Origin of the sequence: uncultured Pseudoalteromonas sp. (assembly GCF_963922945.1) — a bacterium.
Classification (GTDB): domain Bacteria; phylum Pseudomonadota; class Gammaproteobacteria; order Enterobacterales; family Alteromonadaceae; genus Pseudoalteromonas.
Genome location: NZ_CAWUKC010000028.1, coordinates 1 through 41,369, shown reverse-complemented (window position 1 = coordinate 41,369; position 41,369 = coordinate 1). Strand labels below are relative to the sequence as shown.

Below are 41,369 nucleotides of genomic sequence, written 5' to 3'. Positions count from 1 at the left end.
TTAAAATGACACCCATCTTAATTTTTAAATAAATCGGCTTAATAAATCAGGCAACTTTAAAAACTCATAAGCTAATGGCTTATTTAGAGGCATTTACGGTGGTTATTTTAAAAATGTGCTGTTATTTACGTGGTTAGCTAAATTAAGGACATGCTTAAACCTGCAGCTAGGCAGTTTTAAAACTATTAAGAAGGTTTTAGGCTAGTAGTTTTTTACAATTACTATAATTTACTCGTCGCTTTTTATTTAAATGCTCACAATAACTTACATGTGATTGCGGCTTACCTACAGCGCCGTGAAATACGCGGGTAAAATCAGTAGTAAGTTTTAACCAATTCTCTTGTGATATGTTTACTCTTTCTAATAAGGGGAGCTGGGTGTTTTCAATAAAGCCTGGTTTATCATCGCGAATAATGCGCCCAGTGAGCTCAACTAACTCGAGGTAATATTTAAGCTCGAACGGTAAACCTTTTGGCATAAGCTTACGAGGCTTACATGCAAACTTTAAAAGTTGTTTAGGTTGCTTTGCATTTTCTGCGCTCTTAATTCGCTTTTGCACACTGGTAAAGTTTGAGTCTTCAGGAGTATTAGCTACTTTTGCTCTAATTGGGTTTAGATCAACGTAAGCCATACAAGCTGCAAGGGCTGCTTCATCAAGTAGAGCTTGTGATTTAAACCGCCCTTCCCAAAACCGGCCAGTGCATTTATCTTCTTTATTAGCTTTTCGGGCAATATGTTCGTTTAAAACGCGCATAAACCAGCTAATGCTAGATAACCTGTCTCTGTATTGAATAATAGTTTGGCTTAAAAAGTAGCGCTCAGTATTACTAAGCTCCTCACCTTGTAAAAACTTTTGCGTTAATGGTGTACCTTTACAAAGCTTGTGCCAGCGCAGCACTATGGCTTTGTCATTTAACCTATTTGCTTTTTTATCATCAACATAAAGCACAATATGCGTATGATTGCTCATAACTGCGTAAGCACATATATCAATACAAAATATTTTAGCGAGGCTAAATAGTTTTTTCTCTACCCAACCCCTTCGATGTTCGTAAGATTTACCCGTTAATGAATCCTCGCCGCATAAATAAGCATGGCGTACACAGCGTGAAATACAGTGATAGTATTTTGTATCGGCCAAACTTATTTGGCGTTTTCTTGCAATAGCCATTTAGCACCTGTTTGTTTATTGATCTAAATAAACATTAGTTGTTAAATGGTTAAAGTACAAAATTAACAGTGGGTGTCTTTATAACTTTCTTAATAGCTAAAGTTATTTTATTTACTAAAATAGCATTTTAAAAAATAAATTATTAGTAGAGTTTTTGTAAGCGATTACTTAACCTGTAACCTCATAAAAAGTAGTAATTAGTCATAATTTTAGGAGCCTACTTGTTAGAAGCGTTATTTGTATATGGTACTTTGTGCCCTGGTCACCCAAACGAGCATATTCTTGCCAATATTGGCGGCACTTTTGAAGAAGGCTGTGTAGTAGGTAATTTAATTAACGAAGGCTGGGGTGCCAAAATGGGCTTTCCTGCACTGGTATTAGATGAGTCAGGCCAAGAGATAAAAGGCTATGTGTTTAGCTCTACTAATTTAAAAAATCATTGAGCAGAGCTCGATGAGTTTGAAGGCGAGGCTTACTCTCGTATATTAACGCAAGTTAAGTTACACAATGGTGAGTATGTTCAGGCAAACGTGTACTCATTAAATACTAAGTAACACTTTATAAACCAGCGCTTTTAAAGCTCAAGCGCTGGCTATTTATAAATTAATTAACCGCAAAGTCTTTTGTTTCTAAATAGCTTGGTAGGCTTTTAAAACACGCCTCTAGCTTGCTTCTAATCGCAGCATTCACCAAAGTATTTACTGCATCGTCACACTTTAACTCCAGGTTGTATTCACCCCTATTGAGCGGCACTAAGTTTAGTGAGTCATAGCTTGGCTTGCTTTGTATTTTATGAATTACCAAACCTTGCTGCGCTGTTAGCTTTATTAACTCAAACGCATTTTTTTGTGCTTTATTGGTCGTTATTTTTCCAACGTATAGCGGGTTTTTAAAAGTTAGCTTGGTAGTAAAAAGTGCTTTGCCACCGCGTTCAAAATGGCCGTTAAATACAGTTACATTTAAGGTGGGTGTCTTCTTATTTATTAATAAATGTAGGTCAAATTTGGTTGGTAAAATAGTGATCTTACGTTGCTCGTCAGCTGCTTTTTTTAAAATGTTTTTGATAGTTTCAAGTTGAGTGCTGCTTTTACTTTTAGGGTGGGTGTCTTCATTAATTACTTCATACACAATTTGGTAGTCGTGTGGAGGGGCGTATAAAGGCATGTGGCTGGCAATTACTTTATCGCCTGCCAGTATAAGCGCCATGCCATGAAATCCCACGTAGCTGTGGGCTTTGTGTGTGTCGTGCGCATTTTGCTGAGGTGTGTTTGCAAGCACTGCGCTCGAAAATAAAATAAAAACTAGCAGTATGTGTTTCATGTTAACGCTCAAAAAATCAATATAGCGTTACTATAAGCTGGTTTTTATGTATAAATAATCGATAATAAGTCACTATTTATTTCCTTTTTATCAATAAGGTTTAACGCCATGCATTTAGACGACATTGAAAAAGTAATTCATATGGCGAGTTCGCAAAATCTGCACACAACCGCTAAGCATTTCAATATTACCCCAGGAGCGCTTTCTAAAACGCTAAAAAAGGTTGAGGCAAACTTAGCCACGGAGCTGTTTAACCGTGTAGGTAAAACGCTTGTTTTAAATGATAAAGGCAAAGAGTTTGTTAAGCACAGTAGTGATTTAGTTCATAATTACCAGCAGCTTACTAGCCGTTTTAAAAGCGATAATCACAAATTTAATGCGGTTATTGCAGGCCCTGCCATTTTGCTTAAAAGCGGCCTAAAAAAGCTGCTTATCGCACTTAATAACCAGCCCTGCTCGGTGCGTATTAATAACGTATTTGAAGGTGAAGCCATAAAGCAAGTGGCATCAGGCTCCGTGCATATTGCATTGGTTACTCGCGAAGCATTAAATAGTAGCGCACTTGCTAATTTAGCGGCGGTTGATGTATTTAATACTGGGTTTAGTGTGGCTGCGCATGCTTCGCATCAGCTTGTACAAAAAGGCGTTTCAACACTCAATAAAAACCAATTAGTAGAGCTTGCTTTTGCATGCCCGCTGTTTTCACCCCTGTGCGGTCTTGAGCAAGGTATTGGCTCCGACGGCTGGCAAGACGATATTGCCCCGCGCAATATTGTATTTAGATGTAGCGATTACAGTGCGTTAATAGAGGTAGTACAAAGTGGCTTGGCGTTAGTGTATTTACCTAACTTTGTAATTGACGATTTGGGGCTTAAAAAGCTAACTGTAAAGGGGGTTAACAGTCATTACAATGAAGACATTGTAATGGTATACAAACCTTCAAAGGCCGATGGTTGGCTTAATAAACTTATGCTTTCTTTATAAAAAAGCGCTTAAAAATATAAAGCGCCTTAACCACTACATTAAGACGCTTTAGGATGAAAACTTTAATTTACTAGCTATTAAAAATTATACGCTAACGACATTTTAAATTGCGTTGGCGCACCTGGGTAAACCCATAACGCGTTGTAGCTGCTTTCAGCGTAATCTTCATCAAAAATGTTATTAACACTAATATTAAGCTCGGTTTGCTCGGTTAAGTTTACGTTGCCAAACACGCCCACTAATTGGTAGCTTGGTAGTGTAAAACTTAAATCGGCGGCATCACCTAAACGGCTGCTGGTGTATTGGTAGCTTGCGCCAAATTCAAGCTCTTTACCCATTAATGCTGTTTGATGGCTAAGCGTAAGATTTAGGTTATTTTTTGGTACATTTACCAGTGGGCTGCCTTTTTCAATTGGCACGCCCCAATCGGCATTAATGATGTCGTTGGCAGTGGTGGCATCAATGTAGGCGTACGATAAGTTAAACGCCGTTGCATCAGTAATATAGGTGCTTAAATCGAGCTCAACCCCTTTACTATCAGCTTTACCAATAGGCGCCGAAAAACCAACGTTTACAGGGTCTGCTACTAACATATTACTTTTAGACGCATCAAAAATGGCGAAAGTACCGTTTATGCCTAAGTAGTCAAACTTAGCGCCTACTTCAAATGAGTCACTGTATTCAAAGCCAAACGGGTCGCCGCTAGCATCTGTACCACTTAGTGGTAAAAAGCCTTCTGAGTAACTGCTGTATAAGGTTAATGCATCATTTAGCTCGTACACTAAGCCTACACGCGGGCTTACTTGGCTTTCAGAGCTGGTTGAAAACACCCCGCTGTTGGTTTCTAAAATGTCTTGGTCAACGCTGTCAAACCTTAGGCCCACCAATAGCTTAAACTTATCGGTAATATCCATTTGGTCTTGAACATAAATACCGTATGCCTTTTGCTCTTCGTCGTTTTCGTAAAGCAGACTTACAGCTGGGCGCTCAACATCGTAATTTGGCTCAAAAATATCAACAGTATAAGTACCGTTACCGCCACGGTAGCGTGAAAGCGCAGTGCGCAAATCGTATTTGTAGGCATCAGTACCTATTAATAAATGATGCGTAATACCAGCTGTATCTACACTGCCGCTGAGTTCAAACTTTACGCTTGTATCTTCTACTTCGTAGTCGCGGTAGCGTTGTTGGCGAGTAAGTGTGCGGCCGTCGTCAAATAACGACTGACGAGATGGCGAAAGCTCAGCATCCGACGAAAACCCCGTTAATGTAGAGCTGCGGTAGTTTGCACCGGCAACCAACGACCAATCGTCATTAATATCATGATTTAATGTAACTTGATGACCACGCGAATACACTTGCGTGTCGCCATCGTTTGGGTTACCTAAATAACGCGAGTTTGGTACGGTGTCAAAATCGTTATTAAGTACAACAACACCGCGGTCAAATAGCTGCGCTAAATCTACGTATTCAAACTCGTAAGTAACGCTGGTTGATGCGTTTATTTGGTGATAAATCGAGGGGGTAATTACCTTTTTATTTGTGTATACCTCATCGCGGTAGCTGTCGCTATCTTGCCATGCGCCATTTATTCTAAACGCAGTGTTGTCGTTTATGCCGTTTGTGTAATCACCTTCAACACGGTTAAAGCTGTCGCTACCTAGGCTTAGTTTTAGCTCACCTTGCGGCTCAAACTGAGGTTTTTTAGTCACAATATTTACAGTACCGCCGGGCTCTGAGCGCCCATAAAGTGCTGAGCCTGGGCCTTTTAATACCTCAATGTAATCAATGTTTGAAACATCGCGCGGACCGCTAAAACCACGCCCACCGCTAAAGCCATTAATTAAATAGCCCGATGGCATGTTTTCGTTACCCGAAAGACCACGAATAGAAAAGCTATCCCATAATGCACCGCTGTTATTTTTGCGTGAAATGCTCGCCGAAAAATCAAGTGCGTCTTGTAATCTGGTAATGCCTTTTTGATCAAGTGCAGCGCTGTTAACACTTACAATAGACTGTGGCATTTGCTTTTGAGGAATGTCGCCGCGGTAAGCTTGCTTGTAAGTAACCGATATTTTCTCAATTTCTTCGGTTTGTGCTTGTGCAAATGTTTGCGCACTAAGGCCTAAACAGGCTAAATAAATTAAAGAATACTTCATGATGATTAATAAATAAGAATAAACAAATGTGATATTATAACGATAAGTTTAGCATGTGTTACTTTATAACAAAAAGACTTTTTTTAAATTTAAAAATTGCATTAGCAGCTTTGTATACATCACGTTAGTATGGTGTTCTATTTAGGTTACATAACGATAATTTTATGAGCATAAAAACAAACGTATTAATTTACTTTTTAGCCTTTTGCAGTGGTTTTTGCATTATGGGTATTGAGCTTTTAGGTGGGCGCATATTAGCGCCTTTTTTTGGCAGTAGTGTACATATTTGGGGCAGTATAATTACCGTATTTATGCTTAGCCTTTCTTTTGGCTATTTACTGGGTGGTAAGCTCAGTACTAAAAATGCATCGCTTACAAAGTATGGTTTAATATTTTTAATAGCCAGTATCATGGTGGTGCCTATTACGCTTTTTTCGCAGCCAATAATGGAATTTATTTTTACTCACATTGAAGATACACGCTACGGTTCGCTACTGGCCTCTACGGCTTTGTTTTTTATTCCTACCGTCATTTTAGGCATGATCTCACCTTACTCGGTGCGTTTACTGGTTACCGACAGCCATAAAAGTGGCCAAGTGGCAGGTATTTTATACTTTGTAAGTACGCTCGGTAGCGCCTTGGGCACTATTATCACTTCATTTTATTTTGTACTGGCGTTCGATGTAAATACCATAATTAGTGCATTTGCTTCTACGCTTGGCTTACTTGGCATATTGGCTATTGTTATTAATAATATTTCAGGTAATAAGGAGTTGGCCCATGCTTAAATATTTGCTCTTAGCAGTTAGTGTGTTCTCAGCAGCGGCGCTAAGCGATGTAATACACGAGGAGCGCTCTTTATATCGCAATATTATTGTTGATGAAACACGCGACCTACGCTGCTTAAAATTTAACACAAAAAGTAGCCAAACCAGCCAAAGCTGCATGTATAAAAATGACCCCGACAAACTGGTTTTTAACTATACCAAGCTTACATTTTCCAGCCTTTTGGTTACTGATAACCCTAAAAATGTACTCATTATTGGCTTAGGGGGCGGTACGCTGTCTAATGTTATTCATGCGCTTTACCCCAAAGCTAACATTCACAACATTGAAATAGACCCCGCGGTTTTAAAAGTCGCGCGCGATTACTTTAATTTTATAGAAACCGACAACGTTACATCAAGCGTGCAAGACGGCCGTATATTTATAAAGCGCGCCGCTATTAAAAAGCAAAAGTATGACTGGATTATTCTTGATGCATTTAACGGCGACTACATCCCTGAGCATTTACTTACTAAAGAGTTTTTTGAAGAAGTTAAAAGCGTACTCGCTGATGGGGGTGTAATTGCAGCTAATACGTTTTCGAGCAGCAAACTATACGCGCATGAGTCGGCAACGTACCATAGCGTATTTGGTGATTTTATTAACGTAAGCCGCCCTAATCGCTCTAACCGTATTATTTTAGCGGGTGTAAACACTATGCCTACTGAGGCGCAAATTAATCAGCGAATCAACGCACTTAATCCGCGTTTAAAAAAGTACGACGTAGATTTAAAAGTAATTCGTACCTACATGCAAAGCAGTAAAAATAATCAAGATTGGCCTGCCAATACAAAAGTGCTCACCGATCAGTACTCCCCTGCTAACCTCCTTAACTTTTAAATCTACAAATTTATTTAGCCCCAGTTTTGGGGCTTTTTTTGTTTGCAACACCCCTCAATATTTACTTAGCACGCTAACTAATGTTAAAGTACTTAGCATGCTAACTAGTTTGAGGTGGTTATGACTACTCAAAAACCTTTTCACGAAACGCTCGATTTAACCATTATTGGTAACATGGGGCGGGTTCATAGGCTATGCCGCGAGGCCATCACTTTAGCTGTAGAGCCTTTAGGGCTTACGCAATCGCGCTGGACGGCGCTAACCCATATAAATATGTTGGGCGAGGGCATAACACAGCTTGAGCTTGCGCAGAGTTTAGGAATAGAAATGCCCTCGCTTACCCGCACATTAAAGCAATTAGAAGAGCAACGTTTAATTACCCGTAAAGTTGATGAGCACGATAAACGCAGCAAAAAAATTTATTTTACCGAGCAAGGTGGGGCAATTTTACAGTCGCTAAACGAAAAACTCATTGATATTAAAAGCCAGCTATACAGTGGGCTAAGCACTGAGCAGCTCGATGCACTTGCGCGAGGCATAGTTGAAATAGAAAAAAACGCACTAAACTGTATTCAAAACCAAGTTAAAGGGTAAAGCACGTAATGACCCCGGATCAAAAATTTACACGTTATGTAAGGCTCTCATTAGGGGCTTTTGTAATTGTATTTATTTATTATTTAATGGCCGACATGTTCATGCCGGTAACACCACAGGCACGGGTTTATCACCCTGTTGTGCAAATAGCACCGCAAATAAGTGGCCGTGTAACTAACGTATTAGTAGCTAATAACCAAACTGTAAAAGCGGGCGATGTACTATTTGAAATAGACCCAAAACCGTATAAATTAGCACTAGAGCAAGCACAGCTCGCCCTTGACGATGCCAAACTACAAAATAAACGCCTAGATACCAATGTAAAAGCACTTGAGGCGCAAATTTCGGCGGCCAAAGCAAAGCTGCACGAACAGAAATTACTCAATAATCGTGGCGAAGCATTATATAAGCAACGCTCTATTTCTGAGCAAGAGCTTGAAAGCATTAAAGCTAACTTTGAAGCAAGTAAATCAAATGTCGCCTCATTAGAAGCGCAATTGGCCGAGGCAGTACTTGCACGTGGCGAAAGCGGCGCGCAAAATTTAGCGCTTCGCCACGCTGCAAACCAATTAGCACAGGCTGAGCTTAACTTATCCTACACCCAAGTACGTGCGCTAAGTGCGGGTGTGGTGTCTAACTTACAACTACTTGACGGCGCCTATGCGGTAACCGGTAGCCCGCTATTAGCTATTGTGGCTAATAAGGCCGACCTAGTTGCCGATTTTAGAGAAAAATCATTACTCAATATGAAGCCAGGTAGTCAAGCGCGAGTGGTATTTGATAGCCGCCCAGGTGAGGTTTACAACGCGTATATAAGCACATTTGAGGCAGGTGTTAGCGACGGGCAACTCAACGCCAATGGCGTGCTAAGTAGCACCGAAACCAGTAATCGCTGGGTACGCGATGCCCAGCGTCAGCGTATTCATTTAGTGATGCCAAATAACGCCAAATTAATTGCAAATATGCCAAGTGGCGCACGTGCTACTGTACAACTATTGCCAGAGTCAACAATTGGCCAGTGGTTAGCATCGGCGCAAATTAGGTTTATTAGCTGGCTACACTACATTTATTAATGGAGGCCGTATGACTCAAGCAGTTAGTCAAGCACCTCAATTAGACTCAAATGGGTTACGCCAAGCGCTACGCATAGCCGGCGGTTGTACCTTAGGGTTTACTATCAGTAAGTTAATGAACTGGCCATACGGTATATTTTTTACTGTTTACCCTATGTTGCTACTCGGTTTAGTGCCGGTGTTAAATAAACACATTGTGCGCCAGTTTTTAGCCAGTGCCGCCATTAGCATTCCGATGGTGTTAATTATGCAGGGCTTATTTTCGCATTTGCCTGTGTTAATGACCCTTATTGTATTTTTAGCGTTTTGCTTTTTGTTTTATCAAATGAGCTCAGGCGCGGCTTTTTTATTTGGCGCACTAGGCGTGGTGGGGTTATCTATTCAGCTGCACTTTTCAAGTTATGTAACCGGTAGCAGCAGCGTATATCCGCTTATTTTAAGTAATGGCTTGGCAACCCTACTCTCTACGGCTATTGCTTTTGCTATGCATGGGATTTTCCCCGATGTAACCGCGCGTGCCGTGCGGGCGGTACCCGCTAAATCTAAAGAGAGTATTCGCCATGAGGTACTACTGTGCGCTACGGTCGCTACGCTTTCGTTTGTAGTATTTCAGGTGCTTGATTTGCAAGATTCAATATCGGCGCAAGCCTCATCGGTATTAATTTTGTTTTCGCTGTGCTGGAAAGCGGCAGGTATGGCGGGTTGGCAGCGTGCTATTGGCACACTCATTGGGTGTAATGCGGCGTTGTTAGCGCAAGTGTTATTGTATAACCACACCGATTTTTTATTGTTTCCGGTACTTATACTATGGACATTATCGTTTGTGTTTAGCCGTTTTCATATTATTGGTGGCGGCGCACCGGGTATAGGGTTTGGTGTGTTAACCACGTTTGGTATTTTGTTTGGCAACTCTCTAGGCCCCGGGCAAGACCTTGTTTATAGCGCCATGTATCGCTTTAGCTCTGTTGCGGTGGCTATTGTGGCTAGTTTATCTGCGGTGTATGTAATGCACCATATATTAAATCGCTTTAGTGCAACTCGTCATCATACCTACGAATAACCCACTCACGCCTACGGCTAAATAAAAGCTGCAGGCGTAATTTTCAATGTTGTGAGCTATATATTTTTAAACTTAGAATTAAAACTTAATGCTGCCGCGCAGGGCTTTGGTTTGCCCGTGCTTGGTTTTTTTATCCATGCGTTTGCGCTGCGAGCTGCGGCTTGGTTTGGTTGCACGGCGGGCTTTGTTTACTTTGGTTGCGCTTAAAATTAACTCTTTTAAACGCTTTAGTGCATCCTCGCGATTAAGCTCTTGGGTACGAAAGCTCTGCGCTTTAATTACCACTACGCCCTCTTTTGTAATGCGTGAGTCGTTTAGTTTTAATAGTCGCTCTTTGTAAAAGTCGGGTAACTTTGAGCGGTTAATATCAAAGCGTAAATGAATGGCACTGGCTACTTTGTTAACGTTTTGACCACCGGCACCTTGCGAACGAATAGCGGTTAGCTCTAGTTCCCATTCATCTATAGTGACAGTATTTGAAATAGTTAACATTGCGTTCAGCTCTTATCGACAAAAATGCAGTATAACATTAGTAACTATATTTGTGCTGAATCAGCTTAAGTTGTAGGGTGTTAGAGTATTTATACTACTTTGTAGCTTAAATGCACCTAATACTTTAGTTTTGTATTGGCAAGCACTTACATTTAGTTTTAGATAGCGTTAGATAAATAATAGGAAACGCCCCATGAAAAAAATACTTGTATCACTTAGCTTACTCGCAATGAGTTTTTCAAGCCTTGCTGAAGATATTAGCGAAGGCCAATTACAAAGTTACATGAAAGCACTGCCGGCTGTTTCTAGCTGGGCAAGCAGCCAAGATTCCTTAAAAAACCTTGATTTAGCAAGCATGCTAGGTGGCTCTGCCGATCAAAGTGTTGAAGAGCAAAGCTCGCTTGCAAACAGCGCACTGAGCATGATTAAAGAACAAGGTTTATATAAAAGCTTTGCCGATATTACTAACCGTTACGGTTTTTCGCCAGAGGAGTTAGTCTCTGTGAGTTCTGAGGTATCTATGGCTTACATCGAAAACCTCAAATCGGGCCTTTCAGCTGAAAACCAAGAAACAGCAAATAAAGTAATGGGTGGCCTACAAAGCCTTAAAAGTGCCAAAAGCAGTGACGCTAGTTCACTGATGGGGGCGTTTGGTAAAGCTTCAAGCGCAGCAGAAGAAGCGACTGACCCACTAGTAAGCGAAAACAACCTTGAGCTTGTGGGCGAGTATATGCCACAACTGCAAAAGATTTTTGCACTACTATAACTTTACAAATAACCTAAACTGAGGTTAAGTAAGCACTTACACAAAAGGTGGCATTTGCCACCTTTTTTAATGCCCAAATTTTAAATGATTACGACATTTTATTAAGTGTACTGAGTGGCGCTATGTGTAAAATCTAGCGCAGGAGTGCCCTACCCTTAGCCAGTTTGGCACAAAGCTGTTGGCTTTTTCATAATAAGTTTCTTTTAACATGTGCTGTTTGTATAAACAACACATGTAAAGCCCCTTTACAAGTGTATAACTGTATGATTTATTTTGGGTTTTTATTTAATATTGCAGCAACGCGTTCAGCAAGTTCAGACAGTACATCTTGTGCAAACCATGGGTTCTTTTTAAGCCAAATATTATTGCGAGGGCTTGGGTGCGGTAACACTAAATACTGTGGCCAATACTCACGCCACGATTTTACTAACTCGGTTAGAGGTTTGTTTTTAGTATGCGGTAAATGATACGCCTGTGCATACTTACCAAGCATGATTGTAAGTTCTAAATTTGGCAAAGCGTCCAGTAATTGCTCCCTCCATGCGGGGGCACATTCTTTACGCGGGGGTAAATCGCCCGACTTACCTTTACCAGGGTAACAAAAGCCCATAGGTAAAATAGCTATTTTTTGGGCATCGTAAAACTCTTCAGCACTGAGCCCTAGCCATTCTCGCAGGCGGTTTCCGCTGGCATCGTTAAAAGGTTTGCCAGTTTCGTGTACTTTTACACCTGGTGCTTGGCCGGCAATTAAAATACGCGCATTGGCATTAAACTGTATGACGGGGCGAGCACCTAATGGTAAATGAGGTTCACAGATCACACATTTACTAACTTGTTGTATTAATTGGCTGGTATTCATGTTTACTTGGCCCTAAATGCTTAATATTTATTCTAAATGGCCATTTTGACCCAATGAGTTGGTAAAAAATCGGTTTATTTTAATTAAAACGGCCAGTAGTTGGTAAAATTGTGATCTCTGTTTAAAACAGCGCTGTAGCCCTTGCCATACTTAGTGTTTTTCAGACCATACGGCAAATTCGTTACCACTAGGCTCTGTAAAATGAAATCGGCAACCACCCGGAAACTCAAAAATAGGCTTTACGATTTTACCACCATGCTGCTCAACTTTTTTATAAGTTGCGTGAATATCGTTACTGTAAAAAATCAGCAGTGCAGCCCCATTTTGAGTAAGCGATTTAAGCGGTGCATTAAAAAAACCGCCATCAAGCCCTTGGCCGCTAAACGCCGTGTACTCTGGGCCGTAGTCGGTAAACTGCCAATTAAACACGTTAGTAAAAAAGCTTTTTGTGGCTGTTAAATCGCCTGCGGGAAACTCTACATAATTTAGTTTTTCGTGGTTAGTCATTATAATTTTGCTCTGTAGCTTGCCAGTATTAGATACTGTAAACCTTCGGAAGTAGCTAAGCAATAATGCTACAGATCACTATTTTACTAACGCGTGCAAAGCCATTGTGAAATTAGCTAAAATATACAAATGAGAATCGCTATCTTTTGTATTTGTAAGCTTTATAATAACGACTTATTTTTATTTTCGTATTTGAATAAGGGATTCGTTAATTATGCAGGCACCACTGCACTTTGCTCCTTTTACAAAAACTAACCTAGCTGCGTTTATCAAAGCTGCGAGCAGCTACAGGGTGTTAGTGTTTTTACGTTTTTTTATTGCCATAGTGGGCGGTTATGCGTTTACCGCAGCAAGTATTTCATTATTAAGCGTGTTGCTACCAATTGCTAAACAAGATGCCGTCTTACTGTGTGTATCTATCAGTATTTTAATTTATGCCTTAGTGTTTATTTATGCGTTTTCTGTAAAGTCGTTAAAAACTGTATGGATCAGTATTCTACTAAGTATTGGCATTTTTATGGCTTTATTAGCCTTACTTAAAGGATGGTTATGAAGGATAATTTTTTTAGGTCGATGACCTGGCTACATACGTGGGTGGGCCTACTTACTTGCTGGATTATTTACACAATATTTTTTGCAGGCACGGTTAGCTTTTTTAGAGATGAAATAAACCTTTGGAATCAACCCGCAATACACAATGTGCAAGCACAAACAGACAGAGTCGCTGCACAAAGACAGCAAATTATTAAAGGCGTTGAGTATTTAAATCAGCACGCTGAAAACTCTCCCGGATGGCGTATTACGTTACCTGAAGAGCGTATACCGTATTTAGTGTATGGCTATGCAAAACCTAAAGAGCCAGGCCAACGCCGCAGCCAGTATGTAAATACGCAATTAGACCCTAATACAATGCAAGAACTAGCGCCTTTTGTGGAAAGTAAAGGCGGCAACTTTTTTTACCGATTGCATTATCAGCTTTATTATTTAGATGCCATAACAGGGCGCTGGGTCGTGTGCTTTGCCAGCTTTTTTATGTTGCTAGCAATTATAACCGGCGTGGTCATTCATAAGCGCATATTTAAAGATATGTTCACGTTTAGACGTGGAAAAGGCGTACGCTCTTGGTTAGATGCACATAACTTAAGCTCTGTACTTGCTTTGCCGTTTCACTTAATGATTACTTATACAGGCATCATTACGCTTATATTTATGCTATTCCCCTACCCAGCATTAACAGCCTACGACAATGGCGTACGTGGCTTTTTTAACGATGTAACACCTAGCAATAAAGTGACTAATAAAGCGCAAGGCAGTGCAGATTTGCTTCCTATAAACACTATCTTGGATCAAGTTTATACTAAGTGGCCAGATGCAGATATTACGCGTGTTCAGGTGAGTAAACCTAATATGGCCGCCTCAACGGTAACGGTATTGGTAAGCCCTAAAAAAGCACTGCGAGATCAAAGTCCAAGATTGTTATTTAGTGGTGTGAGTGGTGAATTAGTTGCACAAACTGATGACGAACTTAGCAGCAGTAAAGCACTTTATGAGTCACTTAACTCTATGCATACAGGGCGATTTGCTACGCCACTACTGCGTTGGTTATACGTACTTGGCGGTATTGCGGGTTGTGTAATGATAGCTTCTGGCTGCGTAATGTGGGCAAAACGCATACGCGAGCGTAATAAAGGCAAGCCTTCGTTTGGTTTACAGTTGGTCGAGGGCCTAAACCTAGCCACTATTATGGGGTTACCGCTAGCAACCTGTGCATTTTTCATTGCTAATAGAATGCTCAGCCCAACGCTTGCAGGGCGCGACGATAAAGAAGTGACAGCATTCTTTTTAACCTGGTTAGTGGTTGGCGTTGTTGCATTATTGAAACGAGATAGGCTGCAATGGCGGGTAATGGCTGCCATAAATGCACTTGCGTGTTTAAGCGTGCCTGTAATCAACGCGCTTACAACTAATGGCAATATTGTTAGTTACTTAATGCACAAACAGTGGGCATTATTTATATTTGATGCGCTATTTTTACTATTTAGTATATTGTTTTTAGTTCAAACCGAAAAATTACGTACTCCCGTTAAAGCTAAAAATGCCTCCTCTAATAGCCGTTCAAACACAACTAAAAGGCAAAAAGCATGATTGATTTACTCAGTTTCAGCCTTTGTTTATTTGCTTTTAATAGTTTTGCGCTGGCAAAATCAGCGCATTTTAAAACAGCATTTAAAATACGCCCGTCTCAGCAACAAAGTAATATGCTGTTAATAGTCGCTTGGATCAGTATTTTACTAAGTTTGCTTCTTTGCGTGATTACGCAGCAGGGGTATGGTGCTCTACTGTTTTGTGGCTTTATGAGTCTAAGTGTATTAATTATAATGGTTTTTTATAATTTTATAGAAAATTTAATTAAGCCGTTTAGTGTTTTAAATATGCTACTTATTGGCTCTTCAGGAGTATTTTTGCTAATAAATACCTTTTAGTTAGTAAAAACTTGATCTCAAAAAGTCGTTGTTTTAGGCAAAAAAATGGCAAGCTATAAAGCTTGCCAACAATAGGGGGATACTCAGTATGTCCAACACTTGCCTGTCTCGTTGCAAGTGCAGCTAATATAGCCCTAACATATTTAACTTACCTTACAGTGAAATGAAGGTTTTATTACAGCTGTAACAATCATTTGCTCAACAACTGTAAAGCCCCTTTACATAGCTAAATATCCTACTGTTTAACCCAAATAATTTGCTCTGTAGCAAAGCCTAATCTGTTTGCTTTAGCTATAAAATGTTGTTTAAGCTCATCGCTCACTGTAGGTGTGCGCGATAAAAACCATAAATAATCACGGTTGTAACTTGTTATAAACGCATATTGGTAGTCGTCTTGATCAAGCTCAAAAATTACGTAAGCACCATAAAATGGGCCAAAAAACGACACTTTAAAATGCCCTGTGTCACTGCCTTCTACAAATTTAGCTAAGCCCTGCGCTTCATCCCACTTTTGCTCTTTGGTTATAAACCCTTTGTTAAGCACCTCCACTGTGCCGTCGTTATTTACTGTGTAGGTCGCGGTGACTTGCTCCATGCCCTCTTCGAATGAGTGATCAAGACGGGCAATTTCGTACCACTGACCTTTGTACTGTTCAAGGTCAAAGTTTTTAACGGGGGTAATGCCCTCTGGTGCGCTTGTGCAGGCAGTGAGTAAAAATAACCCTGTTATGAGTAAAATAGTCGTAATGGCCTTCATGAAAGCTCCTTTTTAAAAGTGATAGTGTTTGTACGGCGCTAAGCCAATAAAGTTTGCTAGCCGATTAAAATAAATTGCTATAGGATCAGCTAAATACTAGAGCAATTACAAGATTACAGCATGAAAATATGGGTAGATGCCGACGCGTGCCCCGTGGTTATAAAAGAAATACTGTTTAGAGCCGCTGAACGTACGCAAACACCAACCATTTTAGTGGCTAACCATGCAATGCGCATTCCGCCTTCAAAGTTTATTAGCCGCGTACAAGTTTCAAGCGGGTTTGATGTAGCCGATAACGAAATAGTAAAACGCGTAGAAAAAGGTGATTTAGTTATTACTGGCGACATTCCCCTTGCCAGCGAAGTGATTGATAACGGAGCCCAAGCACTCAATCCGCGTGGTGAGCTTTACACGCCAGAGAATATTCGCTCGTTATTAAACGTACGCGACTTTATGGATACTATGCGCTCAAGCGGCGTTGAAATGAGTGGCGGACCACCACCGCTTAGCCAAACCGACCGCCAAAACTTTGCCAATAACCTCGACCGTATTTTAGCGCAAAAAAAGGCGAGTTAGTGTGAGTGAGCCACTAATAGGCTTAGGTGAGCAAGCCTTTAGCGTAGCCGTATATGTTGCTAAAGCGCCGCCTATGCCCTACTTTGAAACTTTGCAAAGTGTTGAGCCTGTAATAAACGAGCAAATAAATACCATAAATCAACACTGTGGAAATGGTTGGCGCAAGGTGTTTAACGTATACGCTAAAGTATTATTTGCGCTACCGAGTGAACATTACCGCTTTGCTAAACAAGCCGATAGTTGGCAAGCGTATCGCGATTCTTTTTTGTTGCAAAAAAACAGTAAAACAGCCCTTTTGTTTAGTGCACCCATTATTAACTGCACTAATAAAAATCAGCTGCATATTATTGCTGGTCGTACGCATGCAAAAAACTTACTACAGCAAGGTAAGCTTAATGCGCAATTTAATTGGCTCGACGATGAGTTTGCAATTGATACAACGAATCACATTATTGTGTGCCCGTACTTTGATTACAGGCAGTTAAGTAATATTAAAATAGCTCGATTAAGCGAGCTAGTTGCCAAGCTTAAAACATTTAATTGAAAATGTAAGGAGTCAACATGGCGGGAATTTTAGAGCTAAATACGTTATTAAAATCAATGAACCCCGAGCTTAAACAAGGTGAATATATATTTTGCTGTTTAGCAGGTAGCCTTGCCGACTACGTTCATTTAAACCCGCTTGCCAGTTATGTTGAAGAAGAAGGCCTAACCCTTATTTTAAATGCAGATACCGCCGACAAAGCCGGTATTACTTACGAGAGTAAATATAATTTAATTACCCTTAACGTACACTCAAGCTTAGAGGCCGTTGGATTAACGGCTGCGGTTTCGGCTAAATTAACCGAGCATAATATTAGTGCCAATGTGGTAGCTGCGTTTTATCACGACCATATTTTTGTACAAACAGATAAAGCAAAGGCCGCGATGAAAGCACTTGGTGAGATTGGTAATATTTAGTTTGCATAAATATGATCAGCTAAGGTCAAACACAAAGCCGATATTGCAGTATCGGCTTTTGTTTTATTTATTGCTGCAAAAGTGCTGCGCTACAGGCTCCAGTTTTACTTTATCAGCTGCAGTTACGGCTACACATTGCGTGTTTTTATCGAGTTTTTGCTTTTGAATTACAGTAAATTCGCCCTCCTTGCCAGCGTATAAATTATATTGATAGGCGTCATTACCGCCTTCAAATAATGCGGTAAATAACCCTCCTACTAACCCACCAATTATCGCTCCTCCGAGCATTTCTTCAGTGTTACCATCTAAGCTGTCTACAAAGCCAAACCCAGCGCCTGCTGCTATGCCTGTGCCTACTTCAGATGAAAGCGTTACAGGTTGCATTGATTCTACTGATGCGTAGTAACGCTTAACTATTTGGTTTTGATTGTTTCGATCTACCCCTTGTGATGCGCAGCCTGAGAGTAGTAATACCGCGATAAGATACTTTTTCATGTTGAACCCTTTTAAATATTTAATGAGATAGTAAGCATGCGAGCATAAAAAATATGTGAGGAGTTTGTTTGTAGCTGTTAGGAACTGTAAAGATGTGTATAAGCTAAAACACCGAGTATGCATACTCGGTGTTTTGGGGTTATGTTACTTAAATTTTATATTATTAAACAACGTATCCACTAAATCCAAGCGCTTTAAAATAAAGCTTAGGAATGCCGTATTTACACTCGTTAAGTAGCTCGCTAAGGCGCATTCTATCAAGTGGGTAAAATTCACTTTCTAAGTTTTGAGCTGTGTAGGCTTGCCCTGCGTCACTTAAGCCTAAGTTGGCACACACAGTAATTTGCGCTTCACGTTCAAAGTCGGTTTCGGGTTTCATTAAATCGCTAATAAATAGGTTTGCGCCTTTATTTAAACTAGCTTTAATGTTTTTGAGTAGCTGTTTTTTGCTGCCATCGTCTTTTAAAAAGTGCAAAACAAGTAGGCATAGCGCCGCATCAGCTTTAGCCGATAGCTTATTAAGTTCGCCTTCAATAACGTTTACGCGGCTACTTATGCCGTGCTCTTCAAATGCTTGTTTAGCAATGGTGAGCATATCACTAGAGGTGTCTTGCGCGGTAAATTGCCAAGTGGGGTTAAGTGCGGCAAGGGCAAGTATTTCTTTGCCGGTGCCCGCCCCTACAACTAAAATATGCGCGTTGTCTTTAAGAGTGGCTTTAATTTGTGCATTTGTAAGTTGGTGTAATAACTCATACCCTGGGACTAAACGGGTAATGCGGTTGTTGTAATGTGTTGCTTGCTCGCCTGTAAATGTTGGCATGTTTAACTCCTTTATAAAACTTCAACAGTGGAGTATCCACCACTTTTTTTACTTACATGTACTTGCGTGGCTACGCGTTCACTCATTTCACTCACATGCGATATAACCCCTACTTTGCGGCCTTGCGCTTGTAACGAATCGAGCGCGTCCATAGCAACGCTGAGTGTTTCGCTATCTAACGTACCAAACCCTTCGTCAATAAACAAAGAGTTGATTTGCACTTTATTTGACGAAAGCGATGCAAGCCCCAATGCCAGTGCTAGTGATACTAAAAATGATTCACCACCGGAGAGCGTATTAACCGAGCGTTGTTCGTCGGCCATATCGCGGTCAATAATGGCAATATCGAGCGATTGCGCAATAGCTGTAAGCTCGTAACGCTTATTTAGTGTTTTTAAGTGACTATTAGCATAGTGCAGGAGTATTTTTAACGTTTGTGTTTGCGCTAAATTACGCATGGTTTTACCGGTTGCATCGCCCAGCACTTTATTTAGCACATGCCACTGTTCAACTTGCTTTTTAAGCGCTGCTAGCTCGGCTTGTTTGCCTGCCAGCGCGTTAGCATTTTGGTTGTGTTGTTCAAGCGCGGTATTAGTAGCAAGCAAACTATTTTGGAGAGTGGTTTGCTCAGTGTCTAATTCAGCTAAGTGCTGGCTAAGTTCGGCTTGGCTTTGCGATGGCTTGTTAGTATTTTGATGATCTGTTTGCGCCTTTTGTTGCTGTTTAAGTGCGGCATTGGCATCGCTAAGTGCCGCTTTTCGCTGCTCATACTGATTTAAATGCTCTTTAACTTGCTCATTGCTCAAGGTTAGTAAAATAGTGATCTGCTCAACTGTAGCCTCATTATACTGGGCTTTAAACTCACTAAACCACTCGTCAAAGCGCTCTACAAGTGCTTTAAGTTCAGTGCTTTGATCTGCTAAACGTTGCTCTGCATTTTTAAGCTCAATGGCATGTTCATCGCGTTGTTTAATTGCGTTATCGTACGCTTGCTGGCTGCATGTTAACTGAGCTTGGCATTGTTCAAGCTGGGCATTGATTGTTGCTTGATACTCGTCGGCGCTTGTTTGCGCGTTATTAAATAATGCGAGGCGCTCTTGTTGCGTTGTATTTTGCAGCTGTTGCGCTTTGGCTAAATCGGTATTTAAACCTTTAAGCGCCTGCTCACATTTAACAATTAACGGTGTGAGTTGCTGCAATTGCTGTTCAGCGCTGCCTATTTGTTTTTGACTTTGTTCAAGTTGCGTTTGAGTTTGTTGGTACTGCTCAACCTGCTGGTTTAAATCGCGCATATTAAGGGTATTGTTTTGCAACTGCTGCCAAAAGTGACTGTGCTCAAACTGTGTATTAAGCGTGTTGGTAAGCTCGCTAATTTGTGTATTTAGCTCTGCGCGTTTAGTGCTTATTTGGCCAAGCTTATTGGTTAATTCAACATGCTGATTATTCACTTGCTGCTGTGTATGTTGCTCGGCTTTTAAGTTATTTATTAGCTGATTTACTTTATCTTGCAGGGCAGTTTGCTGTTTTTGTGACTCAAAATAGCGCGACTTTTGAGTGCTAAGCTGCGTGTAGGTTTCATCAAGCTGCTGTGCTGTTAACTCGTTAAGCTCTGTTCGCGCCCCTTGCATTGTCGTTTTAATCTCTAGCTGCTTTGCCTGTGCGTTTTGTATAGCTTGGCCGTGTTGAGTATGTTCAGTGATAAGGACCGCATGTTGTGTTTGGTGCTGATGCAGCTTAGCTTGGGCGCTATCGTACTGCTGCTTAGCCTGATTATAACTTGTTTCAAAATCGGCTATTAAGTTGTTTAATTGCGGGTTTTGATTAGTGGCATAGGGGTGCTCTTTTGCACCGCACACAACACAGGGCTCGTTAGGAGTAAGCTGCGTGCGTAAATGCGCTACGTTTTCGCTGGCACGCAGGCGAGCTTGGTTTAATGCATATTCACTGTGCTTAAGCGCTTGCTCGCACGAGGCTAGGTTTTGTTGCAGTGTTGCTTGTGTTTGCTCGCTGTGTAAAAGCTTGGCCGCAACTGCTGCTTGTTGTTGTGTGCTGTTTTTTATTTCTTGATTAAACTGCTGATAGCGCAAGCGCTGATCTTTTAAATATTCAATATTTTTAAGTTTGTTATCGCACTGTTCAATATTAAATTGGCGTTGTTGTTCATTTAGCTGGTTAAGATCTTTTTGTTGCTGCGCTAGTTGTTGCTCGTGCATCGCTACTTTTTTAGTTTGCTCTGCTAACCGCGCCGCTTGTTTAGTTTGCTCTTCTAACAGCTGTTTGTTTTGCGAATCGGAGGCTTTTAGTTGCTCATTGGCACTTAAAAACGTATTAAAGCTGTGTTGGTAATAATTCCAATCATTAGCCAGTGGCTTAAGCTGTGTGTGTTCGTTTAACCACGTTTGATGCCCAGTGCTGAGTTTTGTTGCCTCATCAAGTGCATTTTGGCTTTGCGTGAACTGCGTGTGTAATTCGCTAAGTTGCTGCTGCTCTTTTTCGCTTTGCTGAGTTAGGTTTTTAATGGTTTGTGCGTGTATAGCAAGTTGGCTGTCGAGCTCGCGGGCTTTAGCAATAATAGGTTCAGCAGATTGCTTTTGCTCTTGCGCTGTTTTTAACTCGCTTTGCTGTGTTGTAAGTGTTGCGGCCTGCTCTTCTATAAGCGCAGCATGATCAATCGCTTTTAAATCGCTTATTTGCGTACTAAGTGTTTTATTTTGCGCCGTTAAATATTGATGACGTTTGCGGTTGTCTTTTATTTCAAGCGCGCTTTGTGCTTGCTTTGCTTGCTCAGATTGCTGAGCTATTGAATCAAGCTGCTGCTGCGCGTGTTGTTGCTGCTTTATTGCGTGTTCAAGAGCTTGCGATAAACTAGCAGCTTGCTTGTACCAATTTAAATTTTGCTCTGTTGCTGCATGCGCTTTTTTTGTTTGCTCAATTTTTTTAAGTAACTCATCGCGCAGGGTTTGTTTAGCTGTTAGCTCGTCATCACTTAACAAGGTATAGCTTGTAAGGCCGGCATTAAGTAAATCAAATTTATCTTTGAATTCTTTATTACGCTCAAAAATACGTTTACCAATTAAACTAAATTTATCGGTGCCAGTTAAACATTCTAAAAGTTGTGCGCGTTCATCGCCTGTGGCTTTTAAAAAGGCGGCAAATTCGTGCTGCGCTAATAATACCGCCCGCGAAAACTGATCAAAGCTCAGCCCTATTTTACTCTCTACTACTTTTATAGTTTGGCTTTTATCAGCAATGAGAGTTTCATCGGGCAAGGTTACTAACGTATGTTCAGCTACTTTTAGCTTGCCTGTTGCCTTTTTGTGGGTACGTTGTATTGAATAACGTGCACGGTATAATGCTTTATCTTGCCCTATAAAATCAACTTCGGCAAAACCTTCCCATTTGCCTCGGCGTAATAAATTACGCGCATCGTTTAATTTTATACTGTCGCCGTTAAAATCTATTAAGTTGCCTTTATCACCTTTTAGCCTTGCTGTTTTGGTATAAAGCGCCAAACAAATAGCATCTAAAAAAGTACTTTTTCCTGCGCCGGTATCGCCGGTTATGGCAAATAAGCCTGCGTCTTTTAAGGGAGCTTGAGTAAAGTCGATTTCGGCATCGACTATTGAGGCTAAGTTATGTATGCGTACGGCGGTTATTTTCATAGTTGTTCTTGCTCCGTCAGCTCACTTACTACATCATTTAGCAGCGCTTTTAGTTCATTTGGCACAGCTTGACCGGCCATGTCTTTATCGTTTGCAAAGGCTTGTTCTAATAAGTTTAATGGGTTGAGCATTTCAATTTCGCTTAAATCTTCAAATACGGCACTGCTATCGCTTGTTGTAGCTTGCTCTCGTACCCGTTCAATGCCGCAAAATTTTACGTTTTTACCTTCAAGTGCTTGCTCTATTTGCTCTCTAAATGAAGTGTCGGTGTCACTTGACTTAAGCTTAACGCGTAAATAAGGGGCAATAGTATAGTTTGATGTATCAAGCGCTTTAATTTGTTCGCATAACTCCTTTAATGGCAAACACTCCCCTTCTGGCAAAATAATTACCTCGGCAGAACGAGGAATGTAAAGGGGGTTTACAGATGTGCTAATTGATTGTTTTTCATCGTTTTTAAATTCTATTACATTAACTTGGTGTGTGTAGTTACGTTCTGAAAACGACATAGGAATAGGCGTGCCGCTGTAGCGAATAGCCTCATTTTTAGCAACCTTTTGCGCCTTATGTAAATGCCCTAATGCTACATAGTTAGCCTTAGTACCAAACACATTAGCTGAAATTGACTCTTCACCACCAATCACTAAATTTCGCTCAGAATCACTTGAAATATCGCCACCTTTGGCATGTAAGTGCCCCATCACAATAAGCGGCGAGTTTTGTTCATTAATACTGTAGGCATGCTCAAGAGCGCTGGCGTATGCTTTTGCAACGCCGTGTGCGTAACTAGGGCCGTTTTTGGTTTGACAAAGTGAGCTAATATCACTGTTGCGTAAAAAAGGCATAGCGACGACTACAGCGCGTTTATTATTGGTATTTATTTCTAAAGTAATATCACTTGGCGCTGATACATCAAAACGGCCAACAACATGGGTGTCAAATTGTGCTAGCAATGGTTGAGCGGCGAGAATACGATTTGCTGAGTCGTGATTGCCAGCAATAATAACCACATGCAATTGCGGGCAACGCTTTTTCGCGTCTTTTATAAATTGATAGAGTTGATTTTCGGCGCTGGCACTGGGGGTGGCTGTATGATAAATGTCGCCGGCAACTAAAAGAATATCTATGTGTTGCTCAACGAGGTTGTTAAGTAACCAAGTAAAAAATGCGGCGTGCTCATCACGGCGGTCATGTTCGTAAAACTGTTGGCCTAGGTGCCAGTCTGAGGTGTGGAGAACTTTCATATCGCGCTCTTAAAAAACCATAAGAGCGCCAATATACCCAAGGCAAGTAAAGATGCAAGCTTGGTTACTACTTTCGTTTATATAAAACTATAGATAGCAATAATAATTAGTGGGAGTGCTAGCAAAGCTATACCAAGTGGCACTTTTAAGTTTTTAGTTTGCTTTGCTTGCAATGCCTTTATGGCATTTGTTTCGTTACACGCGGCTACTTTATCGATATAAAAATAACCTGAGTCTAAATACTGTTTACAACTTTGCTGATTTGCTGGAATGGCTATTAGCTCTTGTTGTTTTTTTAGGATATAAAAATCCATACACCCACCACATTGCTTACTGGTAATAAGTACACATTTGAGAATAATCGTAACGGCTTTATTATCCTCAAATAAAAAAAAGTGGGCGATTTTAAATATAAAATGAACTAAATATCAACAATAAATTCGAGTATTTTTAATTTATCGTATAAATAGCCAGTATTAGTGAGAACACGGCAATATTTGCGCCAATTATTAGCCATATTTTACTGTGTTTTTGTTCAGTAGAAAGGCGTTTTAGTGCATCTTGCTTGTTACATGCAGACACCACATTAACATACGAATATTGGTTTGATTCGTAACGCTGTAATAAGCCTTTATCAGCAGGAATAGCCTCGAGCTGATGATCTTTTTTTACTATGTAAAATTTCATATCGGGCTCCTTAAGTATAAATGTGCTGATTGAGTTGCATTGAACCTGTCAGTATTAAAAGCGTGCAGTTACATCTGCCGTGATAACTTAAGCTCAATAAGAACAACCTATTTTTACACCTTTAATTTAATCCTAAGCTATTGGCCTGAATTAAGCCTGAACCCTTTTAAATATTGGATTTGTACCTAAATTTTTGCTAAGCGTGGGGTATGAACTGTAAACCCCCTTTACACTATTTGAAGTGACTTAATTTACTAACTAAAACACATGTTAAAACAACGTGAATATTACCGTGTTTAATGGGCGGTTGGTCGCTAAATAATTGAACAAAAATTGTATTTTTGCCAAAGTATGCTCACAAAAATTCACAAGGACTCATAATGAAAAAAACAGTTTTGACGCTAAGCGCGTTTGTATTGCCTTTGGCAATGTCTAGCGCCGTAATTGCGTCGTCCGTTGAGCAAACTAAAGGCTCATTCGTTGATAAATTTCGTCAGTTAGACGAAGCACTTCCTACCCCTAATGTTTATCGTAGTGCCGCAGGTGAGCCAGGCGAAAAATATTGGCAGCAGCGTGTTAATTACGACATAGATGTAAAGCTTGACGAAAAAAAGCGCCGCTTAACAGCAAGCCAAAGTATTGAATATAAAAATAACTCACCTCATACGCTTAAATATTTATGGTTACAGTTAGATCAAAATATCTTTAAAAGCGACTCAATTGCCGAAACCACGAAAACATTTAAAAGCACGCTAAATAGTTTACCTGCGCAAAAACCGGCTAAATTAAGTTTAGGCGAGCTTCGTCGTCAGCAATTTATGAGCGACAATGAGTTAGGCTATACAATTAGCAATGTAAAAGACGACAATGGCGATGAGCTTCGCGTAACTGTGGTTGATACGCTAATGCGTATCGATTTAAATGAGCCACTAAAACCAGGTAAAGAAGTTGAGTTTAGTATGAACTTTGCTTTTAACATTGTTGAAGAGGATGCTGTAGGCGCACGTTCAGGCTACGAGCACTTTGAAGAAGATGGCAACGACATATTTTTACTTGCGCAGTGGTTTCCGCGTTTAGCTGCGTACACCGATTACGAAGCATGGACAAACAAGCCGTTTTTAGGCCGTGGTGAGTTTACTCTTGAATTTGGTGACTACGATGTAGAAATCACTGTACCGGCTGACCATATTGTATCAGCAACAGGTAAGCTTGATAACGCAAGCAAAGTGCTTACTCGCACGCAACGTAACCGCTTAGAAAAAGCTGAAACAGCAAAACGCCCTGTATTTATTGTTACTGAAGAAGAAGCGCTTGAAAACGAAAAGCAAGGTACCGATAAAACAAAAACCTGGCACTTTAAAGCAGAAAACGTACGTGACTTTGCTTGGGCGTCGTCGCGTAAATTTATGTGGGATGCAAAAGGTTACCAGCAAGGTGGTGATGAACAGCCGTTAGTTATGGCTATGTCGTTTTACCCTAAAGAAGGTGGCGATTTATGGAAAAAGTATTCAACTGAATCTGTAGTGCATACGATGGAAGTGTATTCTCGCTACTCATTTGACTACCCTTACCCTGTGGCGCAATCGGTAAATGGCCCTGTTGGTGGTATGGAATACCCAATGATCACTTTTAATGGTCCACGTACTGAGCTGCAAGATGATGGCTCGCGTACATATTCTCAAGCCGAAAAACGCTTTTTAATAGGCGTGGTTATTCATGAAGTGGGTCATATATATTTCCCTATGATTGTTAACTCTGATGAGCGCCAATGGACTTGGATGGATGAAGGCTTAAATAGCTTTTTAGACGGTGTAGCCGGGCGTGAATGGGATCCAACAATTCCATGGGGCGTTGAGCCACGCGACATTGTAAGTTACATGAAATCACAAAACCAAGTGCCTATTATGACACAGTCAGACAGCGTATTACGTTTAGGCCCAAATGCGTATACCAAGCCCGCTGCGGCACTTAATATTTTACGCGAAGTTATTTTAGGTCGTGACTTATTCGATTTTGCGTTTAAAGAGTACGCACAGCGCTGGAAGTACAAGCGCCCTACCCCAGCTGATTTTTTCCGCACCATGGAAGAAGCATCAGGTGTTGATTTAGATTGGTTTTGGCGTGGTTGGTTTTACAGTACAGACCATGTAGATATCTCGTTAGATAAGGTTTATCAACTGCGCTTAGATACTAAAAACCCTGATATTGACTTTAAACGCCTACGCGATATTGAAGCTGATAAGCCAACGTCACTATTTGTTAAGCGTAACCGTGAAGAAGGTAAAAAAACGTGGGTTGAGAAAAACCCAGATATTACTGACTTTTACGACGAAAACGATCGCTTTACTGTTACCAATAAAGAACGTAACTCGTACAATAAATTTTTAAAAGGCTTAGAGCCGTGGGAGCGTAAAACGCTTGAGCGCGCGCTTGAAGAAGACAAAAATTACTATGTAATGGAGTTTTCTAACCTAGGTGGCTTGGTAATGCCTATTTTATTAGAGCTAACGTATGAAGATGGCACTAAAGAAGATCGTTACATTCCAGCCGAAATTTGGCGCCGTAATCATAAAAACGTACAAAAGCTTATTGTAACAGATAAGAATAAGCCGCTGGTATCGGTAACCGTTGACCCACGCTGGGAAACAGCTGATGTAGATGTTGAGAACAACAACTACCCTCGTCGTATTATTCCTTCACGCATCGAAGTGTATAAAAAGGAAAAGAGTAAAGCGAAAGTGAGTCGAGATATTATGCAAGACATTAAAACTGAGCTAAAAAAAGACGAGAAAAAAGATGAGGAGCAACAATAATGCGCTTTATGCTTATTATTGTTTGTCTTTTAGTTGCTGCGCCAAGTTTGGCGCATCAACTAAAGTCATCGGTTACTACGGTGCTTTTTAATAAACGTACCCATAATATTGAGCTCATGCACCGCTTTTATCTACATGATACTGAGCATGCCGTAGCGCATTTATTTGATGGAAAAGCCGATATCATTAGCAATAAGGCAGATCAACAGCGTTTTGTTGACTATGTTGAGTCGCATATTGCGCTGCAAACCTTAAGGGGCGAGCCATTAGAGCTTAAGCCTGTAGGCGCGCAAATTGATGGAAAATTTTTTTGGGTATACCAAGAAGCGCCTATTCCTAAAGGGATTAAGGGCATAAAAATGAGTAATGGTGCACTGCGTGACTTGTGGCCATCTCAAGTGAATATGGTAAATGTAGAAGGCAAAGGAAAGATTAAAACTCTGCATTTTGCCCAAAACGATACTTGGCTTGAAGCTCAGTTCGAGCAATAAGTACTTCCCCAACCTATGCGCACAGTAGTTTTGTGCGCGTTTTCTTTTGATATTTATCCTGTGTTCATTTTTGATCTGTTAATAATATCTGCTCGTAAAAATTTAGTAATTATTTGTTTGATAAACATTTGCTAAATTATTCTTATGAAGTAGAGTCATTATGTGTACACATGTTGTATTGATTTTTACCCCGTTCAAGGAATGATATGAAAGCTCAAGTAGAGGCTATTCAAGGAGTTATTTTTGATTTAGATGGAACTTTAGTATCGTCAGAATTAGATTTTTCTCTTATCAAAGCACAAGTAGGTTGTCCCTGTGAGCAAGACCTGCTCGATTATATTGCCCAGCTGCCATCACCATACATGCGCGAAGAGGCTATGAATATAGTGCATCAACACGAGCTGCAAGATGCACAGCGCGCCTCGCTATTACCTGGTGTTGCTGATGCGGTAAACGCGCTAAAAGTTAAAAATATTCCCATGGCTATTGTCACTCGCAATTTTGATAAAGCAGCCTCAATAAAGCTTAAAAATAATCCCCTGCCAATTGAAACCGTGCTAACCCGCAGTGATGCGCCCGCCAAACCCAACCCTAGTGCCTTAAATGCAATTTCTACGCTTTGGAATATTAGCGCAAGCAACTTGTTATACGTAGGAGATTATTTGTATGACATTCAGGCTGCGCATAATGCAAATATGCGCGCTTGTTTGTATGCGCCAAATGCGGTGCCTATTTATGCTGACCAAGCTGATTATGTTTTACGCGACTTTTATGAGTTAGTGACTTTAATAGAAAGCTACTCACAAAAAATAGAGTTATGTTAAATAGCCTTTAAAATTAATTTTTGTTTAATAAGTCCTTTATTATTTAAATTTCATAACTAGCCCAATAGGGTTTGAATTGGTAAAATATGGGCAAAATTAACGTATTGATTAGAGGCACAAGATGGGCAGAGCATTTGAAGTCCGTAAGAGCTCGATGGCTAAAACAGCCAACGCTAAAACTAAAGTTAACTCAAAGTACGGTAAAGAAATTTATGTTGCCGCTAAAAATGGCGAACCAGATCCAGATGTTAATCAATCACTGCGTCGCCTTATAGAAAGAGCAAAAAAAGATCAAGTACCTGCACACGTAATAGAAAAAGCCATTGAAAAAGCAGCCGGTGGGGCAGGGGAAGATTATTCACCAGCGCGTTATGAGGGTTATGGCCCTGGTAATTGCATGGTTATAGTTGATTGTTTAACAGATAATCCAAACCGTACAATTAAAGATGTACGTTTGCCGTTTACCAAAACAGAGTCAAAAATAGGTACGCCGGGGTGTGTTGCACACATGTTCGATCACCTAGCTGTACTTGGCTTTGCCGGTGACGATGACGAAGTGGTACTTGAAGCGCTGATGATGGCTGACGTTGATGTAACCGACGTTGAAGTTGAAAACGGCAAAGTGTCGGTGTTTGCACCCCATACTGAGTACTATAAAGCGAAAACAGCGTTAGAAGAAAACTTTGAAGGAATAAACTTTGAAGTAGATGAAATCACGTTTGTGCCGCAAGTACATGTTGAAATAGAAGACGAAGAAGTGATTGCTAACTTTGATAAATTTATCAATATGCTAGAAGATTGTGATGACGTACAAAACGTGTATCACAATGCAATCGTTAAAAATTAATTTAAAGCAGCGCTCCAGCTGGCTTTAAATAAGAAAAAAGCGCGTTTTGTGTAGGCAAAACGCGCTTTTTAGTGTTAAATAAATGTTAGCTATTCAGCTAAGTTATGATGCTTTGATTTATATTTTAAGCGGTAGCTGTGTAATAGGGGCTCTGTGTAACCACTTGGTTGCTTAGCGCCTTCTAACACCAACGATAAAGCGGCTTGATACGCAATGCTGTTTTTAAGTGACTCTTCACTTTGTGCCATGGGTGTGTAAGCGTTGTCGTGCTCATTTTGACCATCAACCACTTTTGCCATCTTAGCCATAACTGATTCAATTTGTTGCTGCGTACACACGCCATGCTGTAGCCAATTGGCCATATGTTGGCTTGAAATACGCAACGTTGCTCTGTCTTCCATTAAGCCTATATGGTTAATATCAGGAACTTTTGAGCAACCAATACCTTGATCTATCCAGCGTATTACATAACCTAAAATGCCTTGTGCATTATTTTCAAGCTCACTTTGAATATCTTCTTTACTTAGTGTGTGCGGCTCTGCCATTAGCGGTGGAGTAAGTAAATCAGTGAGGCTTGCCATGCTGCGTTTAGCGATTTCTTTTTGCTCGCTAAATACATCTACATCATGATAATGCATAGCGTGTAAAGTAGCTGCGGTAGGGGAGGGTACCCACGCGGTGTTAGCTCCCGATTGCACATGCGCACGCTTTTGCTCCATCATCAGTGCCATTTTATCTGGCATGGGCCACATACCTTTACCTATTTGCGCTTTACCGCTTAGGCCGCAGGCAAGGCCTGTATCAACATTGCGATCTTCGTATGCGGTGATCCATGGCTGTGCTTTTATTGCTGCTTTGGGCATAACAACCCCGGCGTGCATAGAGGTATGTATTTCATCACCCGTGCGGTCTAAAAAGCCGGTATTTATAAAAACCGCCCGTGATTTAGCTGCGTGTATGCAGGCTTTTAAATTGACTGAGGTACGGCGCTCTTCATCCATAATGCCCATTTTTAAGGTGTTTTTTGGCAAGCTAAGGGCATCTTCTACCATAGTAAATAGCGTATTTGTAAAAGCGACTTCTTCTGGGCCATGCATTTTTGGTTTTACAATGTTAATGCTTTGCGCACTGGTATTTTTAATACCCGATTTTTTGTTTAAGTCGTGCAATGCAGCAGTTGCGCTAAACATGGCATCCATAATACCTTCAAATACGGGTTTACCGTAAATGTCGGTTATGGCTGGGTTTGTCATTAAGTGACCTACGTTTCGAACAAACATCATACTTCTGCCTTTGAGCGTAAGGCTGCCGCCATCAAGGGCTGTATAGTGCCTATCGCTTTGTAAGGTGCGCTCTATGGTTTTATCGCCTTTTTTAAATGATTCAACTAAGTTACCTTGCATTAAACCAAGCCAATTTTTGTAAACTTGTACTTTATCTTCGGCATCAACTGCGGCAACTGAGTCTTCGCAATCCATAATGGTTGTTAGGGCTGCTTCAAGCAGTACATCTTTTAGCCCTGCTTTATCAGCCTGGCCTATAGGGTGGTGATGATCAATTTGGAGCTCTACATGCAGACCATTGTTTTTTAACAAAATTGCAGTTGGATTCTGCGCCTCGCCTTGGTAGCCAATCAATTGCTCAGGGTTATTAAGGGTGGTGTGTGAGCTATCTCTTAAGGTAATAGATAGCGCACCATCTACAATTGAGTAGTTAGTACTTTCTATGTGTGAACCGCTTTTTAGAGGCAATGCTTTATCTAAAAACTGGCGCGCATAGGCCATCACTTTAAAACCACGAACAGGGTTATATGTGGTGCCTTTTTCGGCACCGTCATCTTCACTGAGCACGTCGGTGCCATATAAGGCATCGTAAAGCGAACCCCAGCGTGCGTTAGCTGCATTAAGCGCAAAGCGTGCGTTACTTACAGGTACAACAAGCTGAGGGCCTGCACTCAGTGCTATTTCGGGCTCTACATTTTGCGTTTCAATTGTAAAGTCAGCAGGCTCTGGTACTAAGTAGCCAATGTCTTTTAAAAACGCTTGGTACTGCTCGCTATCCCATGTTTTATTTGCTTTATGGTAATCATCAATTTGTTGTTGTAGGTGCTCGCGTTTAGCGAGTAGGGCGTTATTTTGTGGCGTTAGCGTTTGCACTATATTTGCAAAGCTTTGCCAAAACAGTTGCTCTGATAAATGTGTACCAGGTAGTAGCTGTGTTTTTACAAAGTTGGCCAGCTGTGTATCTACGCTGAGTCCTGAGTGTGTGAGAGTGTGTGCCATAATTACCTTCCTTAAACGGTCGCGGTGTTGTTGTGCGTTAGTGCAACAATAACGTAAAAAAACACATGTGCGTGTACTTTTGCCATTCATAAAAAATATAGCGGTAATAACAACTATAAATTTACTAAATCTAAAAAATAAGCCTAATGTTGAATTAAGCGATACGGAGCACACACTCCTAGCCACTCTCACAATAATTTAAAAAATTTATAGACCCGTTCGAAGGACTTTATTATGACAACTTACACACGTGAAACCGACACTTTAGCTACACTATGTCAATCTCAAGGCAATGCATGGAAAGCCATTAACCCAGAATATGCAAGCCGCATGCGCTTACAAAACCGTTTTCGTACTGGGATTGATATTGCCCAATACACCGCAGATGTAATGCGTGAAGACATGGCTGCCTACGATAAAGACACCAGCCAATACACACAGTCTTTAGGTTGTTGGCATGGTTTTACTGCACAACAAATGATGATGGCAATAAAGCGTCATCAAAAAACAACAAAGCGCAGTTATGTTTATTTAAGTGGTTGGATGGTTGCAGCCCTTCGTTCTGCATTTGGCCCATTACCCGATCAAAGTATGCACGAAAAAACGTCAGTCCCTGCGCTTATTGAAGAGATTTATACGTTTTTAAAACAAGCTGATGCACGAGAGCTAGACCACTTATTTAACGAACTTGATGAAGCCAAAGCCAATGGCGGCGATGTGCAAGCGGTACTAGATAAAATTGATAATTTTGAAACGCATGTAGTGCCTATTATTGCTGATATTGATGCAGGTTTTGGTAACGAAGAAGCAACTTACTTACTTGCTAAAAAAATGATTGAAGCCGGTGCATGTGCCATTCAAATAGAAAACCAAGTGTCGGATGCTAAACAATGTGGCCACCAAGCAGGTAAAGTTACGGTACCGCATGAAGACTTTTTAGCAAAAATTAATGCTGTACGTTATGCATTTTTAGAACTCGGTATTGATAACGGTATTATTGTTGCCCGCACTGATTCATTAGGTGCAAGCCTGACGCAAAAAGTACCTGTGTCAAAAACGCCAGGCGATCTAGCCAGCCAGTACAATGCATTTTTAGAAACCACACCTATTAACGGTGTAGAGGATTTAAACGAGGGCGATACGGCAATGAAAATCAATGGCCAATTATGTAAGCCAACGCGTTTAGAAAATGGTTTGTACCAGTTCCGCGAAGGGACAGAAAAAGACCGCGTAGTATTAGATTGTGTAACAAGCTTACAATCAGGCGCTGATTTACTGTGGATTGAAACTGAAAAACCACATGTTAAGCAAATTGCAGAGTTGGTAAATCGCGTTAAAGAGCAAGTACCTGATGCGAAACTTGTCTATAACAATTCACCGTCGTTCAACTGGACCCTTAAGTTCCGTGAGCAAGTGTACCAACAGTGGGTAGACGAAGGTAAAGACGTAAGTGCATACCCAAGCCTGGGTGATAACAAAGGCTTTATGGCACCAGAAATGGATGCCACAGAGCTTGCAGCCGAAGCAGATGTATTAGTGCAAAACTTCCAGCGCGATGGTGCACGTGAAGCGGGTATTTTCCATCACTTAATTACGCTGCCTACTTACCATACGGCTGCACTGAGCACTGATATTTTATCAGAGGGTTACTTTGGCGACATGGGTATGCTTGCTTATGTACGCGATGTACAACGCCAAGAAATCCGCCGCGAACAAGCTTCAGTTAAACACCAAGACTTAGCTGGCTCTAATATTGGCGATACACACAAAGAGTATTTCTCGGGTGATAACGCGCTTAAAGCCGGTGGCGAAGACAACACCATGAACCAGTTTTAAACTTTCTATATAGTGTTACTTAAGGGCCGAAAGGCCCTTTTTTATTATTTAGTTATGCACTGGATCACGTTTTAACTAGGGCCTGTTTATCTTTCGAGGTTGAATTTGCAGCAGCCTGTTTGGTAATTAGGCAAGACAGAGCCTATGCAGTGTGGTTGTTCCCCATAAATAGGCGATAACGTAGCATAAATGCCAAACAGGCGCTGCCCGAAGGGTTCTGCCTAGGGGCCATTTACTCTTTGTTGCTCGGTTTTTACTTAGCCCACTAGGTTACAAACCTCGCGCCGCGATTAAATGGCCCCTAAATTGAACAAATTTTAATCCTGAAAGGTCAACAGGCCCTAGCTATTATTTTTTAGATCAATATTTAACTAGGTTGCGCTTATAAACTAAATAATGGCGTTCATTTAGCTGTAAAACCGGTTTAGATTGTAAAATGGGCTCATAAATAAGGGTATTTTTGCTGTATAACTCAATGTTAGTGAAATAATAAAACAAATTTTTACTAACCTATGGTCATTACAAAACATTTTTTTACTAACTGAGTGCCTATAAATAGTGGCCCAAACCGATTTTTTACTAACTCCCGCCACTAAAAACCTAATAAACCAAAATTTTACTAACTAAAAAATGACTAAGTCCGATATGGTTTAGTATATAAACTGTAAAGGGGGTTTACAGTTTTACATTCGGCAAAATATCAGCCACACAGGGGTGGCTAATATTAAATTTAAATACATAACTTATTTATCATTTGTATGTTTATCAAACCACCATTGGATGTAGGCTACTTTGGTCATTAAGTTAGAAGGGCGTGCTGTAATTCCGTGTGACGCATTGGGAATACGCACCATAGCGGTATCAACACCTTGCAGCTTAAGAGCTTGGTAAAATTGCTCTGTTTCAGAAATAGGTGTGCGATAGTCTGACTCGCCCGTTAAAAGCATAGTAGGTGTTTTTACGTTACCTACATAGCTGATAGGTGAGCGTTTCATGTAGTGCTCAATATGATCCCATGGTTTACCCGGAAACCAATAATCAGCAAAGAACGGGTAGAAGTCGGCAGTTAGTACAAAACTGATCCAATTAATAACGGGTTTAGCAACTACGGCTGCAGCAAATCTATCAGTGTGACCTACAATCCACGCTGTTAATACACCGCCGCCAGAGCCACCGGTTACAAATAATTTAGACTCATCAATAAAGCCTTTCGCTATTAACGCATCAACGCCTGTCATTAAATCATCGTAATCATTACTTGGGTAATTATGATGGATTGTTTGGGCAAACTTTTTGCCGTATGAATCACTACCGCGTGGGTTCATGTATAAAACAACATTGCCTTTAGCGGCAAATAACTGGACCTCTGCACTGAAATGCGGCCCATAATTAGCCACAGGGCCACCATGAATCTCTAAAACAAGTGGGTATTTTTTTGTTTTATCGAACCCAGGAGGGTATGCGATCCAACCTTGAATTGGCAGTTGGTCGTGGCGTGATTTAAGCCAAATTTCTTCTACTTTTGCCAGTTGTTTGTCACCAAGTGCATCGGCATTGAGTGTGGTTAGACGTTGCGCTTTTCCGCGTTTAATAGTGGCTATATCGGCTGGGCGCTGAGTATCACCAAGCGTAAAGGCAACTTCGCCATCTGCACTGACATCAAAGTCGCCACCTGAGTAAGGACGACCAAAAGCAACGCTACCTATTTGCTCGGTTAACACTTTACGCTTACCACTACGTGGTTGATAGGCAAGGACTGTTTGCCCTTCATCTGCATAGCTAAAATAAACGCCTTTAGAATTAGCGCTCCACTTTATTTGGCCAACACTTCTATCAAAGTTGGGAGTAAGACTCGTTGTTTTACCCGTTTTTAAGTCGCGAATGTATAGTTGGCTATTTTCGTAATTAGTGCGTTTATCGTCATAGCCCGTGTACGCTAAGTAACGGCCATCAGGCGATACTTTAGGTTGTTGGTCTGGGCCATTTCTATTGGTTACTGGCTCAATAACTAGCGTGTTTAGGTTAAGTTTATACACTTCGCTATTGGTAGGCTTTAACTGATTTTGAGCGTGTCTATTAGCTGAAAAATAAAGAGATTTACCGTCTTTACTAAAACTGACCTCACCTGCATTATCAAATTTATCATCAGTGAGCTGTTTTGCATTACCGCCGTTTGCATCAATTGCAAATAATTGGCTATAGCCTTTTTGTGTGTATCCTCCACCGTCGGCTCGGTAATACACATCGTCTATAAATTTAGCAGGCTCTGCCCATGTAGCGCCTTTTGGCTTGCCAGGTAACTTAACAGGGGGGGCACTGCGACTTGGTACAAACATGCTAAAAATAAGCTGGTCAGAATTAGGGCTCCAAGTCATAGCTCGCGGGCTTGCAGTTAAATTACTTATTTTGGCAACCGCACCGGTTTTAAGCCATTTCATGTATATTTGGCTGCTTCCATCGCGGTTTGATATAAATGCAAGGCGTTGCCCATCCGGTGAAAGTACTGGCGAGTGATCCATATGCACACCAGAGGTGAGTGGTTGCAGTTGCTTAGTTTTATAATCCACAGACCAAATGTTACTAACTTTACGATCGGTTTTTATATCCATACGGTTACGTACAAAATACACCGTTTTGCCATCATCTGTTATATCAATTTGATTGGCGTATTCTAAGTTAAATACATCTTGCAGCTGCAAGGTATTAGCATTGGCATAAGTCAGTTGACTGCTGGAAAGTAACAAGCTGCTACCCAAACTAAGTGCTGTGAGCGTCTTCATTTGTATTCCCTGTTGTGATTCTTGTTTACATAGTTATATGCCAGTAGGGAAAGGATGGAAAGCGCGATGCGGTGAAACTAAGATTTGTATCTATGAGTTAAAGCTGTAAAGGGGCTTTACAGCTTTGTAGGTGGTGATTAGGTGGCTGACCCACACAGCGCTTTTATTTCTTTTATCAGTGCAATGCCATCAGCGTTATCGCCATGAACACACAGGCTATTTGCATTCAAGTTCAGTGTTTGTCCTGACCGAGTAGTCACACTGCCATCAGTTAAAAGTTGCTTCACTTGTGCTAATAAGGCTGACTTATTGTGAACACTGCCCTCAAGGTTACGAGATACTAGGTGTCCTTCGTCTGTATATTGCCTATCAGCAAACGCCTCTAAAATTAGCTCTACACCTAAGCTACTTGCAGCAAATGCGTGCTTGGCCGAATCGTTAGTAGCTAATAGCATTAGCTTTAAGGGAGCAGGGTAGTGAGCAATGGCGGTAATTACTGTTTGTAAAATATGATCGTTTTTCATCATATCGTTATACAGCGCACCATGAGGTTTAACGTAGCTTAAACTTAAGCCTTGTACTTTTGCCATCCCCTCAAGGGCTGCAATTTGATAGTGCAAACAGTTGGTGAGTTCTTGTGCGCTAAGCGCCATAGAGCGTCTACCAAAGCCTTGTTGATCGGGATAACTTGGGTGAGCACCTATTTGTACATTATGTTGTTTTGCTAAATATAAAGTCTCGGCTATAACATCAGGGTCTCCACCATGAAATCCACAGGCTATATTTGCCATGTCGATATGGGGCATAACCTCATCATCTAAGCCCATTTTCCACGCGCCAAAGCTTTCGCCTAAATCGCAATTAAGTTTCATTATGTATCCCTTGTTATTATTATTTTATGGTGACTGGTAATGAGCCATTAGCGTGTGCTTTGCCTAAAAGCACTTTAGCAAGCGCTGTAAATGCTGGGCCTGTAACCTCGTTATTTATATCAATGTCAATATTATACGCATACGAGGCTAAAACTGCATCTGCATATTGGCCAAATTGCGCTATATCATAGGGGGCGCGTAAGCTAATAAAAATAGTTTTTTTGTTAAGAGATGCCGCATCATCTAATAATGCTGATAAAGCTTTAGGTTGCTGTGCCGTACTAAGCGCAAATTGCGGGTTATCTTTTAAGTCGTCCATTCCACCAATCTCAACCGCGCTTTGATTTGGCGTGGCGTTGCCTGCTATAACCACATCGGCTTGTGCAATTAAGCGCTGTGCTTTTTTGGGGTTATATCCTTGCAAACTACTGCAGCTATAGCTAAGTGTTTTTGAATTTAACGCGCTAAGCGCTTGCTGCATAGCCATACATTTTCGCGTGTCGGGCATAATAATATGTACGTGCTGCCCTTTATTTAAGTTAAGAGGAAGGGCACCATTATTATTTTTAATTTCAGTAATAGCCTCAACAGCAAGCTCTGCCTCTATTTTACGATTTTCTGTAGAGCCAATAATGTTTTTTGCCAGAGCTAACGCGCTTACAGGGTCAAACTGTGTAGTTAACTTAAATTTACTTTTTAGGTTTGTTATGCGTGCAGCGGACTGAGCAATTTCAGTTTTATTAAGTTGGTTTGTATTTACGGCTGAAACCAAAGACTCTATCAGCTTGTCGAGCTTGGCTAAATCATCAACAACTCTTATCTCTATAGGCATCAGCGCAAGGTCTACCCCTGCCGAAAACGTATTAATGACGGCTTGGGTTGGGGTGAAAAAATGACTAATACCAGCCATATCCAATGCATCAGTAACTATAACGCCTTGATAATTTAGCTCTTCCCTTAAAATATTGGTCATAATTTTACGCGACATAGTAGCCGGTTTTATCATGCGCTTGCCGTCAACACTCACAAACGTACTGTCATCAAGCTGAGGGTATTGAATATGCGCGGTCATAATCATGCCCGGGTTTTGCATAGCAATTATATCTTTAAATGGGGCGAGATCTTGTTGGTATATTTCTTCTTTTGTGTGATTAACTTGTGGTAACCCTGTATGGCTATCAACATTGGTGTCGCCATGTCCTGGGAAATGCTTTAACGATGTAATTACGCCATTGCCTTGATAGGCAGTCACCTGCGCTGCACCAAGCTTACTGACTATTTTTGGGTCTTCACCAAACGAGCGCACATTAATAACCGGATTATCAGGATTCATGTTTACATCTACCGTAGGGGCATAGTTAACATTAATACCTAACGATTTAAGCTCCTTTGCTATAACAGCGGCAGTTTGCGTAGCATACTGTGTACCGTGCTTTTTATAGGTTGCGCCAATTGACATATTACCGGTAAAAGAGGTTGCCACGTCACGGGGTAAACGTGCTACACGCCCGCCTTCTTGGTCTATTGAAATAAACAAGGGCAGTTGAGAACTTGATTTGCTTGCAGCAGCTTGTAATTGGCTGTTAAGACTAATCGTTTGCTCAATAGATTGGGTATTTTCAGAAAATAAAATCACGCCGCCAATATTATGTTTTGCAATGGCTGCTGCGAGCTCATCGGGCAGCGAAGTCACCGGTGTTCTGCATTGTTTGCTGCTCCCTTGCTGACAAAAATAGCGTAAATCGAGAATGAGTTTTTGACCTAATTGTTGCTCAACAGACAGTGCGGAATTAGCAAGAGAAGATTGTAACGGCATTAAGCACCCAAATAAAAAAGCAATAGTTGATATAAAACACTTATTTAGCAAAATTCACTCCAACGCTAAATAAAATAGATAAGTTCACCCAGCTTATCTACTTTTTAGGGCAACTGCAAAACAGTGCTAGCAAATAGTACTTAAGGGTATTTCAGCTGTATATCTTATAGCTTAATGTTCAGTATAGGGTTATAATTGCTCGATTTACGTACACTCCCGTGTACGGTTTTAGATTGGTAGCAGAGAAGTTTGATACAAAAATTATTACCCGCTTTAAACTTAAGGCTCCTTATATTATTGCTCGCACTTTCTGCGGCGTTAAGTACACTGGTAGGTAGTTTTTACTCTACATATCAAGTTCAAAAACAGCAACTTACTGACTTTACACTCACAAGTAATTTGGCTTACGCACAAAAACTCGCTTCTACAACCGATAAGTTTTTAGAATCTGCAGCTCAACAGCTTGCTTATTCCGCTAAAGTTATCGAGCATGCGACAGATGACTTAAGCCTTTTAAACAACGAGGCTATTAGGTTACATCAGCAAACAAATAGTTTTAATTCTGTTGTTATAAATATTAACGGCACCATTGCTGCTACCTCGCCTCGCTTTGAAACAATCATAGGTAAAGCGATTAATTCACCCGGTGCAATAGAAGCATTAAAAGAAAAACGCCCATTAGTTAGTCAGCCTTATATGTCGGCAGCAGGTAACTTAATTGTTTTTATTTCACACCCACTATTTGACTCAAACGGCACTTATTTGGGCTATATTGGCGGCTCTTTATATTTAAAAAAGAAAAATATACTCAATGCGTTACTTGAACAGCATTATTACGAGCAAGGCACTTACCTTTATGTTGTAAGTGCCGATAAGCGAATTCTTTATCACCCCGAACCAAGTAGAATTGGCACGCAGATAATTAACAACACAGTCATAGATGCCGTTTTAAGTGGTAAAAAAGGTAAGCAGCAACTGATCAATAGTGAAAACTTACCTATGCTCGCAGGGTACGCCCCCGTTGCAATGTCAGGTTGGGGGATAATTGCCCAAAGGCCTTTAAAAGCGACCCTTTCATCGCTTGACACATTAACCGTAGAAGTGGTTAAAAGAACAATCCCTATGGCATTACTCACCTTTATTTTTATAGGTTTATTTGCACATTTTATTGCAAGGCCGTTAAAGCGTCTCGCCGACAATGCAAATGCACTAGATAACCCTAAAAGTTTAGAAAAACTTAAGAGCGTGAGGTCGTGGTACTTTGAGAGTCACCAACTAAAAATGGCAATGCAAAAAGGGGTGTCGTTACTACAAAGCCAAATAGGGCAGCTTCGCCACGATGCACAAACAGACCCCTTAACCGGCGCGCATAACCGACGCAGTCTAGATAATATTGTAACGCGCTTAATATTAGAGCAAACCCCATTTGCAATATTAGAAATAGATATTGATTTTTTTAAGCGCGTAAACGACACCTTTGGCCACGATGTAGGTGATGAAGTATTAAAATCGCTTACAATGATTATAAAAAGTCTGTGCCGTAAAAACGATATTGTTGCGCGTACCGGTGGCGAGGAGTTTATTCTTATTTTACCCGGTGAAAACGAGCAAAGTGCGTTTGATATTGCACAAAGACTAAGAGCCACGGTCGCTGACACGAAAATACACACCGCTGGTTATATTACTGTCTCTATTGGCATTGCTACATGGCCAAATTACAGTGAAGATATTGAACAAGCATATAAAGGTGCCGATAAAGCACTGTATCAGGCTAAAGAAACCGGCCGTAACCGCTGCTGCATTGCTAAGTAGCGGATGGTGTGAGCAACAGTCAATTTATCGAAACTCTCCGAGAAAACCCATTGTTCGAGAGCCAGTGGCGTCGATGGGCAGCTCAGATAAGTAGATATAGAGGCTTAAAATTTTAAATGCTTGACATATATAGTTAACTCTATATAGTAGAGCGCAGCTAGAAAGAAGGCATGATAGTTTATAAATCTTTATTTCGTTGTTGTATAAGTAATACTTGTAGTACCGTCCTGAAGTTTTTAAGTACCATCTCATTTTTTGCTACATCCGCTCTTATGAGCATATTTTTTATTTTTTATATCAGGATATTACAATGTCTAACATCGTATCAGGTACAGTTAAGTGGTTTAACGAAGCTAAAGGTTTTGGTTTTATCGAGCAAGAAAATGGCCCAGACGTTTTCGCACATTTCTCAGCAATCAAAAGCGAAGGTTTCAAAACTTTAGCTGAAGGCCAACGTGTAGAGTTCACTCTTTCACAAGGTCAAAAAGGTCCTCAAGCGGATAACATCACTCCGTTATAATTTTTACTTTTAAAGTAAAAATAAAAAAAGCGCTTATGGCGCTTTTTTTGTATCTAAAATTTGACTGTAAAACACTGTGATCTATTCTTTATACCAATTGCATTAATTAATTGACCAACTTTATCCAATCTCTCCAGCATAG

Annotated in this window: 38 protein-coding genes; 21 read left to right on the top strand and 17 right to left on the bottom strand. The window is 40.7% G+C overall.

Annotation, left to right across the window (positions count from 1 at the left end; all coding sequences use genetic code 11):
- Window positions 1-196: 196 nt before the first annotated feature.
- Window positions 197-1,171, bottom strand: coding sequence for a transposase (locus tag AABI99_RS08275; RefSeq protein ID WP_338365173.1), 975 nt, complete (start codon window positions 1,169-1,171; stop codon window positions 197-199).
- A gap of 221 nt (window positions 1,172-1,392) precedes the next feature.
- On the opposite strand from AABI99_RS08275, the gene AABI99_RS08270 reads away from it, so the two are divergent.
- Window positions 1,393-1,614, top strand: coding sequence for a gamma-glutamylcyclotransferase (locus AABI99_RS08270; RefSeq protein WP_338365172.1), 222 nt, complete (start codon window positions 1,393-1,395; stop codon window positions 1,612-1,614).
- Window positions 1,615-1,774: 160 nt separating this feature from the next.
- Here the strand turns inward: AABI99_RS08270 and AABI99_RS08265 are convergent, their stop codons facing one another.
- Complete coding sequence (locus tag AABI99_RS08265; RefSeq protein ID WP_338365171.1) at window positions 1,775-2,491, bottom strand: hypothetical protein; 717 nt, start codon at window positions 2,489-2,491, stop codon at window positions 1,775-1,777.
- Between the two features lie 108 nt (window positions 2,492-2,599).
- On the opposite strand from AABI99_RS08265, the gene AABI99_RS08260 reads away from it, so the two are divergent.
- Entirely contained in the window at window positions 2,600-3,475 is an 876-nt protein-coding gene (locus tag AABI99_RS08260; protein ID WP_338365170.1) for a LysR family transcriptional regulator, read from the top strand.
- A gap of 77 nt (window positions 3,476-3,552) precedes the next feature.
- On the opposite strand, the gene AABI99_RS08255 is transcribed toward AABI99_RS08260, so the two are convergent.
- Window positions 3,553-5,634, bottom strand: coding sequence for a TonB-dependent siderophore receptor (locus AABI99_RS08255; protein ID WP_338365169.1), 2,082 nt, complete (start codon window positions 5,632-5,634; stop codon window positions 3,553-3,555).
- A gap of 164 nt (window positions 5,635-5,798) precedes the next feature.
- Here AABI99_RS08255 and AABI99_RS08250 point away from each other — a divergent pair, with 164 nt between their 5' ends.
- The 5 genes from AABI99_RS08250 to AABI99_RS08230 all read left to right on the top strand — a co-directional run bounded on the left by AABI99_RS08250 (window position 5,799) and on the right by AABI99_RS08230 (window position 10,026).
- Window positions 5,799-6,422: a fused MFS/spermidine synthase gene (locus AABI99_RS08250; protein ID WP_338365168.1), complete on the top strand. Its 624-nt coding sequence runs from the start codon at window positions 5,799-5,801 to the stop codon at window positions 6,420-6,422.
- A complete protein-coding gene (locus AABI99_RS08245) occupies window positions 6,415-7,299 on the top strand; it encodes a fused MFS/spermidine synthase (protein ID WP_338365167.1) in 885 nt (294 codons plus the stop codon). Before AABI99_RS08250 ends, AABI99_RS08245 begins: the two co-directional genes overlap by 8 nt.
- A 120-nt stretch (window positions 7,300-7,419) precedes the next feature.
- A complete protein-coding gene (locus AABI99_RS08240) occupies window positions 7,420-7,893 on the top strand; it encodes a MarR family transcriptional regulator (protein ID WP_338365166.1) in 474 nt (157 codons plus the stop codon).
- Between the two features lie 8 nt (window positions 7,894-7,901).
- The gene (locus AABI99_RS08235; protein ID WP_338365165.1) at window positions 7,902-8,966 is read left to right on the top strand and encodes an HlyD family secretion protein; all 1,065 of its coding nucleotides are present in this window, start codon (window positions 7,902-7,904) and stop codon (window positions 8,964-8,966) included.
- Between the two features lie 10 nt (window positions 8,967-8,976).
- On the top strand, window positions 8,977-10,026 hold the full coding sequence (locus AABI99_RS08230; RefSeq protein ID WP_338365164.1) for a DUF2955 domain-containing protein: 1,050 nt from the start codon (window positions 8,977-8,979) through the stop codon (window positions 10,024-10,026).
- Between the two features lie 78 nt (window positions 10,027-10,104).
- Here the strand turns inward: AABI99_RS08230 and arfB are convergent, their stop codons facing one another.
- On the bottom strand, window positions 10,105-10,518 hold the full coding sequence (gene arfB / locus AABI99_RS08225; protein WP_338365163.1) for an alternative ribosome rescue aminoacyl-tRNA hydrolase ArfB: 414 nt from the start codon (window positions 10,516-10,518) through the stop codon (window positions 10,105-10,107).
- Window positions 10,519-10,711: 193 nt separating this feature from the next.
- Between arfB and AABI99_RS08220 the strand changes: the two genes are divergently transcribed.
- Window positions 10,712-11,284, top strand: a complete 573-nt coding sequence (locus AABI99_RS08220; protein ID WP_338365162.1) for a short-chain dehydrogenase — start codon at window positions 10,712-10,714, stop codon at window positions 11,282-11,284.
- 268 nt (window positions 11,285-11,552) lie between these two features.
- On the opposite strand, the gene AABI99_RS08215 is transcribed toward AABI99_RS08220, so the two are convergent.
- Both AABI99_RS08215 and AABI99_RS08210 read right to left on the bottom strand, forming a co-directional pair.
- Complete coding sequence (locus AABI99_RS08215) at window positions 11,553-12,143, bottom strand: uracil-DNA glycosylase family protein (RefSeq protein WP_338365161.1); 591 nt, start codon at window positions 12,141-12,143, stop codon at window positions 11,553-11,555.
- 150 nt (window positions 12,144-12,293) lie between these two features.
- The gene (locus AABI99_RS08210) at window positions 12,294-12,650 is read right to left on the bottom strand and encodes a VOC family protein (protein ID WP_338365160.1); all 357 of its coding nucleotides are present in this window, start codon (window positions 12,648-12,650) and stop codon (window positions 12,294-12,296) included.
- Window positions 12,651-12,864: 214 nt separating this feature from the next.
- On the opposite strand from AABI99_RS08210, the gene AABI99_RS08205 reads away from it, so the two are divergent.
- The 3 genes from AABI99_RS08205 to AABI99_RS08195 are packed head-to-tail and all read left to right on the top strand — an operon-like array spanning window position 12,865 to window position 15,133.
- Window positions 12,865-13,203 (top strand): hypothetical protein, encoded by a 339-nt coding sequence (locus AABI99_RS08205; protein WP_338365159.1) that lies wholly within the window; start codon window positions 12,865-12,867, stop codon window positions 13,201-13,203.
- Window positions 13,200-14,795, top strand: coding sequence for a PepSY-associated TM helix domain-containing protein (locus AABI99_RS08200; RefSeq protein WP_338365158.1), 1,596 nt, complete (start codon window positions 13,200-13,202; stop codon window positions 14,793-14,795). Before AABI99_RS08205 ends, AABI99_RS08200 begins: the two co-directional genes overlap by 4 nt.
- Complete coding sequence (locus AABI99_RS08195) at window positions 14,792-15,133, top strand: DUF3325 domain-containing protein (RefSeq protein ID WP_338365157.1); 342 nt, start codon at window positions 14,792-14,794, stop codon at window positions 15,131-15,133. The genes AABI99_RS08200 and AABI99_RS08195 overlap by 4 nt, the downstream gene beginning before the upstream one ends.
- Before the next feature lie 235 nt (window positions 15,134-15,368).
- Here AABI99_RS08195 and AABI99_RS08190 read toward each other — a convergent pair whose 3' ends face one another.
- Window positions 15,369-15,890 carry a lipocalin family protein gene (locus tag AABI99_RS08190; protein WP_338365156.1) on the bottom strand — a complete coding sequence of 174 codons (522 nt, stop codon included), beginning with the start codon at window positions 15,888-15,890 and terminating at the stop codon, window positions 15,369-15,371.
- Between the two features lie 120 nt (window positions 15,891-16,010).
- Here AABI99_RS08190 and AABI99_RS08185 point away from each other — a divergent pair, with 120 nt between their 5' ends.
- The 3 genes from AABI99_RS08185 to AABI99_RS08175 are packed head-to-tail and all read left to right on the top strand — an operon-like array spanning window position 16,011 to window position 17,426.
- Entirely contained in the window at window positions 16,011-16,466 is a 456-nt protein-coding gene (locus tag AABI99_RS08185; RefSeq protein ID WP_055013495.1) for a YaiI/YqxD family protein, read from the top strand.
- 1 nt (window position 16,467) lies between these two features.
- Complete coding sequence (locus AABI99_RS08180) at window positions 16,468-17,010, top strand: hypothetical protein (RefSeq protein WP_338365155.1); 543 nt, start codon at window positions 16,468-16,470, stop codon at window positions 17,008-17,010.
- A 17-nt stretch (window positions 17,011-17,027) separates the two neighbouring features.
- A complete protein-coding gene (locus tag AABI99_RS08175; protein WP_338365154.1) occupies window positions 17,028-17,426 on the top strand; it encodes an ACT domain-containing protein in 399 nt (132 codons plus the stop codon).
- Between the two features lie 63 nt (window positions 17,427-17,489).
- Here AABI99_RS08175 and AABI99_RS08170 read toward each other — a convergent pair whose 3' ends face one another.
- From AABI99_RS08170 to AABI99_RS08145, 6 genes are all read right to left on the bottom strand, one after another.
- The gene (locus AABI99_RS08170; RefSeq protein WP_338365153.1) at window positions 17,490-17,921 is read right to left on the bottom strand and encodes a hypothetical protein; all 432 of its coding nucleotides are present in this window, start codon (window positions 17,919-17,921) and stop codon (window positions 17,490-17,492) included.
- A gap of 163 nt (window positions 17,922-18,084) precedes the next feature.
- The gene (locus tag AABI99_RS08165) at window positions 18,085-18,741 is read right to left on the bottom strand and encodes a class I SAM-dependent methyltransferase (protein ID WP_338365152.1); all 657 of its coding nucleotides are present in this window, start codon (window positions 18,739-18,741) and stop codon (window positions 18,085-18,087) included.
- Between the two features lie 11 nt (window positions 18,742-18,752).
- The gene (locus AABI99_RS08160; protein ID WP_338365151.1) at window positions 18,753-22,403 is read right to left on the bottom strand and encodes an SbcC/MukB-like Walker B domain-containing protein; all 3,651 of its coding nucleotides are present in this window, start codon (window positions 22,401-22,403) and stop codon (window positions 18,753-18,755) included.
- Entirely contained in the window at window positions 22,400-23,647 is a 1,248-nt protein-coding gene (locus AABI99_RS08155; protein ID WP_338365150.1) for an exonuclease SbcCD subunit D C-terminal domain-containing protein, read from the bottom strand. Before AABI99_RS08155 ends, AABI99_RS08160 begins: the two co-directional genes overlap by 4 nt.
- 77 nt (window positions 23,648-23,724) lie before the next feature.
- Window positions 23,725-23,961, bottom strand: a complete 237-nt coding sequence (locus tag AABI99_RS08150) for a hypothetical protein (RefSeq protein WP_338365149.1) — start codon at window positions 23,959-23,961, stop codon at window positions 23,725-23,727.
- A 136-nt stretch (window positions 23,962-24,097) separates the two neighbouring features.
- Window positions 24,098-24,334, bottom strand: coding sequence for a hypothetical protein (locus AABI99_RS08145; protein ID WP_338365148.1), 237 nt, complete (start codon window positions 24,332-24,334; stop codon window positions 24,098-24,100).
- 380 nt (window positions 24,335-24,714) lie between these two features.
- Here AABI99_RS08145 and AABI99_RS08140 point away from each other — a divergent pair, with 380 nt between their 5' ends.
- The 4 genes from AABI99_RS08140 to AABI99_RS08125 all read left to right on the top strand — a co-directional run bounded on the left by AABI99_RS08140 (window position 24,715) and on the right by AABI99_RS08125 (window position 29,309).
- The gene (locus tag AABI99_RS08140; protein WP_338365147.1) at window positions 24,715-27,147 is read left to right on the top strand and encodes a M1 family metallopeptidase; all 2,433 of its coding nucleotides are present in this window, start codon (window positions 24,715-24,717) and stop codon (window positions 27,145-27,147) included.
- The gene (locus AABI99_RS08135; protein WP_338365146.1) at window positions 27,147-27,638 is read left to right on the top strand and encodes a DUF6702 family protein; all 492 of its coding nucleotides are present in this window, start codon (window positions 27,147-27,149) and stop codon (window positions 27,636-27,638) included. The genes AABI99_RS08140 and AABI99_RS08135 overlap by 1 nt, the downstream gene beginning before the upstream one ends.
- 206 nt (window positions 27,639-27,844) lie before the next feature.
- A complete protein-coding gene (locus tag AABI99_RS08130) occupies window positions 27,845-28,462 on the top strand; it encodes an HAD family hydrolase (protein WP_338365145.1) in 618 nt (205 codons plus the stop codon).
- Window positions 28,463-28,583: 121 nt separating this feature from the next.
- Entirely contained in the window at window positions 28,584-29,309 is a 726-nt protein-coding gene (locus AABI99_RS08125) for a YebC/PmpR family DNA-binding transcriptional regulator (RefSeq protein WP_338365144.1), read from the top strand.
- A gap of 89 nt (window positions 29,310-29,398) precedes the next feature.
- Here AABI99_RS08125 and AABI99_RS08120 read toward each other — a convergent pair whose 3' ends face one another.
- Window positions 29,399-31,591: a malate synthase G gene (locus AABI99_RS08120; RefSeq protein ID WP_338365143.1), complete on the bottom strand. Its 2,193-nt coding sequence runs from the start codon at window positions 31,589-31,591 to the stop codon at window positions 29,399-29,401.
- A gap of 234 nt (window positions 31,592-31,825) precedes the next feature.
- Between AABI99_RS08120 and AABI99_RS08115 the strand changes: the two genes are divergently transcribed.
- Window positions 31,826-33,427: an isocitrate lyase gene (locus AABI99_RS08115; RefSeq protein WP_338365142.1), complete on the top strand. Its 1,602-nt coding sequence runs from the start codon at window positions 31,826-31,828 to the stop codon at window positions 33,425-33,427.
- A 743-nt stretch (window positions 33,428-34,170) separates the two neighbouring features.
- On the opposite strand, the gene AABI99_RS08110 is transcribed toward AABI99_RS08115, so the two are convergent.
- From AABI99_RS08110 to AABI99_RS08100, 3 genes are all read right to left on the bottom strand, one after another.
- Window positions 34,171-36,207: a S9 family peptidase gene (locus AABI99_RS08110; protein ID WP_338365141.1), complete on the bottom strand. Its 2,037-nt coding sequence runs from the start codon at window positions 36,205-36,207 to the stop codon at window positions 34,171-34,173.
- A gap of 137 nt (window positions 36,208-36,344) precedes the next feature.
- On the bottom strand, window positions 36,345-37,079 hold the full coding sequence (locus AABI99_RS08105) for a 5-oxoprolinase subunit PxpA (RefSeq protein WP_338365140.1): 735 nt from the start codon (window positions 37,077-37,079) through the stop codon (window positions 36,345-36,347).
- A 19-nt stretch (window positions 37,080-37,098) separates the two neighbouring features.
- The gene (locus tag AABI99_RS08100; RefSeq protein WP_338365139.1) at window positions 37,099-38,895 is read right to left on the bottom strand and encodes a glycoside hydrolase family 3 N-terminal domain-containing protein; all 1,797 of its coding nucleotides are present in this window, start codon (window positions 38,893-38,895) and stop codon (window positions 37,099-37,101) included.
- 297 nt (window positions 38,896-39,192) lie between these two features.
- Here AABI99_RS08100 and AABI99_RS08095 point away from each other — a divergent pair, with 297 nt between their 5' ends.
- Window positions 39,193-40,707, top strand: coding sequence for a sensor domain-containing diguanylate cyclase (locus AABI99_RS08095; protein WP_338365138.1), 1,515 nt, complete (start codon window positions 39,193-39,195; stop codon window positions 40,705-40,707).
- 310 nt (window positions 40,708-41,017) lie between these two features.
- Window positions 41,018-41,227 carry a cold-shock protein gene (locus tag AABI99_RS08090; RefSeq protein WP_338365137.1) on the top strand — a complete coding sequence of 70 codons (210 nt, stop codon included), beginning with the start codon at window positions 41,018-41,020 and terminating at the stop codon, window positions 41,225-41,227.
- The last annotated feature ends 142 nt before the right edge of the window (window positions 41,228-41,369 follow it).

What these genes read in the sequence shown, in the direction of transcription:
- AABI99_RS08235 (WP_338365165.1), top strand. Translation starts at nt 7,902, where the DNA reads ATGACCCCGGATCAAAAATTTACACGTTATGTAAGGCTCTCATTAGGG.
- AABI99_RS08265 (WP_338365171.1), bottom strand. Translation starts at nt 2,491, where the DNA reads ATGAAACACATACTGCTAGTTTTTATTTTATTTTCGAGCGCAGTGCTT.
- AABI99_RS08250 (WP_338365168.1), top strand. Translation starts at nt 5,799, where the DNA reads ATGAGCATAAAAACAAACGTATTAATTTACTTTTTAGCCTTTTGCAGT.
- AABI99_RS08110 (WP_338365141.1), bottom strand. Translation starts at nt 36,207, where the DNA reads ATGAAGACGCTCACAGCACTTAGTTTGGGTAGCAGCTTGTTACTTTCC.
- AABI99_RS08130 (WP_338365145.1), top strand. Translation starts at nt 27,845, where the DNA reads ATGAAAGCTCAAGTAGAGGCTATTCAAGGAGTTATTTTTGATTTAGAT.
- AABI99_RS08120 (WP_338365143.1), bottom strand. Translation starts at nt 31,591, where the DNA reads ATGGCACACACTCTCACACACTCAGGACTCAGCGTAGATACACAGCTG.
- AABI99_RS08125 (WP_338365144.1), top strand. Translation starts at nt 28,584, where the DNA reads ATGGGCAGAGCATTTGAAGTCCGTAAGAGCTCGATGGCTAAAACAGCC.
- AABI99_RS08100 (WP_338365139.1), bottom strand. Translation starts at nt 38,895, where the DNA reads ATGCCGTTACAATCTTCTCTTGCTAATTCCGCACTGTCTGTTGAGCAA.
- AABI99_RS08205 (WP_338365159.1), top strand. Translation starts at nt 12,865, where the DNA reads ATGCAGGCACCACTGCACTTTGCTCCTTTTACAAAAACTAACCTAGCT.
- AABI99_RS08145 (WP_338365148.1), bottom strand. Translation starts at nt 24,334, where the DNA reads ATGAAATTTTACATAGTAAAAAAAGATCATCAGCTCGAGGCTATTCCT.
- AABI99_RS08155 (WP_338365150.1), bottom strand. Translation starts at nt 23,647, where the DNA reads ATGAAAGTTCTCCACACCTCAGACTGGCACCTAGGCCAACAGTTTTAC.
- AABI99_RS08200 (WP_338365158.1), top strand. Translation starts at nt 13,200, where the DNA reads ATGAAGGATAATTTTTTTAGGTCGATGACCTGGCTACATACGTGGGTG.
- AABI99_RS08215 (WP_338365161.1), bottom strand. Translation starts at nt 12,143, where the DNA reads ATGAATACCAGCCAATTAATACAACAAGTTAGTAAATGTGTGATCTGT.
- AABI99_RS08185 (WP_055013495.1), top strand. Translation starts at nt 16,011, where the DNA reads ATGAAAATATGGGTAGATGCCGACGCGTGCCCCGTGGTTATAAAAGAA.
- AABI99_RS08210 (WP_338365160.1), bottom strand. Translation starts at nt 12,650, where the DNA reads ATGACTAACCACGAAAAACTAAATTATGTAGAGTTTCCCGCAGGCGAT.
- AABI99_RS08175 (WP_338365154.1), top strand. Translation starts at nt 17,028, where the DNA reads ATGGCGGGAATTTTAGAGCTAAATACGTTATTAAAATCAATGAACCCC.
- AABI99_RS08115 (WP_338365142.1), top strand. Translation starts at nt 31,826, where the DNA reads ATGACAACTTACACACGTGAAACCGACACTTTAGCTACACTATGTCAA.
- AABI99_RS08275 (WP_338365173.1), bottom strand. Translation starts at nt 1,171, where the DNA reads ATGGCTATTGCAAGAAAACGCCAAATAAGTTTGGCCGATACAAAATAC.
- AABI99_RS08190 (WP_338365156.1), bottom strand. Translation starts at nt 15,890, where the DNA reads ATGAAGGCCATTACGACTATTTTACTCATAACAGGGTTATTTTTACTC.
- AABI99_RS08165 (WP_338365152.1), bottom strand. Translation starts at nt 18,741, where the DNA reads ATGCCAACATTTACAGGCGAGCAAGCAACACATTACAACAACCGCATT.
- AABI99_RS08150 (WP_338365149.1), bottom strand. Translation starts at nt 23,961, where the DNA reads ATGGATTTTTATATCCTAAAAAAACAACAAGAGCTAATAGCCATTCCA.
- AABI99_RS08140 (WP_338365147.1), top strand. Translation starts at nt 24,715, where the DNA reads ATGAAAAAAACAGTTTTGACGCTAAGCGCGTTTGTATTGCCTTTGGCA.
- AABI99_RS08160 (WP_338365151.1), bottom strand. Translation starts at nt 22,403, where the DNA reads ATGAAAATAACCGCCGTACGCATACATAACTTAGCCTCAATAGTCGAT.
- AABI99_RS08240 (WP_338365166.1), top strand. Translation starts at nt 7,420, where the DNA reads ATGACTACTCAAAAACCTTTTCACGAAACGCTCGATTTAACCATTATT.
- AABI99_RS08220 (WP_338365162.1), top strand. Translation starts at nt 10,712, where the DNA reads ATGAAAAAAATACTTGTATCACTTAGCTTACTCGCAATGAGTTTTTCA.
- AABI99_RS08170 (WP_338365153.1), bottom strand. Translation starts at nt 17,921, where the DNA reads ATGAAAAAGTATCTTATCGCGGTATTACTACTCTCAGGCTGCGCATCA.
- AABI99_RS08105 (WP_338365140.1), bottom strand. Translation starts at nt 37,079, where the DNA reads ATGAAACTTAATTGCGATTTAGGCGAAAGCTTTGGCGCGTGGAAAATG.
- AABI99_RS08195 (WP_338365157.1), top strand. Translation starts at nt 14,792, where the DNA reads ATGATTGATTTACTCAGTTTCAGCCTTTGTTTATTTGCTTTTAATAGT.
- arfB (WP_338365163.1), bottom strand. Translation starts at nt 10,518, where the DNA reads ATGTTAACTATTTCAAATACTGTCACTATAGATGAATGGGAACTAGAG.
- AABI99_RS08255 (WP_338365169.1), bottom strand. Translation starts at nt 5,634, where the DNA reads ATGAAGTATTCTTTAATTTATTTAGCCTGTTTAGGCCTTAGTGCGCAA.
- AABI99_RS08260 (WP_338365170.1), top strand. Translation starts at nt 2,600, where the DNA reads ATGCATTTAGACGACATTGAAAAAGTAATTCATATGGCGAGTTCGCAA.
- AABI99_RS08230 (WP_338365164.1), top strand. Translation starts at nt 8,977, where the DNA reads ATGACTCAAGCAGTTAGTCAAGCACCTCAATTAGACTCAAATGGGTTA.
- AABI99_RS08245 (WP_338365167.1), top strand. Translation starts at nt 6,415, where the DNA reads ATGCTTAAATATTTGCTCTTAGCAGTTAGTGTGTTCTCAGCAGCGGCG.
- AABI99_RS08090 (WP_338365137.1), top strand. Translation starts at nt 41,018, where the DNA reads ATGTCTAACATCGTATCAGGTACAGTTAAGTGGTTTAACGAAGCTAAA.
- AABI99_RS08135 (WP_338365146.1), top strand. Translation starts at nt 27,147, where the DNA reads ATGCGCTTTATGCTTATTATTGTTTGTCTTTTAGTTGCTGCGCCAAGT.